The sequence below is a fragment of the Pseudomonas bohemica genome (assembly GCF_002934685.1).
In the GTDB taxonomy this organism is placed as follows: domain Bacteria; phylum Pseudomonadota; class Gammaproteobacteria; order Pseudomonadales; family Pseudomonadaceae; genus Aquipseudomonas; species Aquipseudomonas bohemica.
The window spans coordinates 153,377-195,696 of sequence record NZ_NKHL01000114.1 but is presented as its reverse complement, the minus strand read 5'-3'; the positions used below and the strand labels follow the sequence as shown (position 1 = coordinate 195,696).

Annotated in this window: 42 protein-coding genes, 1 tRNA gene and 1 pseudogene (1 of these 44 cut by a window edge); 35 read left to right on the top strand and 9 right to left on the bottom strand. The window is 59.0% G+C overall.

Annotated elements, in window-relative coordinates; genetic code table 11:
* Positions 1 to 155: 155 nt before the first annotated feature.
* From tnpC to tnpA, 3 genes and pseudogenes are all read right to left on the bottom strand, one after another.
* Positions 156 to 1,683: pseudogene (gene tnpC, locus CE491_RS19765) on the bottom strand (IS66 family transposase).
* A gap of 50 nt (positions 1,684 to 1,733) precedes the next feature.
* Positions 1,734 to 2,069, bottom strand: a complete 336-nt coding sequence (tnpB, locus tag CE491_RS30835; protein WP_234407634.1) for an IS66 family insertion sequence element accessory protein TnpB — start codon at positions 2,067 to 2,069, stop codon at positions 1,734 to 1,736.
* Positions 2,066 to 2,383 carry an IS66-like element accessory protein TnpA gene (gene tnpA / locus CE491_RS19755; protein WP_110950013.1) on the bottom strand — a complete coding sequence of 106 codons (318 nt, stop codon included), beginning with the start codon at positions 2,381 to 2,383 and terminating at the stop codon, positions 2,066 to 2,068. The genes tnpB and tnpA overlap by 4 nt, the downstream gene beginning before the upstream one ends.
* Positions 2,384 to 3,048: 665 nt before the next feature.
* Here tnpA and CE491_RS31280 point away from each other — a divergent pair.
* The 3 genes from CE491_RS31280 to CE491_RS19745 all read left to right on the top strand — a co-directional run bounded on the left by CE491_RS31280 (position 3,049) and on the right by CE491_RS19745 (position 5,343).
* Positions 3,049 to 3,339 carry a hypothetical protein gene (locus CE491_RS31280; protein ID WP_407681351.1) on the top strand — a complete coding sequence of 97 codons (291 nt, stop codon included), beginning with the start codon at positions 3,049 to 3,051 and terminating at the stop codon, positions 3,337 to 3,339.
* Positions 3,297 to 4,337 carry a reverse transcriptase domain-containing protein gene (locus CE491_RS19750; protein WP_407681350.1) on the top strand — a complete coding sequence of 347 codons (1,041 nt, stop codon included), beginning with the start codon at positions 3,297 to 3,299 and terminating at the stop codon, positions 4,335 to 4,337. Before CE491_RS31280 ends, CE491_RS19750 begins: the two co-directional genes overlap by 43 nt.
* A gap of 346 nt (positions 4,338 to 4,683) precedes the next feature.
* Positions 4,684 to 5,343 (top strand): DUF2268 domain-containing putative Zn-dependent protease, encoded by a 660-nt coding sequence (locus CE491_RS19745; protein ID WP_110950012.1) that lies wholly within the window; start codon positions 4,684 to 4,686, stop codon positions 5,341 to 5,343.
* A 106-nt stretch (positions 5,344 to 5,449) separates the two neighbouring features.
* On the opposite strand, the gene CE491_RS19740 is transcribed toward CE491_RS19745, so the two are convergent.
* Positions 5,450 to 5,534: transfer RNA gene (locus tag CE491_RS19740), tRNA-Leu, on the bottom strand.
* 108 nt (positions 5,535 to 5,642) lie between these two features.
* On the opposite strand from CE491_RS19740, the gene queA reads away from it, so the two are divergent.
* The 8 genes from queA (at position 5,643) to CE491_RS19700 (ending at position 15,000) form a co-directional block, all read left to right on the top strand.
* Complete coding sequence (gene queA, locus CE491_RS19735; RefSeq protein WP_110950011.1) at positions 5,643 to 6,707, top strand: tRNA preQ1(34) S-adenosylmethionine ribosyltransferase-isomerase QueA; 1,065 nt, start codon at positions 5,643 to 5,645, stop codon at positions 6,705 to 6,707.
* Between the two features lie 14 nt (positions 6,708 to 6,721).
* Positions 6,722 to 7,837, top strand: a complete 1,116-nt coding sequence (tgt, locus tag CE491_RS19730; RefSeq protein WP_199885182.1) for a tRNA guanosine(34) transglycosylase Tgt — start codon at positions 6,722 to 6,724, stop codon at positions 7,835 to 7,837.
* Positions 7,838 to 7,886: 49 nt separating this feature from the next.
* Positions 7,887 to 8,225, top strand: a complete 339-nt coding sequence (gene yajC / locus CE491_RS19725; protein WP_110950009.1) for a preprotein translocase subunit YajC — start codon at positions 7,887 to 7,889, stop codon at positions 8,223 to 8,225.
* 62 nt (positions 8,226 to 8,287) lie between these two features.
* Entirely contained in the window at positions 8,288 to 10,156 is a 1,869-nt protein-coding gene (gene secD, locus CE491_RS19720; RefSeq protein ID WP_110950008.1) for a protein translocase subunit SecD, read from the top strand.
* 9 nt (positions 10,157 to 10,165) lie between these two features.
* Positions 10,166 to 11,077 (top strand): protein translocase subunit SecF, encoded by a 912-nt coding sequence (gene secF / locus CE491_RS19715; RefSeq protein ID WP_110950007.1) that lies wholly within the window; start codon positions 10,166 to 10,168, stop codon positions 11,075 to 11,077.
* Between the two features lie 118 nt (positions 11,078 to 11,195).
* Entirely contained in the window at positions 11,196 to 11,741 is a 546-nt protein-coding gene (locus tag CE491_RS19710; RefSeq protein WP_110950006.1) for a glycine zipper 2TM domain-containing protein, read from the top strand.
* A gap of 352 nt (positions 11,742 to 12,093) precedes the next feature.
* The gene (locus tag CE491_RS19705; protein WP_110950005.1) at positions 12,094 to 13,335 is read left to right on the top strand and encodes an OprD family porin; all 1,242 of its coding nucleotides are present in this window, start codon (positions 12,094 to 12,096) and stop codon (positions 13,333 to 13,335) included.
* Positions 13,336 to 13,401: 66 nt separating this feature from the next.
* Positions 13,402 to 15,000 carry an argininosuccinate lyase gene (locus CE491_RS19700; RefSeq protein ID WP_110950004.1) on the top strand — a complete coding sequence of 533 codons (1,599 nt, stop codon included), beginning with the start codon at positions 13,402 to 13,404 and terminating at the stop codon, positions 14,998 to 15,000.
* A 72-nt stretch (positions 15,001 to 15,072) separates the two neighbouring features.
* Here CE491_RS19700 and CE491_RS19695 read toward each other — a convergent pair whose 3' ends face one another.
* The gene (locus CE491_RS19695) at positions 15,073 to 16,296 is read right to left on the bottom strand and encodes a cation:dicarboxylate symporter family transporter (protein WP_110950003.1); all 1,224 of its coding nucleotides are present in this window, start codon (positions 16,294 to 16,296) and stop codon (positions 15,073 to 15,075) included.
* Positions 16,297 to 16,427: 131 nt separating this feature from the next.
* Between CE491_RS19695 and CE491_RS19690 the strand changes: the two genes are divergently transcribed.
* Positions 16,428 to 17,363, top strand: a complete 936-nt coding sequence (locus CE491_RS19690) for a LysR family transcriptional regulator (RefSeq protein ID WP_110950002.1) — start codon at positions 16,428 to 16,430, stop codon at positions 17,361 to 17,363.
* A gap of 40 nt (positions 17,364 to 17,403) precedes the next feature.
* Here CE491_RS19690 and suhB read toward each other — a convergent pair whose 3' ends face one another.
* Positions 17,404 to 18,219, bottom strand: a complete 816-nt coding sequence (gene suhB, locus CE491_RS19685) for a type III secretion system regulator SuhB (RefSeq protein WP_110950001.1) — start codon at positions 18,217 to 18,219, stop codon at positions 17,404 to 17,406.
* 237 nt (positions 18,220 to 18,456) lie between these two features.
* Between suhB and trmJ the strand changes: the two genes are divergently transcribed.
* The 23 genes from trmJ (at position 18,457) to CE491_RS19565 (ending at position 38,455) form a co-directional block, all read left to right on the top strand.
* Complete coding sequence (gene trmJ, locus CE491_RS19680) at positions 18,457 to 19,230, top strand: tRNA (cytosine(32)/uridine(32)-2'-O)-methyltransferase TrmJ (RefSeq protein ID WP_110950000.1); 774 nt, start codon at positions 18,457 to 18,459, stop codon at positions 19,228 to 19,230.
* On the top strand, positions 19,230 to 20,030 hold the full coding sequence (gene cysE / locus CE491_RS19675) for a serine O-acetyltransferase (protein WP_110949999.1): 801 nt from the start codon (positions 19,230 to 19,232) through the stop codon (positions 20,028 to 20,030). The genes trmJ and cysE overlap by 1 nt, the downstream gene beginning before the upstream one ends.
* 169 nt (positions 20,031 to 20,199) lie before the next feature.
* Positions 20,200 to 20,691, top strand: a complete 492-nt coding sequence (gene iscR, locus CE491_RS19670; protein WP_110949998.1) for a Fe-S cluster assembly transcriptional regulator IscR — start codon at positions 20,200 to 20,202, stop codon at positions 20,689 to 20,691.
* Between the two features lie 44 nt (positions 20,692 to 20,735).
* On the top strand, positions 20,736 to 21,950 hold the full coding sequence (locus CE491_RS19665; RefSeq protein ID WP_110949997.1) for an IscS subfamily cysteine desulfurase: 1,215 nt from the start codon (positions 20,736 to 20,738) through the stop codon (positions 21,948 to 21,950).
* Positions 21,951 to 22,140: 190 nt separating this feature from the next.
* Complete coding sequence (iscU, locus tag CE491_RS19660; protein WP_062383507.1) at positions 22,141 to 22,527, top strand: Fe-S cluster assembly scaffold IscU; 387 nt, start codon at positions 22,141 to 22,143, stop codon at positions 22,525 to 22,527.
* 35 nt (positions 22,528 to 22,562) lie between these two features.
* Positions 22,563 to 22,886 (top strand): iron-sulfur cluster assembly protein IscA, encoded by a 324-nt coding sequence (iscA, locus tag CE491_RS19655; RefSeq protein WP_110949996.1) that lies wholly within the window; start codon positions 22,563 to 22,565, stop codon positions 22,884 to 22,886.
* A gap of 8 nt (positions 22,887 to 22,894) precedes the next feature.
* On the top strand, positions 22,895 to 23,413 hold the full coding sequence (gene hscB, locus CE491_RS19650; RefSeq protein ID WP_110949995.1) for a co-chaperone HscB: 519 nt from the start codon (positions 22,895 to 22,897) through the stop codon (positions 23,411 to 23,413).
* Positions 23,414 to 23,459: 46 nt separating this feature from the next.
* Entirely contained in the window at positions 23,460 to 25,322 is a 1,863-nt protein-coding gene (hscA, locus tag CE491_RS19645; protein ID WP_110949994.1) for a Fe-S protein assembly chaperone HscA, read from the top strand.
* 3 nt (positions 25,323 to 25,325) lie between these two features.
* Positions 25,326 to 25,667, top strand: coding sequence for an ISC system 2Fe-2S type ferredoxin (fdx, locus tag CE491_RS19640; protein ID WP_110949993.1), 342 nt, complete (start codon positions 25,326 to 25,328; stop codon positions 25,665 to 25,667).
* 13 nt (positions 25,668 to 25,680) lie between these two features.
* The gene (gene iscX, locus CE491_RS19635) at positions 25,681 to 25,881 is read left to right on the top strand and encodes a Fe-S cluster assembly protein IscX (RefSeq protein ID WP_110949992.1); all 201 of its coding nucleotides are present in this window, start codon (positions 25,681 to 25,683) and stop codon (positions 25,879 to 25,881) included.
* Positions 25,882 to 25,971: 90 nt separating this feature from the next.
* A complete protein-coding gene (gene ndk / locus CE491_RS19630; protein WP_110949991.1) occupies positions 25,972 to 26,397 on the top strand; it encodes a nucleoside-diphosphate kinase in 426 nt (141 codons plus the stop codon).
* Positions 26,398 to 26,424: 27 nt separating this feature from the next.
* Complete coding sequence (rlmN, locus tag CE491_RS19625) at positions 26,425 to 27,573, top strand: 23S rRNA (adenine(2503)-C(2))-methyltransferase RlmN (protein WP_110949990.1); 1,149 nt, start codon at positions 26,425 to 26,427, stop codon at positions 27,571 to 27,573.
* A 26-nt stretch (positions 27,574 to 27,599) separates the two neighbouring features.
* Positions 27,600 to 28,358, top strand: coding sequence for a type IV pilus biogenesis/stability protein PilW (pilW, locus tag CE491_RS19620; protein WP_110949989.1), 759 nt, complete (start codon positions 27,600 to 27,602; stop codon positions 28,356 to 28,358).
* Entirely contained in the window at positions 28,355 to 29,383 is a 1,029-nt protein-coding gene (locus tag CE491_RS19615; protein WP_456107154.1) for a RodZ domain-containing protein, read from the top strand. Before pilW ends, CE491_RS19615 begins: the two co-directional genes overlap by 4 nt.
* 3 nt (positions 29,384 to 29,386) lie before the next feature.
* Positions 29,387 to 30,496, top strand: a complete 1,110-nt coding sequence (gene ispG, locus CE491_RS19610; protein WP_110949987.1) for a flavodoxin-dependent (E)-4-hydroxy-3-methylbut-2-enyl-diphosphate synthase — start codon at positions 29,387 to 29,389, stop codon at positions 30,494 to 30,496.
* A 21-nt stretch (positions 30,497 to 30,517) separates the two neighbouring features.
* Positions 30,518 to 31,807 (top strand): histidine--tRNA ligase, encoded by a 1,290-nt coding sequence (gene hisS, locus CE491_RS19605; protein ID WP_110949986.1) that lies wholly within the window; start codon positions 30,518 to 30,520, stop codon positions 31,805 to 31,807.
* A gap of 166 nt (positions 31,808 to 31,973) precedes the next feature.
* On the top strand, positions 31,974 to 32,615 hold the full coding sequence (locus tag CE491_RS19595; protein ID WP_110949984.1) for a YfgM family protein: 642 nt from the start codon (positions 31,974 to 31,976) through the stop codon (positions 32,613 to 32,615).
* On the top strand, positions 32,608 to 33,759 hold the full coding sequence (gene bamB, locus CE491_RS19590) for an outer membrane protein assembly factor BamB (protein ID WP_110949983.1): 1,152 nt from the start codon (positions 32,608 to 32,610) through the stop codon (positions 33,757 to 33,759). The genes CE491_RS19595 and bamB overlap by 8 nt, the downstream gene beginning before the upstream one ends.
* Positions 33,760 to 33,910: 151 nt before the next feature.
* A complete protein-coding gene (der, locus tag CE491_RS19585; RefSeq protein ID WP_110949982.1) occupies positions 33,911 to 35,380 on the top strand; it encodes a ribosome biogenesis GTPase Der in 1,470 nt (489 codons plus the stop codon).
* Positions 35,381 to 35,498: 118 nt separating this feature from the next.
* On the top strand, positions 35,499 to 36,647 hold the full coding sequence (locus tag CE491_RS19580) for a pyridoxal phosphate-dependent aminotransferase (protein WP_110949981.1): 1,149 nt from the start codon (positions 35,499 to 35,501) through the stop codon (positions 36,645 to 36,647).
* Positions 36,635 to 37,426, top strand: coding sequence for an amidohydrolase (locus CE491_RS19575; RefSeq protein ID WP_110949980.1), 792 nt, complete (start codon positions 36,635 to 36,637; stop codon positions 37,424 to 37,426). The genes CE491_RS19580 and CE491_RS19575 overlap by 13 nt, the downstream gene beginning before the upstream one ends.
* A gap of 58 nt (positions 37,427 to 37,484) precedes the next feature.
* A complete protein-coding gene (locus CE491_RS19570; protein WP_110949979.1) occupies positions 37,485 to 37,925 on the top strand; it encodes a hypothetical protein in 441 nt (146 codons plus the stop codon).
* 119 nt (positions 37,926 to 38,044) lie between these two features.
* A complete protein-coding gene (locus CE491_RS19565) occupies positions 38,045 to 38,455 on the top strand; it encodes a hypothetical protein (RefSeq protein WP_110949978.1) in 411 nt (136 codons plus the stop codon).
* Positions 38,456 to 38,579: 124 nt separating this feature from the next.
* Here the strand turns inward: CE491_RS19565 and leuA are convergent, their stop codons facing one another.
* From leuA to xseA, 3 genes are all read right to left on the bottom strand, one after another.
* Entirely contained in the window at positions 38,580 to 40,265 is a 1,686-nt protein-coding gene (gene leuA, locus CE491_RS19560) for a 2-isopropylmalate synthase (protein ID WP_110949977.1), read from the bottom strand.
* Positions 40,266 to 40,702: 437 nt separating this feature from the next.
* Positions 40,703 to 41,545, bottom strand: coding sequence for a peptidoglycan DD-metalloendopeptidase family protein (locus CE491_RS19555; protein ID WP_110949976.1), 843 nt, complete (start codon positions 41,543 to 41,545; stop codon positions 40,703 to 40,705).
* A 3-nt stretch (positions 41,546 to 41,548) separates the two neighbouring features.
* Positions 41,549 to 42,320: the 3' portion of an exodeoxyribonuclease VII large subunit gene (gene xseA / locus CE491_RS19550; protein WP_199885180.1), read on the bottom strand. The gene runs 608 nt beyond the window's last position; only the last 772 of its 1,380 coding nucleotides appear in the window; its start codon lies off the right edge, out of view; its stop codon occupies positions 41,549 to 41,551.

Genomic DNA, 42,320 nt, shown 5'->3' with positions numbered 1-42,320 from the left:
GGCGTTGTTTGGTCATCTGACACCTCGATCTGGCGAGCATTCTCGCCTAAATGGGTGTCCGGTTTCATTAGACCACTACAAACATCGCACGCGAGGGTTAGTTGTAATCGATTCACGCTGAATGGTAATAGCCCGCCTAAATCACCTCGCTTACGTCAGAAAGGCACCCACCGATGCGGCAGCAGTTGATCAATCTCACTGGCTCGCTGCGTCGGCAACCTCGTCAGCACATCCTTGAGATAGGCATACGGATCATGCCCGTTGATGCGCGCCGACTGGATCAGGCTCATGATCGCCGCCGCCCGCTTGCCGCTGCGCAGCGATCCCGCAAACAACCAGTTCGACCGCCCAAGCGCCCATGGCCGGATCAAGTTCTCGATCTGGTTGTTGTCGATGGACACAGCACCATCTTCCAGGTAGCGCGTCAGCGCTACCCAGCGTTTAAGGCTGTAATCCAAGGCCTTTGCCGTAGCCGAGCCCTCGGGCACAAGCTCGCGTTGGGCCAGCATCCACTCATGCAGTTTTTCAGCGATGGGCACCGCCGTTTCCTGGCGTAATCGCCAACGGTCTTCGTCGCTCATTTCCTTAGCGTGTCGCTCGACTTCGTAAAGCCCGCCAATCGAGTGAAGCGCCTGCTCCGCCAATTGGCTTTTATTGGCTACATGCAAGTCAAAGAACTTACGGCGCGCATGCGCCATGCAGCCGATCTCGGTAATGCCCAGCTCAAAGCTGGCCTTGCAGCCGGCAAAGTCATCACAGACCAGCTTCCCGTTCCAGGTGCCCAGGAAGTTGCGCGCATGTTCGCCGGCACGGCTGGGGCTGAAGTCGTAGACAACCGCCTTGAGTGCCGAAAATGGCGTGCTGCTGTAGGTCCAGACGTAAGCACGATGGGTTTTCTTCTCTCCTGGAGCCAGCATTTGTACCGGCGTTTCATCGGCGTGAACCACGCGCTGGGCCAGCACCACTTCGCACAGCGCATCGACCAGCGGCTGAAGCTGCACGCCGGTTTGACCCACCCACTGCGCCAGTGTCGAGCGCGGGATGGCCATGCCGGCACGGCCGAAGATCTTTTCCTGTCGATACAGCGGCAGGTGGTCGGCGAACTTCGCCACCATCACATGCGCCAGCAGGCCGGCAGTGGGAATGCCCTTGTCGATCACCTGGGGCGGCACCGGGGCCTGGATCAATGTTTCGCACTGCCGGCAGGCCCATTTCCCACGCACATGCTGTTCGACGGTGAACACGCCCGGCGTGTAGTCCAGCTTCTCGCTGACATCTTCGCCGATGCGCTGAAGCTGGCAGCCGCACGCGCACTGAGTGTTGTCCGGCTCGTGATGGACCACAGTGCGGGGGAACTGCGGTGGCAACGGCGCACGCTTGGGTTGCTTGCGTGGCTCTTCCTGCGCAGGTGCGGGATGAAGGGCTTTTAACTCCGCCTCGATGGCTTCGAGATCGGTATTGAGCAGGTCATCGAGCAGGCTGCCTTGCGCCGGGCTGATCTGCTCGCTGCGCTTGGCGAACTTGTGGCGTTTAAAGGATGGCGATCTCGTGAGTGAGCTGCTCGATGATCGTTTCATCGCGCTGGATCTTTCGGCTCTGGGTATCGACCTTGGACATCAACTGCGCAGCCAGTGTGCGCAGTTGTTCGGGGCTCATTTGGTCGAGATCGGGCATGGAAGTCATGGGGTGGATTTTACCAAAGCAGCCCGACTGCTTCAGCTAAAAGGCAGCATTTAAAGCAATGTAATTGCGCCGCCCGCACCGACTCGTTGCCAGGGTAATCCAAGTACCAGCGCCTGGAGTTGTTCGGGGTCGAGTTCGATCTCCGACCCACGATGGATGCCCGGCCAATGAAATTTTCCTTGGTTCAAACGCCGTCCCGCCAGCCAGATACCGACGCTGTCGTGCACCAGGACTTTCATGCGGTTGGCCCGGCGATTGGCAAAGAGGTAAGCGCAGTGCGGCTTCGCCGCACCGAATACCGCGACTACTCGGGCCAGTGCCGTCTCGGTGCCGGCGCGCATGTCCATGGGTTCGGTGGCGAGCCAGATGGCATCAACGCGAATCATTGAACCAAGCCACGAATGAAACTCGCACAGCCATCCGGATCCGAGGCTGGCCACTTTACGGTGATGGATTTATCGCCCAGGGGCAGCGAGATGATCACTATCTCTTCTGATGCGCGCCTTGGTACCGGTTTTACCGGAACGAAAGCCGGTAAGGTTGCAGGCGATTGATCCCGGTAAATCGGTAGCCACTTGCGGATCACGTTGGCGTTGATGCCGTGATGGATGGCTACGCTGGAAATCGTCGCTCCGGGTTGCAGGCATTCCTGGACGACTTGGGCTTTGAATGGTTTGGGATAAGAGCTTCGTTGGCGCATGAAAATCCTGGCGATAAGGGCGATCGCGTCCGCTTAAAAATACGCGGATACCATCGCCCTTAATGCTGGAGTTCGGTAGGTGACTTGGCCGGACGGTTAGAGCGCCAGTTAAAGCTGGCAGAGGATGGTCGATGAAAGTTCGATACTGGTAAGAAATGGCGAATCAACCAGACCCCGAGTCATGCATGTTGCACCGTGAGGTGCAGAGTGAAGCGTTGACAGGGGAAACCGATGGGCCAGCCATTGAGCCGCGTAATCAGGAATTCGGGATGCCGATGCTGTTAAGCGAAGCAGAAGGCAATACGGAACATGGCGTTATACGCCAGTCATGCTCTGATCCCGCGCGGTCGGAGACCCTGTGCACGTCGGGAAGTCCTTTGCACAGAAACTGGGAGATCTCAGCGGTGCCCGGTGCGCAAGCACCGGGCGGAGCAGGAAAGGCCAAAAGCCGTAACCCTGCTGCCTACGCCGCTGAGAAGTCGGATACGTCCGTAGTACCTGAGAAGCCGTCGAACAAAGGGCCTGGCCCTGCGGAGATAGTGGAGGAAAGGGACGTAGCCAAGGGAAACACCGACAGGCCTCCCGTGCCCCGGACACAGAGCCGGATCAGTTGCGCGTCGATGGGACTTGAAGGTGTACCTGAAGCAGCCCGCAGGAACAAGGGCATGCAGTTCACGGCATTGCTGCACCACATCACACCACAGTTATTGGCGCAGAGCTTTTATGCGCTGCGTCGCGATGCTGCGGTGGGCGTGGACGGTATGTCGTGGCTAGACTATGAAGAAGGTCTTCTCCAGCGTGTGACGGAGTTGCCCGGAAGACTTCACAAAGGAGTCTTCCGGGCAACTCCATCGCGGCGGGCCTACATTCCCAAAGCCGATGGCAGGCAACGCCCGTTGGGTATCGCTTCTTTTTGGAGGACAAGGTCGTACAGCAGGCGGTTGTCACCGTTCTGAATGCGATCTATGAGGAAGACTTTCTTGGATTCTCGTATGGGTTTCGATCGGGCCGCAGCCAGCACGATGCGCTAGATGCGTTAACGGTCGCGCTGAAAAGCCAAAAGGTGAACTGGATACTTGATGCGGATATCACGTCGTTCTTTGATGAGAGCGACCATGAATGGATGCTGATGTTTCTGGGGCATCGGATTGCAGACCGGCGCTTGCTCGGGCTTATCTGCAAATGGCTTCAAGCGGGTGTTGTGGAGGATGGCCGTAGGGTGGCTGCGACCAAGGGTACGCCCCAAGGCGCAGTGATATCGCCGCTGCTGGCGAATATCTATCTTCACTACGTGCTGGATCTATGGGCAAGGCAGTGGCGCGAGCGCCACGTCCGTGGCGATGTGATTGTCGTGCGCTACGCGGATGACAGTGTGGTGGGGTTCAGGACGAAAGTGCAGGCTCAGCAGTTTCTGGTGCAGTTGCAGGAACGGTTGGCCAGGTTCGGTCTATCGCTCAGCACCTCGAAAACACGACTGATTGAGTTTGGTCGTTTTGCTGTGACGAATCGCAGGAAACGAGGTTTGAGAAAACCGGAGACTTTTGATTTCCTGGGTTTCACCCACTGTTGTAGTGTCAGCCGACGCGGTGACTTCCAAGTACTGCGACTGACTGTCAAAAAGCGTATGCGTGCGACGCTGCTGGCTATTCGGGATGAATTGAAGCGCCGACGTCATGAACCCATTCGGGCTCAAGGGCAATGGCTCACTCGGGTGGTGAGTGGTTACTTCAATTACCACGCAGTGCCGGGAAACCAGATACGTCTTGGTGGTTTTCGTCTGGCGGTATGCCGTCTGTGGCGGCAAGCCCTCAAACGTCGCAGCCAGCGTAATCGGCTTCAATGGTCACGCTACGGACGCCTTGCCGACCTCTATATTCCAAGTCCCAAGAATGCACACCCATACCCTGAGGATCGCTTCGCGTCACATACCCGAGGCAGGAGCCGTATGCGGTAGTTCCGCACGTACGGATCTGTGCGGGGGGCGGCAGGTAACTGCCGTTCCTACCGCGACCGTATTACCGGCCCTGCGTGACAAGGCAGAGCCGGCCGTGCCGAATATGACGTCGATGAAGGAGGCAGGGAGTTTCGTCGGTTTGCTGGAATGGCAGAGTGATTATTGGGTGAGATTGAGCGATCTGCCGCAGATGATCGCAAAGCCACTCGCTACGGGGCGAAGAAAGGCGCAATAGATTCTCAAAGTTTTGGCGCGCTGCTTCGTCGCGGGGTAGGCGTCTGGACGTTCATCACTCTCTGATAATCTCGCCAAAAATGAATGGAATCCACTAACAGCTAGGCATGTCATGGCAACTTTGAATCTTCATTTACTCGACGCCCGCGGCACGTTGACAGGCCTTAGCGATTGGCTGCGGACAGCCCTGGCCCGGACCCATGAGAGGGCCTGCTCCTTAATGGAATTGCCGTCTCTCGATGTCGTGGTGAAGGCTGGCACTCATGTGATCCCCGAAAAAGGCCATCTTGGATATGCTCCTGAAGCTGGCGTGATTTATCTGACCGTCGATCCCCACAGTCCGAATTTCAGGGCCAATCACGATGCATCCCTTGAGCGGATGTTTGCGCATGAACTCCATCATGCTGCGCGCTGGGAAGGTCCTGGATATGGGATGACGCTAGGTGATTCATTGGTTTCGGAAGGGCTGGCGGGGCACTTTGCATTGGAAGTCTGCGGTGGTTCGCCCGAACCTTGGGAGCAACTCGATTCTGCCGAAGTTCAACCTTTCGTCGCGACGGCTGAGGCCCATTGGGGCCGGACCGATCACAACCACGCTGCCTGGTTCTTCGGCACTGCCGATTTGCCAAAGTGGTTGGGGTATTCACTGGGGTTTCGCCTGGTTGAGAGATTCCTGTCGGAGCACCGTCGATGCCGAGCCTCGAATCTTGCAATGACTGATGCGCAGGAGTTCCGACGCTACCTAAACGCCCTCTGTTGCGGAGGAGTTTAAGCGACTCTGCCCAAGCATTATCAAATCGCGGACACAAAAAAACCGGCTTAATCTGCCGGTTTTTCTTTTCCTTCAAGTCACGTAACCCCTTGAAGGTCCTACTGTTTGGTGCCCCGAGGGAGACTCGAACTCCCACTCCTTTCGAAAACGGATTTTGAATCCGCCGCGTCTACCAATTCCGCCATCAGGGCTCAATGGCGGCGAAGTATAGAGACGAGCCTACCGTTGGTCAATCATGTTTTATGGTCAATTTTCAGGTTTTCGGCTAAACTTCGCGGCCCTGCTAGACGAACCCCATCATGCGTGTCGCCGACTTTACCTTCGAACTCCCTGATACATTGATCGCTCGCCATCCCTTGGCGCAGCGTCGCAGCAGCCGCTTGCTGACCCTCGACGGGCCGAGCGGTGCGCTAGCTCATCGCCAATTCACTGATTTGCTGGAGCATTTGCGCCCTGGCGATCTCATGGTTTTCAACAACACCCGGGTGATTCCGGCGCGTTTGTTCGGGCAGAAAGCTTCGGGCGGCAAGCTGGAGATTCTGGTGGAGCGGGTGCTGGATCAGCATCGCGTGCTGGCCCATGTGCGTTCCAGCAAGTCGCCGAAAGCGGGTTCGACGATCCTCATCGATGGCGGTGGCGAGGCTGAAATGGTCGCGCGTCATGATGCGTTGTTCGAGCTGCGTTTCGCCGAGCCGGTTTTGCCGCTGCTGGAGCGTGTCGGGCATATGCCGTTGCCTCCTTATATAGATCGTCCGGATGACGACGCTGACCGCGAGCGCTATCAGACGGTGTACGCGCAGCGGGCCGGCGCGGTGGCGGCGCCGACGGCGGGGTTGCATTTCGATCAGGCGATGATGGATGCGATCGCCGCACAAGGTGTCGAGACGGCGTTCGTCACGCTGCACGTGGGGGCGGGGACGTTTCAGCCGGTGCGCGTCGAGCGTATCGAAGATCACCACATGCACAACGAGTGGCTGGAAGTCACTCAGGATGTGGTCGATGCTGTCGCGGCCTGTCGTGCGCGGGGTGGTCGGGTGATCGCAGTGGGTACGACGAGTGTGCGCTCGCTGGAAAGCGCTGCACGCGATGGCGTGCTCAAGCCGTTCAGTGGCGACACCGATATCTTCATCTATCCGGGGCGGCCGTTTCATGTGGTCGATGCCCTGGTCACCAACTTCCATTTGCCTGAATCCACGCTGTTGATGCTGGTTTCGGCCTTCGCCGGTTACCCGGAAACCATGGCGGCCTACGCGGCGGCAGTGGAAAACGGTTACCGCTTCTTCAGTTACGGGGATGCCATGTTCATCACCCGCAATCCCGCGCCGACAGCTCCCAAGGAATCGGCCCCAGAGGATCAAGCATGAGTCGCACCTGTCGTATGTCTTTCGAGCTGCTTGCCACTGATGGCAAGGCTCGTCGCGGTCGTCTGAACTTTCCCCGTGGCGTGGTCGAAACCCCTGCGTTCATGCCCGTGGGCACCTATGGCACGGTCAAGGGCATGCTCCCTCGGGATATCGAAGCCACGGGGGCGCAGATCATCCTGGGCAACACCTTCCATTTGTGGCTGCGTCCCGGCACTGAAGTGATCAAGGGGCACGGCGACCTGCACGATTTCATGCAGTGGAAAGGCCCGATTCTCACCGACTCCGGCGGTTTCCAGGTGTTCAGCCTGGGCGCCATGCGCAAGATCAAGGAGGAGGGCGTGACCTTTGCCTCTCCTGTGGACGGCGCGAAGGTGTTCATGGGCCCTGAGGAATCGATGCAGGTTCAGCGCGACCTGGGTTCGGACATCGTGATGATTTTCGACGAGTGCACGCCTTATCCGGCTGACGAAGATGTGGCGCGCACGTCGATGGAGCTGTCGCTGCGTTGGGCCAAGCGCTCGAAGATCGCCCATGGCGAGAATACCGCGGCGCTGTTCGGAATCGTTCAGGGCGGCATGCATGAGAATCTGCGCATGCGTTCGCTGGAAGGTTTGAACGAACTGGATTTCGACGGTCTGGCCATCGGCGGCCTGTCGGTGGGCGAGCCCAAGCACGAGATGATCAAGGTCCTGGATTATCTGCCAGGCCGGATGCCGTCTGACAAACCTCGTTACCTTATGGGTGTAGGCAAGCCTGAAGACCTGGTTGAAGGTGTGCGACGCGGAGTCGACATGTTCGACTGCGTCATGCCGACGCGCAATGCTCGCAACGGTCATCTGTTCATCGACACCGGTGTGCTGAAGATTCGTAACGCCTTTCATCGCCATGATGAATCGCCGCTGGATCCGACCTGCGATTGCTATACCTGTAAGAACTTCTCCCGCGCTTATCTGCATCACCTGGACAAGTGCGGCGAAATGCTGGGAAGCATGCTTAATACGATCCACAATTTGCGGCATTACCAGCTGCTTATGGCTGGTTTGCGCGAGGCTATTCAACAAGGTACATTGGCCGCCTTTGTCGACACGTTCTACGCCAAACGCGGGCTTGCGACGCCGCCGCTGGACTGAATGACAGCCGGTCTTACCGCTTCTTTATATTATGCAACTGGAGTGTTAAATGAGCTTTTTCATCTCTTCCGCCTTCGCGGACGCGGCTGCACCTGCCCCTGCAGGTCCTATGGGCGGTGGCTTCGAGTGGATCTTCCTGGTCGGCTTCCTGGTCATCTTCTATCTGATGATCTGGCGCCCACAGGCCAAGCGCGCCAAAGAGCAGAAGAACCTGCTGGGCAACTTGCAAAAGGGCGATGAAGTCGTCACTTCCGGCGGTATCGCAGGCAAGATCAACAAAGTGACCGATGACTTCGTCGTGATCGAAGTTTCTGACACTGTAGAACTGAAGATCCAGAAGGGCGCCATCGCTGCCACCCTGCCTAAGGGCACCCTGAAAGCCATCTGATTCCAGTCTTTTACCAATCGACGGGGCGCGCAAGGCGCCCCGCGTTATAAGCAGGCGGCGTGATGTTGAACAAATACCCTCTGTGGAAATACATCCTGATCCTGGCAGTGCTGGCGATTGGCTTTATTTATTCCGCACCCAATCTCTACCCTGATGACGCGGCCATTCAGGTCAGCGGCGCGAGCACCGCGCTGCAAGTCAATCAGGCTGATCTGGATCGCGTAAGCAAGGCGCTTACCGATGCTGGCATCGCGGTCAAGGGCGCGTCTCTTGCCGAGAATGGCAAGGGCGGTTTGTTGCGTCTGACCAAGCAGGAAGACCAGCTGCCAGCCAAGGATGTGGCGCGCAAGGCGCTGGGCGACGATTATGTCGTCGCGTTGAACCTGGCACAGACGACGCCCAAGTGGTTGCGCAGCATTGGCGCAACCCCGATGAAACTGGGTCTGGACTTGTCCGGTGGTGTGCACTTCCTGCTTGAAGTCGACATGGACAAGGCCCTGAGCGCCCGTCTGAACGTCTACGAAGGCGAAGTGAAGAGCCTGCTGCGCAAAGAAAAACTGCGCTATCGCAGCCTGCCGCAGGATGGCAATGCCATTCAGTTGGGCTTCAGTGACACCGATTCCCGCGAACAGGCCCGTGCCCTGATCCGCAAGGATTACAGCGATTTCGATATCACCATGAGCGATCGTGGCGAGATGCCGATTCTGCGCCTGGCCATGACTCAGGCCAAGGTCGCCGAGATCCGCGAATATTCGATCAAGCAGAACTTGACCACGGTACGTAACCGCGTCAACGAACTGGGTGTGGCCGAGCCACTGGTTCAGCGTCAGGGTGCCAATCGCATCGTGGTCGAACTGCCAGGCGTGCAGGACACTGCCGAAGCCAAGCGTATCCTCGGCAAGACCGCTAACCTCGAGTTCCGTCTGGGCGCAGGTCCGGATGACTCCAAGGCCACCACCGAGATGTTCGAGTTCCGCGAAGGCGGTCGTCCTGCCGCAGCGGTCGAGCGTGGCCTGATCATCACCGGTGACCAGGTGACCGACGCCAAGGCTGGCTTCGACGAACACGGTCGTCCACAGGTGAACATCAAGCTGGACGGTCACGGTGGCGATCTGATGAGCCGTGCTACTCGCGCCAACGTCGGTCGCAGCATGGCGGTGATCTTCATTGAGCAGCGTCCGCAGACCACTTACACCAAGCAGGTCGTGGACGGCGTCGAAAAAGACGTGCCGGTGCAGACCTTCAAGGAAGACAAAAAGATCATCAGCCTGGCGACCATTCAGTCGCCGCTGGGTGCTCAGTTCCGTATCACCGGCCTCAACGGTCAGGGTGAGTCGTCCGAACTTGCGCTGCTGCTGCGTGCCGGTGGTCTGGCTGCGCCGATGTACTTCGCTGAAGAGCGCACAATCGGTCCAAGCCTGGGTGCCGACAACATCACCAAGGGCATCGACGCATCCCTGTGGGGCATGCTGTTCGTTTCGCTTTTCATTCTCGCCATCTACCGTTTCTTCGGTCTGATCGCGACGGTCGCCCTGGCCTTCAACATGGTCATGCTGCTGGCGCTGATGTCGCTGCTGGGAGCAACACTGACCCTGCCGGGTATCGCCGGTATCGTGTTGACCATGGGTATGGCGGTGGATGCCAACGTACTGATCTTCTCGCGGATTCGTGAGGAACTGGCCAACGGCATGAGCGTGCAGCGTGCGATCAACGAAGGTTTCGATCGCGCCTACACGGCGATTCTCGACGCCAACCTGACTTCGCTGCTGGTCGGCGGCATTCTCTATGCCATGGGCACAGGGCCAGTCAAAGGGTTCGCCGTGACCATGTCCCTCGGGATCTTTACCTCGATGTTCACAGCCATCATGGTGACCCGCGCAATGGTCAACCTGATTTATGGCGGTCGTGACGTCAAGAAGCTGTGGATTTAAGGGGCTGACATGAAACGTACGATCAACTTCATGGGCGTTCGCAACATTGCGTTCGCCGTTACCATGCTCCTCACCGTACTGGCGTTGTTCAGCTGGTTCCATAAAGGGCTCAACTTCGGTCTGGACTTCACCGGCGGTACGCTGATCGAGCTGACTTACGAGCATCCTGCCGATCTTGGCAAGGTGCGCGAGGAACTGGCTTCTTCGGGCTATCACGAGGCTATCGTGCAGAGCTTCGGTGCGACGACCGACCTGCTGGTACGCATGCCGGGCGAAGACCCGCAACTGGGTGCTCAGGTTGCCGAAGCGCTGCGCAAGACCGGTGCCGATAACCCGGTGACTGTCAAGCGCGTCGAATTCGTCGGCCCGCAGGTGGGTGAGGAACTGCGCGACCAGGGCGGCATCGGCATGTTGCTGGCGCTGGGCGGCGTTCTGATCTACCTGGCTTTCCGCTTCCAGTGGAAATTCGCGGTCGGTGCCATCGTTTCGCTGATCCACGACGTGGTGGTGACGATGGGCATTCTGTCGTTCTTCCAGGTGACGTTCGACCTGACCGTACTGGCTGCCGTACTGGCGATCATCGGTTACTCGCTCAACGACACCATCGTGGTCTTCGACCGGGTGCGTGAGAACTTCCGTCTGCTGCGCAAGGCTTCGCTGATCGAGAACATCAACATCTCGACCACCCAGACCCTGCTGCGAACCATGGCTACCTCGATCTCCACGTTGCTGGCAATCGTCGCGCTGTGGATTTTCGGCGGCGACAGCCTGCACGGTTTCTCCGTGGCGCTGTTCATCGGTGTGCTGGCAGGTACGTACTCGTCGATCTACATCGCCAACGTGGTGCTGATCTGGCTGAACCTGCGTTCCGAAGACCTGCTGCCGCCTGTGACCACTGAAAAGGTTGACGATCGTCCATAACGGTCTGTCCTCCCAGTCATCACGTTAAAAGGCGCGAGTTTGAACTCGCGCCTTTTTTCATGCTCCAAGGCTGGGAGTGGCGCGAGCAATTGCGCTGAATATGGTCAGGAGGTTCACAGTGAACAAATCGTTGCTAGTTGGTGCTGTATTGGGTGCTGTCGGTGTAACCGCCGGTGGTGCTTTGGCCACCTATAGCCTCGTAAAATCAAACGGTCCTGAGTACGCGGATGTACTGGCCGTCGAGCCTGTCAAAGAACAGATCAAAACCCCTCGTGAAGTGTGCAAGGACGTGGCGGTCACCCATCGCGCTCCGGTCAAGGACCAGCACCAGATCGTAGGTAGCGTCCTGGGTGCCGTGGCAGGTGGCCTGCTCGGTAATCAGGTCGGTGGCGGTAACGGCAAGAAAATCGCAACCGTTGCAGGCGCTGTCGGTGGTGGCTATGCCGGGAACAAGGTTCAGGAAGGCATGCAGAATCGCGACACCTACACAACCACAGAGTCTCGTTGCAACACCGTCAATGACATCAGCGACAAGGTCGTGGGCTACAACGTGAAGTACAAGCTCAACGACAAGGTCGGACAGGTACGCATGGATCGTGATCCGGGCAGCCAGATTCCGGTCAACAAGGACGGCCAGCTGGAGTTGAGTCAAGCGGGTCAATAACGTCTGATTCGAACGCTCTTCAAAAAAGACACCCCTCGCGTAGGGGTGTTTTTTTGTCGGCGATTTATCGATCCCCTACCACCTGCAGGAGTGAACGTGCCCGCGGTCATCGGTCCAGGTGACCCATATGTACGGATCGGACCGATGCACTCGCCATCAAACTCACTGCCACAAATATCGATTCGAGATAAAAACTCAGTCATATTTATAAAGTCTTGAGTTGGTAGTAACTATATATTTTTAATCGCGATACCCGCCACGTAAGCTTTTCCCGGTGACCCGAAGCGCCTGCGCTTGTCGGTCCACCAGCACAACTCCAATAAAAATCAGCTACGCCAAGCGGGACATAAAAATGCACAAAAGCCCTGTATCTCTCGGCCTCACGTCTGCTGCCCTCGGTTTGAGCCTGACCTTCCCGGGTTTTGCCGAAGCCGACTTCTTCGAAGACAGCAAAGCCGATCTCGAATTTCGTAACTTCTACTTCAACAGCGATTACCGTCAGGACGGCGCGAGCCAGTCCAAGCGTGATGAATGGGCTCAAGGCCTGATCCTCAACTACGAATCCGGATTTACCGAAGGGACTGTCGGTTTTGGGGTGGACGCCATCGGCCTGTTCGGTCTCAAGCTGGACTCAGGCCCCGATCGTCGCAACACCGGTCTATTGCCGGTCGGTGATGAAAAAGCGCCGGATGACTACAGCCGTGCTGGCGTCACCGCCAAGGCGCGAATCGCCAAGAGTGTGCTGCGAGTCGGCACCTTGCTGCCCAAACTGCCGACCGTGTTGCCCAACGACGGACGCCTGCTGCCGCAGACTTTTCGCGGCGCCCAGTTGACCTCCAAAGACGTCGACGACATGACTCTCAACGTCGGTCGCCTAACCAGCAATACCGAACGCAATGACAGCGGGCATGAAGACATCGAAGCCGAGGCCAAGGGCATCAAGGGCGGTCGCCCCAGCGACAAGTTCGACTTCGCCAGCGCCAGCTACAGCTGGACCAAGGGGCTGACCACCTCATACAACTACGGAGGCCTCGAGAACAACTACAAACAGCACATCGTCACCCTGCTTAACAGCTTTCCTTTGGGCGAGTCGCAATCGATCAAGAGCGATCTGCGTTACGCGCGCTCGCTCAAGGACGGCAACACCAACATCGACAACACCGCCGTCGGTGCGCGTTTCACCTACAACATCGGTGGCCACGGTTTCGGCGTGGCATACCAGAAGATGAGCGGCGACACGGGCTTTCCGCACCTGGCTGGCACGGACTCCTTCCTCGTCAACTACGTGATGATTTCACCGGACTTCGCCAATCCCGATGAGCGCTCGTGGCAGGCGCGTTATGACTACGACTTCGCTGCTATCGGCTTGCCCGGCCTGACTTTCATGACCCGCTACCTCAAGGGCGACAACTTCGCGCGCGGAAACGAGGAGGGTACTGAATGGGAGCGCAACACCGACATCGCCTATGTGTTCCAGAGCGGCGCGTTGAAGAACCTCGAATTGAAGTGGCGCAACGGTAGCTATCGCAGCAACGGCGGCAACAACATCGATCAGAACCGCGTCATCGTTAGCTACACGCTGCCGCTGCTATGAGGCGTCACGTCTTCAATGACATCCCGACAACGCTCACCCTCGGCAATCGCCGCACTGGAGCCTGAAATGCCAACAAGAAAAACCCTCGTCCACCTGGCAGTGGCCTTTGCCCTGTTCAACAGCTATGGCGCCTACGCGGCCAATACCGCCGACCTGCCGTGCAAGACCACCGAGGAATGCGCCGCGCAGGCTGCGAAAATCGGCGCAACAGTCGACAAGTCGAAAACCAAGGGCAGCAAGACCGAGAGCCAGTTCTCCTGGCTGAACCGGATCAACAAGGCCTCGATCGTCATGCTCACCGAGGAGGGGATCGTCAAACCCGAGATGGGCCAGAAGATCGCCACAGGTGTGCGCTACGCCATCGATCAGGCTGATCAGCCCAACGGCAAACGCCCCAGCGATGTGCTTCAGCTGGAAGAGATCATGACCGACAAGATCGGCCCTGAAGCCTCACTGATTCACTCCGGCCGCAGCCGTCAGGACATGCTCGCCACCTATCGCCTGGCCAAGTTGCGCTCGGATGTTCTGGCTTATAGCGAAGCGATGAATGCGACCCGCAAACGCCTGCTGGATCTGGCGGACAAGAACATCGACACGCTTATCCCGGCCTACACCAACGGCGTGCAGGCAATGCCGATCACTTATGCGCACTATCTGTTGGCGTACGAAGCGGCATTTGATCGTGACGGGCAGCGCATTCGCGAACTGTACCAACGGTTGAATCAGAGCCCAATGGGGACCGCCGTGCTGGCGAACTCGGCGTACCCACTGAACCGCGAGCGCATGGCCGAACTGCTGGGCTTCGACGGTGTGCGTGAAAACTCACTGGACTCAAGCCAGGTCTCGACCTACGACATTCCGATCGAGGCGGCCAATATCGCGTCTTCCTCGGCCATTCGCGTCGGTGCGTTGATTGGCGACATTCACACCCAGTACCACCAGATTCGGCCATGGTTGCTGCTGGACGAGGAAAAGACCTACACCAGCAGTGCTATGCCGCAGAAGCGCAACCCGGGTCTTCTGATGCGGGCTCGTGAAACCGCTTCGGATGTCGTAGGACTGGCGCAGACCGTGACTTTGCGCGCGCACAACGTGACCACCGGCATGACCGACTACAAGTTCGCCTTCGACTCGCTTGGCGTATTCGATTCGACCAAGGACATGTTCGGGGCGGTGGATGCGGTGCTCGACGCGTTGCAGGTCAATCCGCAGCGTGCCCGGGAAGAGTTGGAGAACGAGTGGACGACTTCAATGGAATTGGCTGACACGCTGGAGCGCACGCAGAAGGTGCCGTTCCGTATTGGTCACAGTTTCGCTTCGTTGATTGTCGAGCAGGCACGAGATCAAGGTTTGACGCCTAAGACCTTCCCTTACGCCGATGCGCAGAAGCTCTACACGAAGGCGGCGGACAAGTATCAGTGGAAGCAAAATACCTTGCCGCTGGATGAGGCCACCTTCCGCGCGTCGCTGTCGCCGGAAAATATGGTCAAGACTCGCAAAGGCACTGGCGGCCCGCAACCGGAAGAGGTCAAGCGCATGCTGGTCGAAGCACACAAGACTCTGGACGCCGATCAGGCCTGGCTGCGCGAACGTCGGGAAAAGCTGACGCAGGCTGAAGGAAATCTGGATCGGGCCTTCGAGAAATTGTTGTCGTCCAAAGGCTGAAGCGTTGATCCAGGAGCAGCACGGCTTGCCAGCGGTGGCGATCTCAAGATTGACCGCCTGCAAGCCGGACTGCTACAGGGGATTGCGGGCAGAATCAAAAGCGAGCCCATGCTGCCACCGTGCAATCGCCAGGCACGCCACGCAGTTGCCCAGCACGTTAGTCAGCAAGCGGCACTTCATCAGACGCTCCACGCCCAGCAACAAGCCCACTCCCTCCAGCGGCACCACGTGCAGCAGATTCAGCGTCGCGATCAGGGTGAAAAACGCCGATCCCGCCATGCTGGTCGAGCCCAATGATGTCACCAGAGAGATCAACAGCAGCGTCAGCAAATCGGTCCCTGTCAGTTCGATACCCGACATCTGCGCCAGAAACAGCACGGCCGTGATCAGGTAGATATTCGAGCCGCTGAGGTTGAAGGTATAGCCGGTCGTCAGAACCAGACGGGTCAATTGCCGATCACAACCCAGCGCCTGCATCTTCTCGATCAAGCCCGGCAGCGCTGCCACCGAAGAGCCGGTGAAAGTGACCAGCAGCAACTCGTCCTTGAGGTGCATCACCAATGACCACAGCGAGGCGCCGGATGCCCGCGCTATCGGCATCAGCACGAGGAGCACAAATGCAGCACACGCCAGGTACATCACGGCAACAAATTTGAGCAGTGGCAAGGCAGAAGCCGGACCGAATCTGCCGATAGTGAAGGCGATGGCGCCGAAAGCGGCGAGGGGGGCGAAGCTCAGGATCAGCCTCAAGCACTTGAACATCAGCTCGACGATCTTTTCCAGTGCGATCCGCAACGCATCGGCATGATGATGGCTCCGGGTGCGCGCCATCAATGCCCCTGTCAGCAGTCCCGCGAGCATCAGTTGCAGGATCGGATTCTGCGTCAATGCTCGAGTGAGCATTGACCCTAGAGTCGCTCCGGAAAGCTCTGCCGGCAATAATTGCGCGTTGGCCAGGTGCGCCGCGAACCCCGAAGTGCTCAAGGCACTGCCGGTGCCAGGCTGAGTGAGGGTCGCGATCAGGCAAGCCAGCGACAAAGACAGCAGCGTCATGGCCTGAAAGTACACCAACACCTTGCCCGCCAGCCCGCGTTGCCTGACCTGCAACCCCGCGACTCCGGTTGCGACGAGCAGAAACATCATGAACGGCATCAGCCAGCCTATGACGCGGATGAATCCGTCGCTCAACGGTTTCATTTCCACCGCAAGCGTCGGATCGAAGACGCCCAGAAGTGCGCCACAGACAATGGCCAAAAGAAGTTGCAGAGTCGTACTGCTGAGAAGCCTGAGAGGCATCGGGTTTCCGGAGTGGGCGTACTTATTGTTATGAGCGTGCCTTGCCAGTGCGGTGGCGATTGGGCACGCTTGCCGGCCAATGTCGCATTGATCGGCGGCAATCATAAAACCTCGCTGCGAGATAGACCACCATGGAGCTTCGTCATCTGCGCTATTTCGTGATGGTCGCCGAAGAGCGGCATTTCACCCGCGCGGCTGCACGGCTGAACATGCAGCAGCCTCCGCTCAGCCAGCAGATTCGTGCGCTGGAAGACGAACTGGGTTTCGAGCTGTTCAAACGTCACCCCAAGGGCGTTGATCTGACAGCGGGCGGGCAGGTTTTCCTGCAAGAGGCGCAGGACATTCTGGCGCGGGTCAAGGAGGGTTCGCTCAAGGCTTCACGAGCAGCTCACGGCATCGAGGGGCAGCTAAGCGTCGGGTTTACCAGCTCGGCAGCGGCGCATCCGCTGATCCCGCGCATCATCCGCGCCTATCGTGAGCGGTTTCCGGGGGTGGCTGTTTCGCTCAAGGAGGGCAGTGCTCAGCAGTTGACCGAAGCGACCATCGATGGCGGCGTGGATGTCGGTATCTTGCGAGCGCCGGTCGGCCACCACCAAAGCATTGAGTTTCACCGACTGCTCAATGAAGAAATGCTCCTGACGTTGCCGGCGGGGCATCGGTTGCTGGCAGGGCATGAAACGGGTGATGAAGCGCCTGTCATCCCGCTGATGGACCTGGCTGACGAACAGTTCATCCTCGTCCGTCGTCCGGGTGCGCCGGGGATGTACGCCAATCTGATCCAGGCCTGTCAGAACGCGGGATTCAACCCGAAAATCGCGTTCGAGGTGGAGCGCATGCTCACCAACGTCAGTCTGGTCGCTGCGGGGGCAGGGATTTCCATCGTGCCGACGTCGATGAAGGATGTGCACAAGGAAAGCGTGGTTTACTGCCGGATCGGTAACGCCAGGCCGCGACTGCACGCGCCCATCACTTTGGTTTGTCGCAGCTTCAATCAGGTGCCGCCGCTGCAGAATTTCATCAGCTTGTCGCGGGAACTGAGTGGGCGTAGATCCTCGCGCCAGGCATAAAAAAAACCGGCACACGGCCGGTTTTTTGCAGCAGCCAAACTTAGCGTTTTAGCGACGCTGGCACGAATGGAGCGATCGAGGTCAGTACGGCTTTGAAGCACTTGGTGTTGCCTGCAACGATGTGGCCCTTCTCGAGGAAGTCGTGGCCGCCGTTGAAGTCGCTGACCAGACCGCCTGCTTCCTGAATCAGCAGGGCGCCAGCGGCCATGTCCCACTCGGACAGTCCCGATTCCCAGAACGCGTCGAAGCGACCCGCAGCCACGTAGGCCAAATCCAGGCTTGCGGCGCCAGCGCGGCGGATGCCGGCAGTCTGGCCAACCAGCGAGCGGAACATGTTCAGATAGTTTTCGAGGTTATCCAGCTGGTTCTCGCGGAACGGGAAACCGGTGCCGAGCAGAGCGCCTTCCAGGCTCTTGCGTGGGCTGACGCGCAGGCGACGACCGTTCAGTTGAGCGCCGCGGCCACGGGAAGCCGTGAATTCTTCCTGGCGAACCGGGTCTAGGACAACGGCGTGTTCCAGGCGACCACGGTATTTGCAGGCGATGCTGACCGCGAAGTGCGGAACGCCACGAACGAAGTTGGTGGTACCGTCCAGCGGGTCGATGACCCACAGGTAGTCCGCGCCTTCGCCGCTGCCTTCTTTCAGGCCGGTTTCTTCGCCGAGGATGCCGTGGGTCGGGTACGCCTTGAGCAGCGCGTCGATGATGACTTTTTCTGCGGCGCGATCGATCTCGGTTACGTAGTCTTTCGCGTCTTTTTCGTCGACCTTGATGGTATCCAGGCGCTCGATGGAGCGGAAGATCAATTCGCTGGCGCTGCGGGCGGCGCGCAGCGCGATATTCAGCATGGGCTGCATGGATGTATCACCTAGGTCGTTAAAGAGAGCCGGGCATTCTATGGGTTCTTGTCGACGATTTCCAGCGCAACTAAACCGTTTTACCCTGCGTCCGGTCGCCTCATGCCCGGTTGAAGGTGACTGTTCCGCTGCGCTTTAACGGTGTATGTAGAGCGTATGGCGCAAGGGTTCATAGCCTTGAGCCGGGCGCTTCTGTAAGATTCGACCCCCTTTTCACCTGCAAGCGAGACTTCACCAGTGCTGCAAAATATTCGTGTTGTCCTGGTCGGAACCAGCCATCCGGGGAATATCGGTGGCGCGGCGCGTGCCATGAAGAACATGGGGCTTTCGCGTCTGGTGCTGGTCGATCCGGCGATGTTTCCCCATCACGACGCCGATGCCCGTGCGTCGGGTGCCAGCGACGTTCTGGAAAATGCCCAGGTAGTCGCGACCCTGGAAGATGCTTTGGTCGGCTGCAATCTGGTGATGGGCACCAGCGCCCGGGATCGTCGCATTCCCTGGCCGCTGCTTGATCCTCGCGAAGCAGGCGTCAAGACCGTCGAGCATGCCGCGCTGGGTGAAGAGGTCGCGCTGGTGTTCGGTCGTGAATACGCCGGGCTGACGAACGAAGAACTGCAACGCTGTCACTTTCATGTCCATATCCCGTCCGATCCCGAATTCAGCTCGCTGAATCTTGCCGCCGCCGTGCAGGTGCTCAGCTACGAGACACGCATGGCTTGGCTGGCGGGGGATGGGCAGGCGAGCAAGGTCGAAAAGTTCGAAGTGAACTCGGTGCGCAGTACCGAGCTGGCGACAATGGATGAGATGGAGAAATTCTATGAGCATCTGCAAGCCACGCTTGTGAACATCGGCTTCCTCGATCCGGAGAAGCCTCGTCATCTGATGGCACGGTTGCGCCGGCTCTACGGACGCTCGGCGCTCAACCGATCTGAAATGAGCATTTTGCGTGGCATCCTCACCGAGACCCAGAAAGCGGCCAACGGTGAGCCCTACAAGCGGAAGGATCAATGATGTTCGAGCGTCTGCGAGAAGATATTCAAAGCGTGTTTCACCGTGACCCGGCAGCCCGCAACGCCTTCGAAGTGCTGACCTGCTACCCAGGCATGCACGCAATCTGGTTGCACCGGCTGTCCGGCTGGTTATGGCGCAAGGACCTGAAGTGGCCGGCGCGTATGGTCTCGAACTTCGGTCGCTGGTTGACGGGTATCGAAATCCATCCCGGCGCCAAGGTCGGCAGACGTTTCTTCATTGACCACGGCATGGGCATCGTCATCGGTGAGACGGCCGAGATCGGTGACGATGTGACGCTTTATCAGGGCGTGACCCTGGGCGGTACCAGCTGGAACAAGGGCAAGCGCCATCCGACCCTCGAGTCTGGCGTGGTGGTCGGCGCCGGTGCCAAGGTGCTGGGTCCCTTCACGGTAGGGGCGGGCGCCAAGGTTGGCTCCAACGCTGTGGTGACCAAGCCGGTTCCTGCGGGTGCGACCGTGGTGGGCATCCCCGGTCGGATCATCGTCAAGTCTGACGAAAACGTGTCTGAGGCAAGCAGTGCTGAAGCCAAGCGCAAGGCCATGGCCGAGAAGATCGGCTTCGATGCCTACGGCGTCAGCGAAGACATGCCGGATCCGGTTGCCAAGGCGATCGGTCAGTTGCTCGATCATTTGCAGGCAGTCGACGTGCGTATGGAAGACATGGGCAAGGCGCTCAAGAGTCTGGGCTGCGAGTACCGCGAAAAGGAGCTTCCAGAGCTGCGCAAAGAAGTTTTCGACTGCATCAAGGAGCGCGGCGAGGGCAAGGTCGCTCAGGGTTAAGCCAGTGGCGGAGTGGGACATAAGTCGGGCATGCCATTTCGGCCCCGGTTTGCTATGATGCCGCCGCTCTTTTGCGGGTAATCCCGACTGTTTCACTGGGTCTTATAGTTGACTTAAACACTCGGGAATAGCATACTCGCTCTCATTCCGAACCTCCGCGGTACATGTCATGCGACTGACTACAAAGGGCCGATACGCCGTAACTGCCATGCTTGACCTGGCGTTACATGCGCAGCATGGGCCAGTGTCCCTGGCCGATATCTCCGAGCGGCAAGGGATTTCCCTTTCCTATCTCGAGCAACTGTTCGCCAAGCTGCGCCGCGGCAATCTGGTGTCCAGCGTGCGTGGGCCCGGCGGTGGCTACCAGCTGTCCCGCAACATGCAGGGTATTCAGGTGGCGCAGGTGATCGATGCGGTCAACGAATCGGTCGACGCGACACGTTGCCAGGGACTCGGTGATTGCCATGCTGGCGATACCTGTCTGACCCACCATTTGTGGTGCGACCTCAGCCAGCAGATTCACGAATTTCTAAGCGGTATCAGCCTGGCCGACCTCGTCACTCGCCGTGAAGTGCAGGAAGTCGCCCAACGTCAGGATCTGCGTCGTTGCAACAACAAGACCCAGCTTCTGGACAAGATTGAAACATCCGCCGTTGAGTGAACGCAGATGAACGCGCGGCGCGCCTGCCCGATAGGAGATATTCAATGAGATTGCCGATTTACCTCGATTACTCCGCGACGACCCCGGTCGATCCGCGTGTTGCGCAGAAAATGAGCGATTGCCTGCTGGTTGATGGCAACTTCGGTAACCCGGCTTCGCGCTCCCACGTCTTCGGCTGGAAAGCCGAAGAAGCGGTCGAGAACGCGCGTCGTCAGGTCGCCGATCTGGTCAACGCCGATCCGCGGGAAATCGTCTGGACTTCCGGTGCCACCGAGTCCGACAACCTGGCGATCAAAGGCGCTGCGCACTTCTACGGCACCAAAGGCAAGCACCTGATCACCAGCAAGATCGAACACAAGGCTGTCCTCGACACCATGCGCCAACTGGAGCGTGAAGGTTTCGAAGTCACCTATCTGGAGCCGACCACAGACGGTCTGATCACTCCAGCGATGATCGAAGCTGTCCTGCGTGACGACACCATTCTGGTTTCGATCATGCACGTGAACAACGAGATCGGCACGATCAACGACATCGCGGCAATTGGCGAGCTGACCCGTTCGCGCGGCGTGCTGTTCCATGTTGATGCTGCTCAGTCCACCGGCAAGGTCGACATCGATCTGTCAAAGCTGAAAGTCGACATGATGTCCTTCTCCGCCCACAAGACCTACGGTCCGAAAGGCATTGGCGCGCTGTATGTCAGCCGCAAGCCTCGCGTACGTATCGAGGCCACCATGCACGGCGGCGGTCACGAGCGCGGCATGCGTTCCGGCACGCTGGCGACTCACCAGATCGTCGGCATGGGTGAAGCCTTCCGGATCGCCAAAGAAGACATGGCTGCCGAAAACGTGCGCATCAAGGCACTGAGCGACCGTTTCTACAAGCAGGTCGAGCATCTCGAAGAGTTGTACGTCAACGGCAGCTTGACTGCTCGTGTGCCGCACAACCTGAACCTGAGCTTCAACTACGTCGAAGGCGAGTCGCTCATCATGGCGCTCAAGGATCTGGCTGTTTCGTCAGGCTCTGCGTGCACCTCGGCTTCCCTGGAACCTTCCTACGTGCTGCGCGCCCTGGGTCGCAACGACGAGCTGGCACACAGCTCGATTCGCTTTACCTTCGGTCGTTTCACCACCGAAGAAGAGATCGATTGGGCCGCGCAGAAAGTCTGCGAGGCGGTCACCAAGCTGCGTGCTCTGTCGCCGCTATGGGACATGTTCAAAGACGGTGTCGACATCTCGAAGATCGAGTGGGCAGCACACTAATTTAAAGTCGCCACTACCGCAGCATTTCAAAACGTAGCGAGCGAAGGGAAGACAAGGCGAAAACAGGCGAGAGAGCGGAGTTCAGGGAACCTGAATGAGCATTTCGAGGCTATTTTCAACGCAGATTACCGAGCGCAGTGGTTTTGAAATGTCGCGAGAGCGACAGACGTATCTGATGAGGATTTGAATCATGGCTTACAGCGAAAAGGTCATTGACCACTACGAGAACCCGCGCAACGTCGGCAAGATGAACGCGGAAGATCCTGACGTCGGCACTGGCATGGTCGGCGCGCCGGCTTGCGGCGACGTCATGCGCCTGCAGATCAAGGTGAATGAGCAAGGCATTATCGAAGACGCCAAGTTCAAGACCTATGGCTGCGGCTCGGCAATCGCTTCCAGCTCCCTGGCAACCGAGTGGATGAAAGGCAAGACTCTGGACGAAGCAGAGACCATCAAGAACACTCAGCTGGCTGAAGAACTTGCGCTGCCACCGGTGAAAATTCACTGCTCCGTACTCGCCGAAGACGCTATCAAGGCGGCCGTTCGCGATTACAAGCAGAAGAAAGGCCTGCTCTGAGCAGTCTTCATCCCGCTTGCAAGTAAGGAGTCACGATGGCTATCAGCATGACCGAAGCTGCCGCCAATCACGTGCGTCGCTCCCTCGAAGGGCGCGGCAAAGGTGATGGCATTCGTCTGGGTGTTCGCACCACAGGTTGTTCTGGCCTGGCGTACGTACTCGAGTTCGTTGACGCGCCAGACAGCGAAGACACGGTGTTCGAGCACCATGGCGTGAAGGTTATCATCGATCCCAAGAGCCTGGTTTACCTCGACGGCACCGAGCTGGATTTCGTCAAGGAAGGGTTGAACGAAGGCTTCAAGTTCAACAATCCCAACTCGCGCGGTGAATGTGGCTGCGGCGAAAGCTTCAACGTCTGAGGCTTATTGTGGGTACTCCTTGTCACTTCGCTCTGTTCGATCTGCAGCCGGGTTTCCGCCTGGATCTGGATCTGCTCGCCACGCGTTATCGCGAGCTTGCCCGTAGCGTGCACCCCGACCGCTTCGCTGACGCCTCCGAGCGTGAGCAGCGTGTTGCGCTGGAGCGCTCGGCAAGCCTGAACGACGCCTACCAGACCCTCAAGAGCGCGCCGAAGCGGGCGCGTTACCTGCTGGCGCTCAAGGGCGAAGTTGCGCTTGAAGTCACCGTGCATGACCCCGAGTTCCTGATGCAGCAGATGCAATGGCGCGAAGAACTCGAAGACCTGCAGGATGAAGCGGATCTGGACGGCGTGGCGACCTTCAAGCGTCGGCTCAAGGTGGCGCAGGAAGAACTGAACGAAAGCTTCGCAGCCTGTTGGGACGATGCTGCACAGCGTGAGCAGGCCGAAAGGTTGATGCGCCGCATGCAGTTCCTCGACAAGCTCTCCTACGAAGTGCGCCAGCTGGAAGAGCGCCTCGACGATTAACCCCGCGCCGCCTTTTGGGCGGCGCGCCAGTGATATCAGAAAAGCAATGGCTCTACTGCAGATCGCCGAACCCGGCCAAAGTCCAAAACCTCATCAGCGTCGTCTGGCCGTCGGGATCGATCTCGGCACCACCAACTCGCTGGTCGCTGCATTGCGCAGCGGCATCAGTGAGCCTCTTCCCGATCAGGATGGCCAGGTCATCCTGCCGTCCGCGGTGCGTTATCACGCCGACCGCGTCGAGGTCGGCCAGTCCGCCAAGGACGCTGCTGCGACCGATCCGCTTAATACCATCATCTCGGTCAAGCGCCTCATGGGGCGTGGCATTTCCGACGTGAAGCATCTCGGTGACCAGTTGCCGTACCGCTTCATCGGCGGCGAGTCGCACATGCCGTTTATCGACACCGTCCAGGGCGCGAAAAGCCCGGTTGAAGTGTCCGCGGACATTCTCAAGGTGCTGCGTCAGCGCGCCGAGGCGACATTGGGCGGTGACCTGGTCGGTGCTGTAATTACCGTGCCAGCCTATTTCGATGATGCTCAGCGTCAAGCCACCAAGGACGCCGCCAAGCTGGCGGGTCTGACCGTGCTGCGCTTGCTCAACGAGCCGACTGCCGCTGCGGTGGCTTATGGTCTGGATCAGAATGCCGAAGGCGTTGTGGCGATCTATGACCTGGGCGGCGGTACTTTCGATATCTCGATTCTGCGCCTGACGGGCGGCGTTTTTGAGGTCATGGCCACCGGCGGCGACAGCGCGCTGGGTGGTGATGATTTCGACCATGCCATTGCCAGCTGGATCATTACTGAAGCCGGCCTGTCCGACGATCTCGACCCCTCTGCCCAACGCAGCCTGATGCAGACTGCCTGCGCCGCCAAGGAAGCCTTGACCGATACCGATTCGGTCGAGGTCGTTCATGGCGCCTGGAAAGGTCTGCTGACTCGATCCGCTTTCAATGCGCTGATCGAGCCGATGGTCGCCCGCAGCCTCAAGGCTTGCCGCCGCGCCGTGCGTGATTGCGGTATCGAGCTGGATGAAGTGGAAGCTGTTGTGATGGTCGGTGGCTCGACCCGCGTGCCGCGTGTGCGTGAAGCGGTCGCCGATCTGTTCGGTCGCCAGCCGCTGACTGAAATCGACCCGGATCAAGTGGTCGCGATTGGCGCGGCGATTCAGGCCGATACCCTGGCCGGCAACAAGCGCGACGGTGGCGAGCTGTTGCTGCTGGACGTCATTCCGCTGTCCCTTGGTCTCGAAACCATGGGCGGGCTGATGGAAAAGGTGATTCCGCGCAACACCACGATTCCCGTGGCCCGCGCTCAGGAGTTCACCACATATAAAGATGGTCAGTCGGCAATGATGATTCACGTGCTGCAAGGCGAGCGTGAGTTGATCAGCGACTGCCGTTCTCTGGCGCGTTTCGATCTGCGCGGCATACCGTCGATGGTCGCCGGCGCGGCGAAGATTCGCGTCACCTTCCAGGTCGATGCCGACGGTCTGCTGAGCGTGTCTGCCCGCGAACTGGCGTCTGGCGTGGAGTCCAGCATTCAGGTCAAGCCTTCCTATGGCCTGACCGATGGCGAAGTCGCTCGCATGCTCAAGGATTCGTTCCAGTATGCCGGTGACGACAAGGTCGCGCGCGTGTTGCGTGAGCAGCAGGTCGATGCCCAACGCTTGATCGAAGCCGTTGAAGGCGCGTTGCAGGCCGATGGCGAGCGTTTACTCGACGCCGAAGAGCGCATGGTCATCGACATGCAGGTCGAAGAACTCCGTGAATTGATGAAGGGCACCGACGGTGCGGCCATCGAGCAGCAGACCAAGCGTCTGTCGCAGGTGACCGATGCGTTCGCTGCCCGCCGCCTGGACTCGACGGTCAAGGCCGCCTTGTCAGGACGCAACCTGAATGAGATTGAGGAATAACTGATGCCGCAGGTGATTTTTCTGCCCCACAAGGAGTTTTGCCCGGACGGGTTGGTAGTCGAGGCTGAGCCAGGCATCTCGATCCTCGAGCTGGCTCACGAGCATCACATCGAAATGGAAAGCGCGTGCGGCGGTGTCTGCGCTTGTACCACGTGCCACTGCATCATCCGCGAAGGGTTCAACTCGCTTGAAGAGGCCGACGAGCTGGAAGAGGACTATCTTGATCGTGCGTGGGGGCTGGAGCCGACATCGCGTCTGGGCTGTCAGGCCAAGGTCGGCACTGAAGACCTGACGGTCGAGATTCCGAAATATTCGCTTAACCATGCAGCTGAAGCGCCGCACTGATCGAGGGATTGTCATGAGCTATGGTTGGAATGATGTCCAGCGCATCGCCGAAGAACTGGCCGAAGCCCACCCTGAAGTCAAACCGTACTCGGTAGGTTTCGTCAAACTGCAACAGATGATCAAGGAGCTGCCGGATTTCGACAACGAATCCGGAAGGGTTGGCGAGAAGGTGCTGGAGGCGGTCCAGACCCTTTGGGCCGATGAAATAGACTGATCATCTTTGCATGTTAGGCAATACACCAGAACCCGCGTATAATTCGCGGGTTTAATTTTTCGCAATAATCACCGTTTCTGGAGTTACACCATGGCTGTTCAACGTACTTTCTCGATCATCAAGCCTGATGCCGTTGCTAAAAACGTAATCGGCGAGATCACCACCCGCTTTGAAAAAGCCGGTCTGCGCGTCGTGGCTTCGAAGCTGAAGCAACTGTCCCAGGCCGAAGCAGAAGGTTTCTACGCTGAGCACAGCGCCCGTGGTTTCTTCGGTGACCTGGTTGCTTTCATGACTTCCGGTCCGGTTGTCGTTCAGGTTCTGGAAGGTGAGAACGCCATCCTGAAAAACCGTGAACTGATGGGCGCCACCAACCCTAAAGAAGCTGCTGCCGGCACCATCCGCGCTGACTTCGCCGAATCCATCGATGCCAACGCTGTTCACGGCTCCGACTCCGAAGCTGCTGCTGCTCGCGAAATCGCTTACTTCTTCGCTGCTACCGAGGTAACCACTCGCTAAGCTACTGCTGCGAGTGAGGGTGAATCCATGACTGATACAACTGGCAAAATCAACCTGCTGGGTCTGACCCAGCCGGAAATGGAAAAATTCTTCGAGTCCATCGGGGAGAAGCGCTTCCGCGCCGGTCAGGTCATGAAGTGGATTCACCACTATGGCGTCGATAATTTTGAAGCCATGACGAACGTCGGCAAGGCGCTGCGTGAAAAGCTTGAGCGTCGTGCCGAAATTCGAGGTCCCGAAGTCGTCAGCGAGGACATTTCAAGCGACGGCACCCGTAAATGGGTGGTGCGCGTGGAGTCCGGCAGCTGCGTCGAGACCGTGTACATCCCTCAGGGCAAGCGCGGCACCTTGTGTGTTTCCTCCCAGGCGGGCTGCGCGCTGGATTGCAGTTTCTGCTCTACCGGCAAACAAGGCTTCAACAGCAACCTCACCGCCGCCGAAGTCATCGGCCAGGTGTGGATTGCCAACAAATCCTTCGGCAGTGTCCCGGCCACCATCGACCGTGCTATCACCAACGTGGTGATGATGGGGATGGGCGAGCCATTGCTGAACTTCGACAATGTCATCTCTGCCATGCATCTGATGATGGATGACCTGGGTTATGGCATTTCCAAGCGCCGGGTGACCCTGTCCACCTCCGGCGTGGTGCCGATGATCGATGAGCTGGCCAAGCACATCGACGTCTCGCTGGCTCTTTCACTGCACGCACCGAACGATGCGCTGCGCAACCAGTTGGTGCCAATCAACAAGAAGTACCCGTTGAAAATGCTGCTCGAATCCTGCCGCAACTACATGTCGGCGCTGGGCGAGAAACGCGTGCTCACCATCGAGTACACCTTGCTCAAGGACGTCAACGACAGGCCCGAGCACGCAGTCGAGATGATCGAGTTGCTCAAGGACACACCTTGCAAGGTCAATCTGATCCCGTTCAATCCGTTCCCGCATTCGGGATACGAGCGCCCGAGCAACAACGCGATCCGTCGCTTCCAGGATCTGCTGCACCAGGCCGGATTCAACGTTACCGTGCGCACCACGCGCGGTGAGGATATCGATGCTGCCTGTGGTCAGCTGGTCGGGCAGGTAATGGACCGTACTCGCCGCAGCGAACGCTACATCGCGGTGCGCGAGCTCAGCGCCGAGACCGAAGGGGGTCAAGTCGCTGCGTCTCGTACCTGACTGCGAATTTGACTGAGAGGATCTCTATGTCCCTGCGCGCTGCGCTGCTACTGAGTTTTGCCACGCTGCTGATTGGTTGTGTTTCCACTGGCAACGTCGACCCGCTAAGTACCGGCAAGGGGCGTAAGGATGCTCGACAGGCGTATGTGCAATTGGGTCTGGGCTATCTGCAGCAGGGGCAGATGGAGCGCGCCAAGGCTCCGTTGAAGAAGGCGCTGGAACTGGACAGTTCCGATGCGGATGCCAACGCGGCGCTGGGGCTGGTGTTTCAGGCCGAGGCTGAGCCACAACTCGCCGATCAGTACTACAAGAAGGCACTGTCCTCTCGTCCCAAGGATGCGCGCATCCTTAACAACTACGGCAGTTTTCTCTACGAGCAGAAGCGCTACAAGGAAGCTTACGAGCGCTTTGAACAGGCCGCCGATGATAACCTCTACGCCGAACGTGCCAGGGTTTTCGAGAACCTGGGCATGACCTCGCTGATGCTGGGTAACCGTGATGCGGCACTGGAACAATTCAACAAGGCCTTGAGGCTTGATCGTCAGCAACCGCGTGCGTTGCTGGAAATGGCTGAGTTGTCTTACGAAGACAGGCATTATGTGCCGGCGCGTGACTATTACGACCGTTTCATCCAGCTGAGCGAGCAGAATGCACGTAGTCTGTTGCTGGGCACGCGTCTGGCGAAGATTTATGAAGATCGCGACAAGGCAGCCAGTTATGGCCTGCAACTAAAAAGACTCTATCCCGGTACGCCGGAATATCAGCAATACCTGTCGGAGCAATGATGAAAGCGGCGCATCCCGAAGTTGTAGCAGCCACTCGTACGAACCCTGGCGAAACGTTGCGCCAGGCTCGCGAGAGTAAAAACTGGTCGCTGCCAGATGTGGCTTTGAGGCTGAACCTCACCGTGACTTCCCTGGGTTATGTGGAGTCGGGGGACTTTGACAAGCTTCCGGGCCATACCTTCGCCCGGGGCTACATCCGTGCCTACGCGAAACTCATGGGCCTGGATCAGACCGCATTGGTCAGTCAGTTCGACCAGTACACCGGTACCGACGGCAAGGGCAGCGACGTGCATGCCCTGGGTCGCATCGAAGAGCCCGTGCGCCTGTCGCATAACATTCTGCGCATCGTCAGCCTGTTGCTGCTGGTGGCATTGATCGGCGGTGGCTTTGTCTGGTGGCAGGATCAGGCGACCCTGCGCGGCAAGGAACCGCCCAATCTGGGCATGGAGCACGTCGAAGTCGAAAGCGCCGACGGCACCACGCAGATTCATCCGCTGGACGAGCCGGAAGATCAGGCTGTCGCGGAGGGGCAGAGCAACACTGCGCCATTGCCATTGAACAACGCTGACTCCTCCGCGCAACCGCCGGCAACCTCTGCTGCGCCCACCACCCCAGCGCCGGTCACCACGGCGCCTACGCCTGGCGTTGCGCCGAGCCATGGCATGCCTGCAACGCCTTCGGCGCCCGCTCATGCCACGCCAACCACTCCGGCTACGGCTGCCGTCCCTGCACCGGCGCCTGCACAGACCCCGGCTGCCGCTGAAGCCGCGCCGGTTCCGGCAGGGTTCGGTCGGGTGCAGATGCAATTCACCGCCGATTGCTGGTTCCAGGTCACCGACAGCAACGGCAAGGTGCTGACCAGCGGCCTCAAGCGTGCGGGTGACAGCATCGATGTCAGCGGCAAACCGCCTCTGGCAGTGCGCCTGGGCGTGGCCCATGCCGCGCAGGTCAGCTACAACGGTCAGCCGGTGGACGTCACACCTTTCACTTCGGGCCAAACGGCTCGCATGAAGCTGGGGCAATAAGTCATGCACGGCGAATCTCCGATCAAACGTCGCGAATCTCGTAAAATCTGGGTCGGTTCCGTGCCGGTCGGCGGTGATGCGCCGATCGCGGTACAGAGCATGACCAATAGCGACACCAACGATGTCGCAGCCACTGTTGCGCAGATCAACCGACTGGAAGCGGCCGGTGTGGACATCGTTCGCGTCTCCGTGCCCGACATGGACGCCGCCGAGGCGTTCGGTCGCATCAAGCAGCTGGTCAAGGTGCCTCTGGTCGCCGATATCCATTTCGACTACAAGATCGCGTTGCGCGTGGCCGAGCTGGGCGTCGATTGCCTACGCATCAACCCGGGTAACATTGGTCGTGAAGACCGTGTGCGCGCGGTGGTGGACGCAGCCCGTGATCGCGGCATCCCGATCCGTATCGGCGTCAACGCCGGCTCCCTGGAAAAGGACCTGCAGAAGAAATACGGCGAACCCACCCCGGCAGCCTTGGTGGAGTCGGCCCTGCGCCACGTCGAGCACCTCGATCGCCTGGATTTCCAGGATTTCAAGGTCAGCGTGAAGGCCTCGGATGTGTTCATGGCCGTCGAAGCCTACCGCTTGCTGGCCAGGCAAATCGTCCAGCCGCTGCACCTGGGCATCACCGAAGCGGGTGGTTTGCGTTCAGGCACGGTGAAATCGGCCGTCGGCCTAGGTATGCTGCTGGCCGAAGGAATTGGCGATACCATTCGTATCTCGCTGGCCGCCGATCCTGTTGAAGAAGTGAAAGTCGGTTACGACATCCTCAAGTCGCTGCATCTGCGTTCTCGTGGCATCAACTTCATCGCCTGCCCGAGCTGCTCGCGGCAGAACTTCGATGTGGTCAAGACCATGAACGAGTTGGAAGGGCGCCTTGAAGATCTGCTGGTCCCGCTGGACGTCGCGGTGATCGGTTGTGTGGTGAACGGTCCTGGCGAAGCCAAGGAGGCCCATGTCGGCCTCACCGGCGGCACGCCGAACCTGATCTACATCGATGGGAAACCGTCGCAAAAGCTGACCAATGACAATCTCGTGGATGAGCTCGAGCGCTTGATTCGTGAGAAAGCGGCCGAAAAGGTCCAGGCCGACGCAGCGCTGATCGTTCGCGGCTAACCCAGTTTCCAAGGAATTTTTGTGAGTAAGTCTCTGCAAGCCATCCGTGGCATGAACGACATCCTGCCGGACCAGACGCCGCTGTGGCGCTATTTCGAGGGCACCGTATCGCGTTTGCTGGATAACTACGGTTATCGCCAGATCCGCATGCCCATCGTCGAGTTCACCGAATTGTTCAAACGCTCGATCGGCGAAGTTACTGACATCGTCGAGAAAGAGATGTACACCTTTGCCGACCGCAACGGCGACTCGCTGACCCTGCGCCCTGAAGGCACGGCGGCCTGCGTGCGCGCTGTGCTGGAGCACGGCATTACCGGTGGTGGTCAGGTGCAGAAACTCTGGTACATCGGCCCGATGTTCCGCCACGAACGCCCGCAGAAAGGCCGTTATCGCCAGTTCCACCAGATTGGCTGCGAAGTCTTCAACCTCGACGGCCCGGACATCGACGCCGAGCTGATCGTGCTGACCTGGCGCCTGTGGGGTCTGCTGGGCATCCGCAATGCGGTCAAGCTCGAACTGAACAGCCTCGGCACTAGCGAAGCCCGTGCCCGCTACCGCGAGGCGCTGGTCGAGTACCTGTCGGCGCGCCTGGAGCAATTGGACGAAGACAGCCAGCGCCGCCTGAAAACCAACCCACTGCGCGTGCTCGACACCAAACATCCTGAAACCCAGGCTGTGCTGGTCGATGCGCCGAAGCTGGCGGACTATCTGGACGAAGAATCGCGGATTCACTTCCAGGGCCTGAAAGCGCGTCTGGATGCGGCCGGGATTCCTTACGTGATCAACCCGAAACTGGTGCGCGGCCTGGATTACTACAGCAAGACCGTTTTCGAATGGGTCACCGATCAGTTGGGTGCTCAGGGCACTGTCTGCGCGGGTGGTCGTTACGATGGTCTGGTCGAGCAGATGGGCGGCAAGCCAACCACCGGCGTCGGTTTTGCCATGGGCATCGAGCGTCTGGTACTGCTGCTGGAAACCCTGGAGCAGGTTCCGGAAGAAATTTCGCGCACCATCGACGTCTACGTCTGCGCCTTCGGTGAACCAGCCGAGCTGGCCGCACTGGCGTTGTCCGAGCGTTTGCGCGATCAGGCGCCGAACCTGCGTCTGCAGGTCAACGCCGGAGCTGGCAGTTTCAAGAGCCAGTTCAAGAAGGCTGACAAGAGCGGCGCGCTGTATGCGCTGATTCTTGGTGATGAAGAGCTGGCACGCAAGGAAGTGGGCTTCAAGCCTCTGCGCGGTCAGGGCGAACAACAAAATATTGCCTGGGATGCTCTGTCCGAGCACCTGGCCACCTGCATCGTGCAGGATTGAACAAGCATCTAATCGAGGTCGGCGAGCGAAGGTCAGGCAAGGCGAAAACAGGCGAGCAAGCGGAGTTTAGACACCTAAATGAGCATTGCGACCCTGTTTTCAACGCAGCAAGGCCGAGCACAGCCACTTCGAAAGCCGATTGAGCGACGCGAATAGGAGTAATGGGGTGTCGAGTACTGATGATGAACAGCTGGCAGCGGTAAAGGACTGGTGGCAACGTAACGGCAAGCCCCTGGTCACCGGCGGTCTGCTCGCAGTGATCGTGGTGTTGGGATGGCAGTTCTGGCACCGCTATCAGAACAGTCAGGCACAAGGTGCTTCGGCCCTGTACCAGCAATTGCTGGAAACGGCGCTGACCCCAAGCGGCCAGGCGGATGCCGGTCAAGTGGCCGAGATCGCCGGCAAGCTGAAAAGCGAGTTCGGTGGCACTGCCTACGCGCAATACGGCAGTCTGTTTGTGGCCAAGGTCGCGGTCGACACCGGTAAGCTGGACGACGCTGCAAACGAGCTGAAAGCCGTCAGCGACAAGCCGGTCAACCCGACGCTTGGCGAAATCGCACGTCAACGTCTGGCTCGCGTGCTTGCGGCACAGAACAAGGCTGAAGACGCGCTGAAGCTGCTCGACGGTCAGGTCGACAAGTCTTTCGAAGCCGCTCGTGAAGAGCTGCGCGGTGACCTGCTGGTTCAGCTGGGTCGTACCGATGACGCTTACGCTGCATACAAGAAAGCCAAGGCTGCACTGTCCGAGCAATCGGCGGTAGGCGGTCTGCAAATGAAGCTCGACGATCTGGCGAAAGGGGATGCGTGACGTGATCCGTTGGAAACATGCAGCATTGCTGGCTCTGGCCATTCTGGCCGCGGGTTGCAGCAGCAACAGCAAAAAGGAATTGCCTCCGGCAGAGCTGACCGACTTCAAAGAGGAAGTGGTTCTGCAAAAGCTGTGGAGCCGCTCGGTCGGTGATGGCCAGGGCGACATCTACAACATGCTGGTTCCAGCCATCGACGGCGAGAATATCTACGCCGCCGACGCCAACGGTCTGGTCATGGCGATCAATCGCGGCAACGGCGACGTGGTCTGGAAGAAAGAGCTCGAGCAGCCTGTTTCCGGCGCTGTCGGCGTAGGTTTCGGTCTGGTCATGGTCGGCACGCTGCGCGGCGAAGTGATCGTCCTGGACGAAGCGACCGGCGAGCAGAAATGGAAGGCCAAGGCGACCAGCGAAGTGCTGTCCGCCCCAGCCACCAACGGTGATGTGGTCGTTGCCCAGACCCAGGACGACAAGGTTATCGGTTACGATGCCGCCACCGGCAACCAGCGCTGGATCTACGAAAGCAGTCCTGCGGTACTGACCCTTCGTGGCACCGGTGCGCCGATCGTGACCCCGCAACTGGCCCTCGCTGGCCTGTCGACCGGTAAGGTCGTGGCGCTGGACACCACCAACGGCGTGCCGGTCTGGGAACAGCGCGTAGCGATTCCACAGGGTCGCTCGGAGCTGGATCGTGTAGTCGACATCGACGGCGGTCTGCTGTTGTCCGGCAGCACGCTGTACGTTGCAACCTATCAGGGCCGTATTGCGGGCCTGGAGCTGCAGAGCGGCCGTGTGCTGTGGCAGCGTGATGCGTCGAGCTATTCGGGCGTGGCCCAGGGCTTCGGCAGCGTCTACGTTTCCCTGGCCAATGGCACCGTGGAAGGCGTCGATGAACGTTCGTCCACCGCGCTGTGGAGCAACGACTCGCTGGCTCGCCGTCAACTCGGTTCGCCTGAAGTGTTCTCCAGCTACGTAGCCGTCGGCGACATGGAAGGCTATCTCCACCTGCTGAGCCAGGTCGACGGTCACTTCGTTGGCCGTGAAAAAATCGACAGTGATGGCTTGCGTGCACGCCCGCTGGTGTCGGGCAACACTATTTACGTCTTCGGTAACAGCGGCAAGCTGGAAGCCCTGACGATCAAGTGATGGCTGTCTATGCTGGAGAAAAGCCTGTCAATGGCATTCTCTGGCAGCCCCGCTCTGACGGGGCTCGCGGCACTTAGGGTGCCGCTCCGAACTCCGGCCGCTGCCTTGCAGCGGCTTTTGTATTTTCTGAAATAACGAAGTGGAGAGCCGCATGGTTCCCGTAATCGCCCTGGTGGGTCGACCGAACGTCGGCAAGTCCACCTTGTTCAATCGCCTGACCAGGACTCGCGACGCCATCGTCGGCGACTTGTCCGGTCTGACCCGTGATCGCCAATACGGTGAGGCCAAGTGGCAAGGGCGTACCTACATCCTGATCGACACCGGCGGCATTTCCGGTGATGAACACGGCATGGACGAAAAAATGGCCGAGCAGTCGCTGCTGGCCATCGAAGAAGCCGATGTCGTGCTGTTTCTGGTAGACGCCAAAGCCGGTTTCACCGCAGCCGACCAGATGATTGGCGAGCACCTGCGCAAGCGCAACAAGACCTCGTACGTGGTTGCCAACAAGGTCGACAACATCGACCCTGACATGGCGCGCGCCGAGTTCGCGCCACTGGGTATGGGCGATGCCATTCCGGTAGCCGGTGCCCACGGTCGCGGCATCACGCAGATGCTGGAAATCGCCCTGCGCGAATTCCCCAAAGACGCTGATGAAGTGGAAGAGGGCGAAGAGGAGGACGTCGCTGAAGGCGAAGAAGCCAAGCGCATTCCTGGTCCGAGCGAAAAAGACGGCATCAAGATCGCGATCATCGGTCGTCCGAACGTCGGCAAGTCGACACTGGTCAACCGCATGCTCGGTGAAGACCGCGTCATCGTTTACGATCAGCCCGGCACTACCCGCGACAGCATCTACATCCCGTTCGAGCGCAACGACGAGAAGTACACGCTGATCGACACCGCCGGTGTGCGAAAGCGCGGCAAGATCCACGAAGAAGTCGAAAAATTCTCTGTGGTCAAAACCCTGCAGGCGATTAAAGACGCGAACGTGGTGATCTTCGTGATGGACGCCCGCGAAGGCGTGGTCGACCACGATCTGAACCTGCTGGGCTTCGCCCTGGAGGCCGGCCGCGCGCTGGTCATCGCACTGAACAAGTGGGATGGCATGGTGCCGAGCGAGCGCGACTACGTGAAGACCGAACTGGAACGCCGGTTGTTCTTCGTCGACTTCGCCGATATCCATTTCATCTCGGCACTGCATGGCACTGGCGTTGGCAACCTGTATCAATCGGTGCAGAACTCGTTCAAGTCAGCCGTGACACGCTGGCCGACCAGCCGTCTGACGCAGATTCTCGAGGACGCCGTTACCGAGCACCAGCCGCCGATGGTCAACAGCCGTCGGATCAAGCTGCGTTATGCTCACCTGGGTGGTGCGAACCCGCCGCTGATCGTGATCCACGGTAATCAGGTCGAGAAAGTACCGAAGTCGTACGTGCGCTACCTGGAGAACACCTACCGTCGCGTACTCAAGCTGGTCGGTACGCCCATTCGCATTGAGTTCAAGGGTGGCGACAACCCGTACGAAGGCAACAAGAACACGCTCACCGACCGTCAGGTCAACAAGAAGCGTCGCTTGATGTCGCACCACAAGAAAGCCGAGAAAAAGCGCAAGGATAAACGCTGACTCGATAGCGGACTTTCTTCGAAAAGGTGCCAATGGCGCCTTTTTTTATGCTTTCAGGATGGGCTATTCTGCGGGTCCCCGTGCCGTTCTGGAACCGGGTGTGGAGCAGGAAAACCCTATGATCAGCAGCAAATTGCCGAACGTTGGCACCACCATCTTTACCGTGATGTCCCAGCTTGCAGCCGATACCGGGGCGATCAATCTTTCTCAGGGTTTTCCCGATTTCGATGGGCCTGACGCGCTGCGCGAAGCCCTCTGCCGTCGCACCATGGATGGCTTTAACCAATATGCGCCGATGGCCGGGCTGCCTGTACTGCGCCAGCAAGTCGCTACCAAGATCGCCCGTTCCTATGGTCGTCAGGTCAATGTCGACAGCGAAATCACCATCACCCCCGGCGCAACCCATGCGATCTTCTGCGCGATCCAGACCGTGGTGCGCGCAGGCGACGAAGTCATCGTTTTCGACCCCAGCTACGATAGTTACGAGCCGTCAGTAGAGCTGGCGGGCGGGCGCTGTGTGCATGTGCAGCTCAAGGATGGCGAGTTCTCCATCGACTGGGAGCAACTCAGCGCTGCGCTGAGTCCGAAGACTCGTATGATCATTATCAATAGCCCGCACAATCCGAGCGGTGCGCTGATCACTCGCGACGAACTGGACCAACTGGCGGCATTGATCCGCGATCGCGATATCTATCTGGTCAGTGACGAGGTGTACGAGCATCTGGTGTTCGACGGCGTGAAGCATGCCAGCGTTCTGGCTCACGAAGAACTGTACGAACGTGCCTTCGTGGTCAGTTCGTTCGGCAAGACCTATCACGTGACCGGCTGGAAAACCGGTTACCTGGTAGCGCCGCCCGCTTTGACCGCCGAGATGCGCAAGATTCACCAGTTCGTCGGTTTCTGCGGCGTCACTCCGCTGCAATGGGCCCTGGCCGATTTCATGGCCGCGTGCCCTGAGCATGTCGAAGAGCTACCTGCGTTCTATCAAGCCAAGCGCGACTTCTTTTGCGATCGCCTGGAGTCCTCGCGCTTCAACTTCAAGCGCGCTGCCGGGACATACTTCCAGCTGGTCGATTACTCGCAGATTCGTCCAGACTTGAATGACGTCGAGATGTCGCTGTGGATGACCCGTGAACACGGGGTGGCGAGCATTCCGCCATCGGTCTTCTACCAAAACCCACCTGAGGGCCAGCGTCTGATTCGCCTGTGCTTTCCCAAGCGTGAGGAGACGTTGCGTCTGGCAGCGGAAAAACTATGCGCGATCTGAGCCAACTGCAAAACCTGAACATCGCCCTGGTGCAAACCACGCTGGTCTGGCACGACTGCCTGGCCAACCATGCGCACTTCGAAGAGCTGCTTTCTCAAGCCGAAGGCGCTGATCTGGTGATCCTGCCGGAGATGTTCACCACCGGCTTTTCTATGGACTCCGAGACGCTCGCCGAACCCGAGAACGGTATCACCTCGCAATGGTTGCTGAATCAGGCCAGGCGCCTCGACGCTGTGGTGACGGGCAGCGTGATCGTTCGCGACGCCGATGGCGGTCATCGCAATCGCCTGCTGTGGGCGCGCCCTGATGGCGAGCTTTTGCACTATGACAAGCGCCATCTGTTCCGCATGGCCGGCGAACATGAACATTACAGCCCTGGCGAGCGTCAGGTGCAGTTCGAACTCAAAGGTTGGCGAATTCGGCCGCTGATTTGCTACGACCTGCGTTTTCCGGTCTGGAGCCGCGGCGCGCAAGACACTGATTTGCTGCTATATACCGCCAACTGGCCCGGGGCCCGACGTCTACACTGGAACCGGTTGCTGCCCGCGCGTGCCATCGAAAACCTGTGTTATGTAGCAGCCGTGAACCGCATCGGCACCGATGGCAAAGGTTTCGCCTACACCGGCGACAGCCAGGTGCTGGATTTTCAGGGCGAGAGTTTGCTGAACATTGGCGAGGCCGATGGCGTGTTTCACGTCAGTCTGTCGGCTGACAGTCTGGCGGCATACCGGCAGAAATTCCCGGCATATCTCGACGCGGATACATTCGAGATACACTAAAGTCATAGAGTTTGAAGGGGATGCGGTCGATAGCGTTGTACCAAAACAGGAGATCGGTATGACCACCATCAACGCATCCTCACTCGCTTCCTACTCCAGCAGCTTCACTCTCTCGGTCAAGAAAGACGCCACCACGACCGCCAGTACCGACAGCACTGACAGCGATACCTCGACCACCGCAGCCGCCGCGACCGCCTCCACCACACAAGCCGGTGCAGCAGGCGGCGCGGGTGGCGCGGGTGGCAGCTCCAGTTCTTCCAGCGAAAGCGAACAAGCGATCGAGAAGCTCGAAGAGCAAATCAAGGAAACCCAAAAACAGTTGCAGGAACAACAGCAGCAACTGGCGGCCGCTCAGTCTGGCAGCGGCTCCGACGAAGAAAAAAACCAGCGGGCGATGGCCATTCAGTCCCAGATTTCCTCCTCCTCCGCCACCCTCGCTACTCAGGAAGCGGCGTTGGTGCAGTTGCAGCAGTCGGGCAGCATCAACACCACCGCCTGACAAACCGATCCGCAAATACTCCATGGCCCCAGCCGTGGGGTATTTTCACGCGCGCAGATTGGTGAACTTCAGTTCTTTGTAAGCAGGCCGATACAAAGTGCACTAACAGGGAGTTCATGATGACCACTATCAACACGAGTTCGTTGAGTGCCTACTCAAGCGTTATCTCAGCTGGGTTCAAAAATGACGAGCCCACCAAGAACGACGCGACCGCGACCAATGTGCATCTGCGGGTAAACGTCTATAAAGACCCTCAGGCCACAGGCGCTGGCAAGGCAGATGACGCGGCCACCTCGTCGCAGGAGCAGGCGATCAAGCAGCTGCAAGAGCAAATCAAGCAGACCGAGAAGGTCCTCCAGCAACAGCAGGCACAGCTGGCGGCAGCGCAGAATAGCAACGCGCCCGAGCAGGAGAAGGCGCAGCAGGTCATGGCTATCCAGCAGCAGATCGCTGGCACCATGGCGCAGTTGAACGCTCAGCAGGCGGCCTTGCTCGAACTGATGAAAGATAGCGTCAGCACCACTGCCTGATTAAAAAGGCCAGAAGTGAAAAGACCCCGAAGCGTTCGCTTCAGGGCCTTTTTTGCGGCTGCGGTGCGATTCCGAGGTGGGCCGCCACACCGACTGTGGCGGTGACCTTCTCAGCCTGCTCCGATCAGGCAGCCTGTGCCGCAGACTCGGCCTGGATCAGCGCGCGATTCAACGCGCTGAACAGCGCCTTGAAACTGGCGGTGGTGATGTTCTCGTCGATGCCGACACCGTGCACTGCACGATCACCGTTCACGCGCAGTTCAATGTAGGCAGCAGCCTTGGCCGTGGTGCCTGCGCCGATGGCGTGCTCGTTATAGTCCATGATTTCCGCCTTGACCGGCAGACCGGCCACCAGGGCCTCCAACGCACCGTTGCCGCGGCCTTTCCAGTGCAGGTTGCTTTCGCCGTCACCCTTGCCGGTGACTTCGACTTCAACCGCGCTGTGACCGTTTTCTTCCTGCAGACGATGGCTGACCAGCGCATAAGGCTTATTGGCTTGCAGGTATTCAGTCTTGAACAGGGAGTAGATCTGCTGCGCGGTCATTTCCAGGCCCAGACGATCGGTTTCGCCCTGAACCACCTGGCTGAACTCGATCTGCATGCGACGCGGCAGGGAGATGCCGTATTCCTGTTCCAGCAGATAGGTGATGCCACCCTTGCCGGACTGGCTGTTCACGCGAATCACCGCTTCGTAGCTGCGGCCGATGTCCGCCGGGTCGATTGGCAGGTACGGCACTTCCCACAGCGCGTCCTCTTTCTGCTGGGTGAAGCCCTTGCGGATGGCGTCCTGGTGCGAGCCGGAGAACGCGGTATGGACCAGATCGCCAACGTACGGATGACGCGGGTGCACCGGAATCTGGTTGCACTCTTCGACAACCTTGCGCACGCCGTCGATGTCGGAGAAGTTCAGTTGCGGGTTCAGACCCTGGGTGTACATATTGAGGGCAACCGTCACCAGATCGACGTTACCGGTACGCTCGCCGTTGCCGAACAGACAGCCTTCGACGCGATCGGCACCGGCCATCAGCCCCAGTTCGGTCGCAGCAACGCCTGTGCCGCGGTCGTTGTGGGTGTGCAGGCTGATGATCACGCTGTCGCGACGGTTGATATTGCGGCAGAACCACTCGATCTGGTCGGCATAGATGTTCGGCGTGGCGACTTCAACGGTCGCTGGCAGATTGAGGATCACCTTGTTCTGCGGCGTAGCGTTCCAGACTTCGACCACGGCGTCACAGACTTCCTTGGCAAAATCCAACTCGGTGGCGCTGAAAGTTTCCGGCGAGTACTCGAACTGCCATTGGGTTTCTGGCTGCTGGGCTGCGTATTTGACGAACAGCTTGGCGGCATTGACCGCGATGGCCTTGATGCCGTCCTTGTCCTGATTGAAGACGATGCGGCGGAACGACGGCGATGTGGCGTTATAAAGATGCACGATGGCTTTCTTGGCGCCACGCAGGGATTCGAAGGTGCGCGCGATCAGGTCTTCACGGCCTTGGGTCAGCACCTGAATGGTGGTGTCATCCGGGATGTGACCGTCTTCGATCAGGGTGCGGACGAAGTCGAAATCAGTCTGGGAAGCGGCCGGGAAGGACGCTTCGATCTCCTTGACGCCCACTTGAACCAGGGTTTTCCAGAAACGCAGTTTCTTGACCGAATCCATAGGCTCGATCAGCGATTGGTTACCGTCACGCAGGTCGGAACTGCACCAGATCGGCACCTCGGTAATGGTCCTGGAAGGCCAGGCGCGGTCAGGCAAGTCGATGACAGGAAATGCGCGGTACTTCTTCGAGGGATCTTTGAGCATGGACATGGGAGTAATCCTTTTTTGTACTCAGGGCCGAGAGAAGGCGGCCAGCCGATTAATTTAGACAGACAGGGTCGAGGCACCGCTATTTAGCCTGGCAGTCGTGCACTGACGAGACTGAGGCAGCGATGTTGACGCAGCAAAATGAGGGTTTGGGAGGTTTTCATGCCTCCAACCGTAAACAATGAGATGAAAGCTGGCAAGCAGTTGGAAAAAATTGGGATAAGAACTCGAAACACGCCGCTGTTCGCGATTTTTTAGCGGCTGATCGGGGGTTGGCGACTATTTATTGTTGGCCGCGTTCGTAAGCCGCAATGCATCTCGTGCGGAGGTGAGCTTGCTCACGAATACGTGGGCATGTTCAACATCGTTGGTGAGTGTGATGTCGCTTTCGTGAGCAAGCTCACTCCCGCGAGTTTTGCAGCGCGTCTTGGGATTGGATCTTAAGGTTGAAACGCATTGATGAAGATCGCCGGGTCGACCCGCGCATCGTTCAAGCTGACGTTCCAGTGCATATGCGGCCCTGTGGCGCGGCCGGTGGAACCGACGCGACCCACTACACCGCCGCGAGGCACGGCGTCGCCGACTATCACGTCGATCTTCGACATGTGGCAGAACATGCTGATAAAGCCTTGGCCGTGGTCGACGAACACGGTGTTGCCGTTGAAGAAGTAGTTACCGATCAGGATGACCTTGCCAGCAGCCGGCGACTTGATCGGCGTGCCTGCCGGAACCGCGAAGTCCAGGCCGGCATGAGGGTTGCGTTCTTCGCCGTTGAAGAATCGGCGCACGCCGAATTTGCTCGAAAGCGGGCCGTCCACTGGTTTGTCCAGCAACAGGTTGCTCGGCGTGACGGGGCTGAAGCTGCGATAGGCGCGCACCTGCACATCCAGCTCCTGCTCGATGCGCTTCAAGTCGTCGGGGTTCGGGTTGACCTGTCGCTGATTCTTCAGGGTGATGTGCTGCTCAGGGTATTTCTTGCTGCCCACCGTGAACGGCAAATTACGACCGCCACTGTTCACCTGCTGCAAAGCGCCGGGTTTGACGCTCAACGGGATGCCGACAACGGCCAGCCAGCGAGCGTCCTGATCCTTGACCACCAGCACCGGTTTGCCCTGAAAAGTGGCTTTCGGCGCCTGAGCGGCCACGCCGAGGTCCACCACCGCAACACCGCCGGGCACGGGCTTGTTCAGCAGGCGTGAAATGTAACTGTCGGCATGCGCCGGGAGCGCCAGACACATGGCCAGCGCGGCCCCGGCCAGAGAACGGAAGATAACAGGCAGCATCGATCAGTCCAGAAGAGAAAGGGTGACGGGTGTCAGATGATTGTCTTCGACCCGTACTTGCAGCTCGCCGTCGCCCAGCTTTGCCGTCAGGCGCTGGCCGGTGTGCGTCTGCTCGGCGGCACGAATGGCTCTGCCGCGCTCGTCCAGCATGATGCTATATCCGCGACCGAGAGTGGCAAGCGGGCTGACCACGTTCAGGGTCTGCACCTGGCTCTGCAACTGCAGGCGCCGTGTCTTGAGGTTTTCCCTGATCGCACGGGGCAGGCGCTCGGCCAGCACATCCAGCCGCTGACGCAGAAACGCAAGGGTGCGCCCGGGATGTTGTGCCGCCAGACGGCTTTCAAGATGCGTCATGCGCACGTGGCGCTTGTGCATCTGCTGTTCGAATGCCCGGCGCATGCGCATGTCCAGATCGTCCAGGCGCTGGGCGCGCTGGCGCAGACGTTCGCCTGGATGACGCAAGCGACGGGAAATGCCGTCCAGCCGCAGTTGCTCGCGCATCAGCCGATCCTGCATGCGGCTGATCAGTCGACGTTGCAGGCTTTCAACCCGACGATGCAGGTCACTCGAATCAGGGGCCAGCAGTTCGGCAGCCGCAGACGGCGTCGGCGCGCGGATGTCGGCGACGAAATCACTGATAGAGACGTCGGTTTCATGACCGACTGCGCTGACGATAGGCGTCACGCAGGCATCGATGGCACGGGCGACCGCTTCTTCGTTGAAACACCACAGGTCCTCCAGCGAGCCGCCGCCACGGGCCAGAATCAACGCGTCG

Bases quoted from the DNA above. Each gene is read 5' to 3' on its own strand.
- yajC (WP_110950009.1), top strand. From the start codon at position 7,887: ATGAGCTTTTTCATCTCTTCCGCCTTCGCGGACGCGGCTGCACCTGCC.
- CE491_RS19690 (WP_110950002.1), top strand. From the start codon at position 16,428: ATGGAGCTTCGTCATCTGCGCTATTTCGTGATGGTCGCCGAAGAGCGG.
- suhB (WP_110950001.1), bottom strand. From the start codon at position 18,219: ATGCAGCCCATGCTGAATATCGCGCTGCGCGCCGCCCGCAGCGCCAGC.
- CE491_RS19695 (WP_110950003.1), bottom strand. From the start codon at position 16,296: ATGCCTCTCAGGCTTCTCAGCAGTACGACTCTGCAACTTCTTTTGGCC.
- der (WP_110949982.1), top strand. From the start codon at position 33,911: ATGGTTCCCGTAATCGCCCTGGTGGGTCGACCGAACGTCGGCAAGTCC.
- tnpB (WP_234407634.1), bottom strand. From the start codon at position 2,069: ATGATTCGCGTTGATGCCATCTGGCTCGCCACCGAACCCATGGACATG.
- hscA (WP_110949994.1), top strand. From the start codon at position 23,460: ATGGCTCTACTGCAGATCGCCGAACCCGGCCAAAGTCCAAAACCTCAT.
- bamB (WP_110949983.1), top strand. From the start codon at position 32,608: ATGCGTGACGTGATCCGTTGGAAACATGCAGCATTGCTGGCTCTGGCC.
- CE491_RS19705 (WP_110950005.1), top strand. From the start codon at position 12,094: ATGCACAAAAGCCCTGTATCTCTCGGCCTCACGTCTGCTGCCCTCGGT.
- tnpA (WP_110950013.1), bottom strand. From the start codon at position 2,383: ATGCGCCAACGAAGCTCTTATCCCAAACCATTCAAAGCCCAAGTCGTC.
- CE491_RS19575 (WP_110949980.1), top strand. From the start codon at position 36,635: ATGCGCGATCTGAGCCAACTGCAAAACCTGAACATCGCCCTGGTGCAA.
- rlmN (WP_110949990.1), top strand. From the start codon at position 26,425: ATGACTGATACAACTGGCAAAATCAACCTGCTGGGTCTGACCCAGCCG.
- queA (WP_110950011.1), top strand. From the start codon at position 5,643: ATGCGTGTCGCCGACTTTACCTTCGAACTCCCTGATACATTGATCGCT.
- tgt (WP_199885182.1), top strand. From the start codon at position 6,722: ATGTCTTTCGAGCTGCTTGCCACTGATGGCAAGGCTCGTCGCGGTCGT.
- iscX (WP_110949992.1), top strand. From the start codon at position 25,681: ATGAGCTATGGTTGGAATGATGTCCAGCGCATCGCCGAAGAACTGGCC.
- iscR (WP_110949998.1), top strand. From the start codon at position 20,200: ATGCGACTGACTACAAAGGGCCGATACGCCGTAACTGCCATGCTTGAC.
- CE491_RS19745 (WP_110950012.1), top strand. From the start codon at position 4,684: ATGGCAACTTTGAATCTTCATTTACTCGACGCCCGCGGCACGTTGACA.
- CE491_RS19700 (WP_110950004.1), top strand. From the start codon at position 13,402: ATGCCAACAAGAAAAACCCTCGTCCACCTGGCAGTGGCCTTTGCCCTG.
- secF (WP_110950007.1), top strand. From the start codon at position 10,166: ATGAAACGTACGATCAACTTCATGGGCGTTCGCAACATTGCGTTCGCC.
- fdx (WP_110949993.1), top strand. From the start codon at position 25,326: ATGCCGCAGGTGATTTTTCTGCCCCACAAGGAGTTTTGCCCGGACGGG.
- secD (WP_110950008.1), top strand. From the start codon at position 8,288: ATGTTGAACAAATACCCTCTGTGGAAATACATCCTGATCCTGGCAGTG.
- CE491_RS31280 (WP_407681351.1), top strand. From the start codon at position 3,049: ATGCAGTTCACGGCATTGCTGCACCACATCACACCACAGTTATTGGCG.
- CE491_RS19570 (WP_110949979.1), top strand. From the start codon at position 37,485: ATGACCACCATCAACGCATCCTCACTCGCTTCCTACTCCAGCAGCTTC.
- pilW (WP_110949989.1), top strand. From the start codon at position 27,600: ATGTCCCTGCGCGCTGCGCTGCTACTGAGTTTTGCCACGCTGCTGATT.
- CE491_RS19565 (WP_110949978.1), top strand. From the start codon at position 38,045: ATGACCACTATCAACACGAGTTCGTTGAGTGCCTACTCAAGCGTTATC.
- CE491_RS19665 (WP_110949997.1), top strand. From the start codon at position 20,736: ATGAGATTGCCGATTTACCTCGATTACTCCGCGACGACCCCGGTCGAT.
- cysE (WP_110949999.1), top strand. From the start codon at position 19,230: ATGTTCGAGCGTCTGCGAGAAGATATTCAAAGCGTGTTTCACCGTGAC.
- leuA (WP_110949977.1), bottom strand. From the start codon at position 40,265: ATGTCCATGCTCAAAGATCCCTCGAAGAAGTACCGCGCATTTCCTGTC.
- CE491_RS19615 (WP_456107154.1), top strand. From the start codon at position 28,355: ATGATGAAAGCGGCGCATCCCGAAGTTGTAGCAGCCACTCGTACGAAC.
- ndk (WP_110949991.1), top strand. From the start codon at position 25,972: ATGGCTGTTCAACGTACTTTCTCGATCATCAAGCCTGATGCCGTTGCT.
- CE491_RS19580 (WP_110949981.1), top strand. From the start codon at position 35,499: ATGATCAGCAGCAAATTGCCGAACGTTGGCACCACCATCTTTACCGTG.
- CE491_RS19555 (WP_110949976.1), bottom strand. From the start codon at position 41,545: ATGCTGCCTGTTATCTTCCGTTCTCTGGCCGGGGCCGCGCTGGCCATG.
- iscA (WP_110949996.1), top strand. From the start codon at position 22,563: ATGGCTATCAGCATGACCGAAGCTGCCGCCAATCACGTGCGTCGCTCC.
- iscU (WP_062383507.1), top strand. From the start codon at position 22,141: ATGGCTTACAGCGAAAAGGTCATTGACCACTACGAGAACCCGCGCAAC.
- ispG (WP_110949987.1), top strand. From the start codon at position 29,387: ATGCACGGCGAATCTCCGATCAAACGTCGCGAATCTCGTAAAATCTGG.